Annotated in this window: 54 protein-coding genes, 2 tRNA genes and 4 pseudogenes (2 of these 60 running past the window's edge); 28 read left to right on the top strand and 32 right to left on the bottom strand. The window is 53.0% G+C overall.

Translation table 11 applies throughout. The features are described 5' to 3' along the window. Positions 1–603: the 3' portion of a nitroreductase family protein gene (locus ACZ5BW_RS12930; RefSeq protein ID WP_464540580.1), read on the top strand. The gene continues 474 nt to the left of window position 1, outside the view; only the last 603 of its 1,077 coding nucleotides appear in the window; the start codon falls outside the window, past its left edge; its stop codon occupies positions 601–603. A 19-nt stretch (positions 604–622) separates the two neighbouring features. Here ACZ5BW_RS12930 and ACZ5BW_RS12925 read toward each other — a convergent pair. Beyond that, positions 623–994 (bottom strand): annotated as a pseudogene (locus ACZ5BW_RS12925) (transposase); the annotation flags it as partial. A 328-nt stretch (positions 995–1,322) separates the two neighbouring features. Between ACZ5BW_RS12925 and pepA the strand changes: the two are divergent. Continuing rightward, a complete protein-coding gene (pepA, locus tag ACZ5BW_RS12920; protein ID WP_464540578.1) occupies positions 1,323–2,171 on the top strand; it encodes a flocculation-associated PEP-CTERM protein PepA in 849 nt (282 codons plus the stop codon). Between the two features lie 385 nt (positions 2,172–2,556). Here the strand turns inward: pepA and ACZ5BW_RS12915 are convergent, their stop codons facing one another. Then, positions 2,557–3,426, bottom strand: a complete 870-nt coding sequence (locus tag ACZ5BW_RS12915) for an N-acyl amino acid synthase FeeM domain-containing protein (RefSeq protein WP_464540576.1) — start codon at positions 3,424–3,426, stop codon at positions 2,557–2,559. Positions 3,427–3,949: 523 nt separating this feature from the next. Here ACZ5BW_RS12915 and ACZ5BW_RS12910 point away from each other — a divergent pair. Beyond that, positions 3,950–4,255: pseudogene (locus ACZ5BW_RS12910) on the top strand (transposase); the annotation flags it as partial. Positions 4,256–4,303: 48 nt separating this feature from the next. Here ACZ5BW_RS12910 and ACZ5BW_RS12905 read toward each other — a convergent pair. The 5 genes and pseudogenes from ACZ5BW_RS12905 to ACZ5BW_RS12885 all read right to left on the bottom strand — a co-directional run. After that, positions 4,304–4,603 (bottom strand): annotated as a pseudogene (locus tag ACZ5BW_RS12905) (transposase); the annotation flags it as partial. Positions 4,604–4,622: 19 nt separating this feature from the next. Further along, a complete protein-coding gene (locus ACZ5BW_RS12900; protein WP_464540574.1) occupies positions 4,623–4,943 on the bottom strand; it encodes a winged helix-turn-helix domain-containing protein in 321 nt (106 codons plus the stop codon). Continuing rightward, positions 4,832–5,071, bottom strand: a complete 240-nt coding sequence (locus ACZ5BW_RS12895) for a helix-turn-helix domain-containing protein (RefSeq protein ID WP_464540571.1) — start codon at positions 5,069–5,071, stop codon at positions 4,832–4,834. The genes ACZ5BW_RS12900 and ACZ5BW_RS12895 overlap by 112 nt, the downstream gene beginning before the upstream one ends. Positions 5,072–5,196: 125 nt before the next feature. Further along, a complete protein-coding gene (locus ACZ5BW_RS12890) occupies positions 5,197–7,089 on the bottom strand; it encodes an MAC/perforin domain-containing protein (RefSeq protein ID WP_464540569.1) in 1,893 nt (630 codons plus the stop codon). Positions 7,090–7,504: 415 nt separating this feature from the next. Continuing rightward, positions 7,505–7,696, bottom strand: a complete 192-nt coding sequence (locus ACZ5BW_RS12885) for a tyrosine-type recombinase/integrase (protein WP_464540567.1) — start codon at positions 7,694–7,696, stop codon at positions 7,505–7,507. A gap of 336 nt (positions 7,697–8,032) precedes the next feature. On the opposite strand from ACZ5BW_RS12885, the gene ACZ5BW_RS12880 reads away from it, so the two are divergent. Further along, positions 8,033–9,979, top strand: coding sequence for a ParB/RepB/Spo0J family partition protein (locus ACZ5BW_RS12880; protein ID WP_464540565.1), 1,947 nt, complete (start codon positions 8,033–8,035; stop codon positions 9,977–9,979). Positions 9,980–10,058: 79 nt separating this feature from the next. Here ACZ5BW_RS12880 and ACZ5BW_RS12875 read toward each other — a convergent pair whose 3' ends face one another. From ACZ5BW_RS12875 to ACZ5BW_RS12845, 7 genes are all read right to left on the bottom strand, one after another. Beyond that, positions 10,059–11,801: a hypothetical protein gene (locus ACZ5BW_RS12875; protein ID WP_464540563.1), complete on the bottom strand. Its 1,743-nt coding sequence runs from the start codon at positions 11,799–11,801 to the stop codon at positions 10,059–10,061. Positions 11,802–11,812: 11 nt separating this feature from the next. Then, on the bottom strand, positions 11,813–13,663 hold the full coding sequence (locus tag ACZ5BW_RS12870) for a chymotrypsin family serine protease (RefSeq protein WP_464540561.1): 1,851 nt from the start codon (positions 13,661–13,663) through the stop codon (positions 11,813–11,815). A 61-nt stretch (positions 13,664–13,724) separates the two neighbouring features. Further along, positions 13,725–16,439, bottom strand: a complete 2,715-nt coding sequence (locus ACZ5BW_RS12865; protein ID WP_464540559.1) for a 3-keto-alpha-glucoside-1,2-lyase-like domain-containing protein — start codon at positions 16,437–16,439, stop codon at positions 13,725–13,727. Positions 16,440–16,829: 390 nt separating this feature from the next. Continuing rightward, positions 16,830–17,522: a DUF1826 domain-containing protein gene (locus tag ACZ5BW_RS12860; RefSeq protein ID WP_464540557.1), complete on the bottom strand. Its 693-nt coding sequence runs from the start codon at positions 17,520–17,522 to the stop codon at positions 16,830–16,832. A gap of 1 nt (position 17,523) precedes the next feature. After that, positions 17,524–17,907, bottom strand: coding sequence for an RNA polymerase-binding protein DksA (gene dksA / locus ACZ5BW_RS12855; protein WP_464540555.1), 384 nt, complete (start codon positions 17,905–17,907; stop codon positions 17,524–17,526). Positions 17,908–18,042: 135 nt separating this feature from the next. Continuing rightward, positions 18,043–19,305, bottom strand: a complete 1,263-nt coding sequence (locus ACZ5BW_RS12850; protein WP_464540553.1) for a GTP-binding protein — start codon at positions 19,303–19,305, stop codon at positions 18,043–18,045. 90 nt (positions 19,306–19,395) lie between these two features. Further along, positions 19,396–20,256, bottom strand: coding sequence for an all3515 family Zur-repressed PEP-CTERM protein (locus tag ACZ5BW_RS12845; RefSeq protein WP_464540551.1), 861 nt, complete (start codon positions 20,254–20,256; stop codon positions 19,396–19,398). Between the two features lie 147 nt (positions 20,257–20,403). Between ACZ5BW_RS12845 and ACZ5BW_RS12840 the strand changes: the two genes are divergently transcribed. Then, positions 20,404–20,781 carry a Fur family transcriptional regulator gene (locus tag ACZ5BW_RS12840; RefSeq protein ID WP_464540549.1) on the top strand — a complete coding sequence of 126 codons (378 nt, stop codon included), beginning with the start codon at positions 20,404–20,406 and terminating at the stop codon, positions 20,779–20,781. Positions 20,782–20,900: 119 nt separating this feature from the next. On the opposite strand, the gene ACZ5BW_RS12835 is transcribed toward ACZ5BW_RS12840, so the two are convergent. Further along, a complete protein-coding gene (locus ACZ5BW_RS12835) occupies positions 20,901–22,028 on the bottom strand; it encodes a rhomboid family intramembrane serine protease (protein WP_464540547.1) in 1,128 nt (375 codons plus the stop codon). Between the two features lie 133 nt (positions 22,029–22,161). Between ACZ5BW_RS12835 and ACZ5BW_RS12830 the strand changes: the two genes are divergently transcribed. The 7 genes from ACZ5BW_RS12830 (at position 22,162) to msrA (ending at position 29,237) form a co-directional block, all read left to right on the top strand. After that, positions 22,162–23,463, top strand: a complete 1,302-nt coding sequence (locus ACZ5BW_RS12830; protein ID WP_464540545.1) for a TIGR03790 family protein — start codon at positions 22,162–22,164, stop codon at positions 23,461–23,463. Positions 23,464–23,636: 173 nt separating this feature from the next. Then, entirely contained in the window at positions 23,637–24,674 is a 1,038-nt protein-coding gene (locus ACZ5BW_RS12825; RefSeq protein ID WP_464540543.1) for a DUF2278 family protein, read from the top strand. Positions 24,675–24,772: 98 nt separating this feature from the next. Next, entirely contained in the window at positions 24,773–26,518 is a 1,746-nt protein-coding gene (gene argS, locus ACZ5BW_RS12820; protein WP_464540541.1) for an arginine--tRNA ligase, read from the top strand. Further along, the gene (locus tag ACZ5BW_RS12815; protein WP_464540539.1) at positions 26,518–27,126 is read left to right on the top strand and encodes an SPOR domain-containing protein; all 609 of its coding nucleotides are present in this window, start codon (positions 26,518–26,520) and stop codon (positions 27,124–27,126) included. Before argS ends, ACZ5BW_RS12815 begins: the two co-directional genes overlap by 1 nt. 73 nt (positions 27,127–27,199) lie before the next feature. Beyond that, positions 27,200–27,847, top strand: coding sequence for a thiol:disulfide interchange protein DsbA/DsbL (locus tag ACZ5BW_RS12810; protein WP_464540537.1), 648 nt, complete (start codon positions 27,200–27,202; stop codon positions 27,845–27,847). Between the two features lie 9 nt (positions 27,848–27,856). Continuing rightward, complete coding sequence (locus tag ACZ5BW_RS12805) at positions 27,857–28,669, top strand: SDR family oxidoreductase (RefSeq protein ID WP_464540535.1); 813 nt, start codon at positions 27,857–27,859, stop codon at positions 28,667–28,669. 91 nt (positions 28,670–28,760) lie between these two features. Then, on the top strand, positions 28,761–29,237 hold the full coding sequence (gene msrA, locus ACZ5BW_RS12800) for a peptide-methionine (S)-S-oxide reductase MsrA (RefSeq protein WP_464540533.1): 477 nt from the start codon (positions 28,761–28,763) through the stop codon (positions 29,235–29,237). A gap of 185 nt (positions 29,238–29,422) precedes the next feature. On the opposite strand, the gene ACZ5BW_RS12795 is transcribed toward msrA, so the two are convergent. From ACZ5BW_RS12795 to ACZ5BW_RS12760, 8 genes are all read right to left on the bottom strand, one after another. After that, a complete protein-coding gene (locus tag ACZ5BW_RS12795) occupies positions 29,423–29,827 on the bottom strand; it encodes a hypothetical protein (protein WP_464540531.1) in 405 nt (134 codons plus the stop codon). A 290-nt stretch (positions 29,828–30,117) separates the two neighbouring features. Then, positions 30,118–30,651, bottom strand: coding sequence for a DNA methyltransferase (locus ACZ5BW_RS12790; protein ID WP_464540529.1), 534 nt, complete (start codon positions 30,649–30,651; stop codon positions 30,118–30,120). Between the two features lie 145 nt (positions 30,652–30,796). Then, positions 30,797–31,366, bottom strand: a complete 570-nt coding sequence (locus ACZ5BW_RS12785; protein WP_464540527.1) for a hypothetical protein — start codon at positions 31,364–31,366, stop codon at positions 30,797–30,799. A gap of 168 nt (positions 31,367–31,534) precedes the next feature. Next, positions 31,535–31,834, bottom strand: a complete 300-nt coding sequence (locus ACZ5BW_RS12780; protein ID WP_464540525.1) for a HigA family addiction module antitoxin — start codon at positions 31,832–31,834, stop codon at positions 31,535–31,537. 11 nt (positions 31,835–31,845) lie between these two features. Beyond that, positions 31,846–32,124, bottom strand: coding sequence for a type II toxin-antitoxin system RelE/ParE family toxin (locus ACZ5BW_RS12775; RefSeq protein ID WP_464540523.1), 279 nt, complete (start codon positions 32,122–32,124; stop codon positions 31,846–31,848). A gap of 247 nt (positions 32,125–32,371) precedes the next feature. Then, positions 32,372–33,604 carry a multifunctional CCA addition/repair protein gene (locus ACZ5BW_RS12770; protein WP_464540521.1) on the bottom strand — a complete coding sequence of 411 codons (1,233 nt, stop codon included), beginning with the start codon at positions 33,602–33,604 and terminating at the stop codon, positions 32,372–32,374. A 40-nt stretch (positions 33,605–33,644) separates the two neighbouring features. Next, positions 33,645–34,583: a complex I NDUFA9 subunit family protein gene (locus ACZ5BW_RS12765; protein WP_464540519.1), complete on the bottom strand. Its 939-nt coding sequence runs from the start codon at positions 34,581–34,583 to the stop codon at positions 33,645–33,647. A gap of 10 nt (positions 34,584–34,593) precedes the next feature. Continuing rightward, a complete protein-coding gene (locus ACZ5BW_RS12760; protein ID WP_464540517.1) occupies positions 34,594–36,528 on the bottom strand; it encodes a lytic transglycosylase domain-containing protein in 1,935 nt (644 codons plus the stop codon). A 130-nt stretch (positions 36,529–36,658) separates the two neighbouring features. Here ACZ5BW_RS12760 and ACZ5BW_RS12755 point away from each other — a divergent pair, with 130 nt between their 5' ends. After that, positions 36,659–38,023 carry an NAD-dependent succinate-semialdehyde dehydrogenase gene (locus ACZ5BW_RS12755; protein WP_464540515.1) on the top strand — a complete coding sequence of 455 codons (1,365 nt, stop codon included), beginning with the start codon at positions 36,659–36,661 and terminating at the stop codon, positions 38,021–38,023. A gap of 117 nt (positions 38,024–38,140) precedes the next feature. Here the strand turns inward: ACZ5BW_RS12755 and gdhA are convergent, their stop codons facing one another. Both gdhA and ACZ5BW_RS12745 read right to left on the bottom strand, forming a co-directional pair. Continuing rightward, positions 38,141–39,484: an NADP-specific glutamate dehydrogenase gene (gene gdhA, locus ACZ5BW_RS12750; RefSeq protein ID WP_464540513.1), complete on the bottom strand. Its 1,344-nt coding sequence runs from the start codon at positions 39,482–39,484 to the stop codon at positions 38,141–38,143. Positions 39,485–39,813: 329 nt separating this feature from the next. Beyond that, complete coding sequence (locus tag ACZ5BW_RS12745; RefSeq protein WP_464540511.1) at positions 39,814–39,936, bottom strand: hypothetical protein; 123 nt, start codon at positions 39,934–39,936, stop codon at positions 39,814–39,816. A gap of 89 nt (positions 39,937–40,025) precedes the next feature. Here ACZ5BW_RS12745 and mltA point away from each other — a divergent pair, with 89 nt between their 5' ends. Further along, complete coding sequence (mltA, locus tag ACZ5BW_RS12740) at positions 40,026–41,219, top strand: murein transglycosylase A (RefSeq protein WP_464540509.1); 1,194 nt, start codon at positions 40,026–40,028, stop codon at positions 41,217–41,219. A 51-nt stretch (positions 41,220–41,270) separates the two neighbouring features. Here the strand turns inward: mltA and ACZ5BW_RS12735 are convergent, their stop codons facing one another. Together ACZ5BW_RS12735 and ACZ5BW_RS12730 are read right to left on the bottom strand one after the other, a co-directional pair. Beyond that, positions 41,271–41,990: a DsbC family protein gene (locus tag ACZ5BW_RS12735; RefSeq protein ID WP_464540507.1), complete on the bottom strand. Its 720-nt coding sequence runs from the start codon at positions 41,988–41,990 to the stop codon at positions 41,271–41,273. A gap of 85 nt (positions 41,991–42,075) precedes the next feature. Beyond that, positions 42,076–43,245, bottom strand: coding sequence for a UbiH/UbiF family hydroxylase (locus ACZ5BW_RS12730; protein ID WP_464540505.1), 1,170 nt, complete (start codon positions 43,243–43,245; stop codon positions 42,076–42,078). 209 nt (positions 43,246–43,454) lie between these two features. Between ACZ5BW_RS12730 and ACZ5BW_RS12725 the strand changes: the two genes are divergently transcribed. From ACZ5BW_RS12725 to ACZ5BW_RS12715, 3 genes are all read left to right on the top strand, one after another. Then, positions 43,455–43,530 (top strand) — tRNA-Met (locus ACZ5BW_RS12725). Positions 43,531–44,496: 966 nt separating this feature from the next. Then, positions 44,497–45,132: a PEP-CTERM sorting domain-containing protein gene (locus tag ACZ5BW_RS12720; protein WP_464540503.1), complete on the top strand. Its 636-nt coding sequence runs from the start codon at positions 44,497–44,499 to the stop codon at positions 45,130–45,132. Then, positions 45,132–45,386, top strand: a complete 255-nt coding sequence (locus ACZ5BW_RS12715; protein ID WP_464543712.1) for a transposase — start codon at positions 45,132–45,134, stop codon at positions 45,384–45,386. Before ACZ5BW_RS12720 ends, ACZ5BW_RS12715 begins: the two co-directional genes overlap by 1 nt. On the opposite strand, the gene ACZ5BW_RS12710 is transcribed toward ACZ5BW_RS12715, so the two are convergent. Together ACZ5BW_RS12710 and ACZ5BW_RS12705 are read right to left on the bottom strand one after the other, a co-directional pair. Further along, complete coding sequence (locus tag ACZ5BW_RS12710; protein WP_464540501.1) at positions 45,318–46,073, bottom strand: hypothetical protein; 756 nt, start codon at positions 46,071–46,073, stop codon at positions 45,318–45,320. The two genes, ACZ5BW_RS12715 and ACZ5BW_RS12710, sit on opposite strands and share 69 nt — an antisense overlap. Positions 46,074–46,115: 42 nt before the next feature. Continuing rightward, entirely contained in the window at positions 46,116–46,589 is a 474-nt protein-coding gene (locus tag ACZ5BW_RS12705) for a surface-adhesin E family protein (RefSeq protein ID WP_464574167.1), read from the bottom strand. A 620-nt stretch (positions 46,590–47,209) separates the two neighbouring features. Here ACZ5BW_RS12705 and chaB point away from each other — a divergent pair. Continuing rightward, positions 47,210–47,440, top strand: a complete 231-nt coding sequence (gene chaB, locus ACZ5BW_RS12700) for a putative cation transport regulator ChaB (RefSeq protein WP_464540497.1) — start codon at positions 47,210–47,212, stop codon at positions 47,438–47,440. Positions 47,441–47,564: 124 nt separating this feature from the next. On the opposite strand, the gene ACZ5BW_RS12695 is transcribed toward chaB, so the two are convergent. After that, positions 47,565–48,329: a Kazal-type serine protease inhibitor domain protein gene (locus ACZ5BW_RS12695; protein WP_464540495.1), complete on the bottom strand. Its 765-nt coding sequence runs from the start codon at positions 48,327–48,329 to the stop codon at positions 47,565–47,567. A 426-nt stretch (positions 48,330–48,755) separates the two neighbouring features. Next, positions 48,756–48,992, bottom strand: coding sequence for a hypothetical protein (locus tag ACZ5BW_RS12690; RefSeq protein ID WP_464574166.1), 237 nt, complete (start codon positions 48,990–48,992; stop codon positions 48,756–48,758). Positions 48,993–49,367: 375 nt separating this feature from the next. Here ACZ5BW_RS12690 and ACZ5BW_RS12685 point away from each other — a divergent pair, with 375 nt between their 5' ends. From ACZ5BW_RS12685 to ACZ5BW_RS12670, 4 genes and pseudogenes are all read left to right on the top strand, one after another. Continuing rightward, positions 49,368–49,835, top strand: coding sequence for a hypothetical protein (locus ACZ5BW_RS12685; protein WP_464540491.1), 468 nt, complete (start codon positions 49,368–49,370; stop codon positions 49,833–49,835). 109 nt (positions 49,836–49,944) lie between these two features. Then, entirely contained in the window at positions 49,945–50,358 is a 414-nt protein-coding gene (locus ACZ5BW_RS12680; protein ID WP_464540489.1) for a hypothetical protein, read from the top strand. Next, a complete protein-coding gene (locus ACZ5BW_RS12675; RefSeq protein ID WP_464540487.1) occupies positions 50,288–50,515 on the top strand; it encodes a PEP-CTERM sorting domain-containing protein in 228 nt (75 codons plus the stop codon). Before ACZ5BW_RS12680 ends, ACZ5BW_RS12675 begins: the two co-directional genes overlap by 71 nt. A gap of 349 nt (positions 50,516–50,864) precedes the next feature. Then, a pseudogene (locus tag ACZ5BW_RS12670) lies at positions 50,865–51,252 on the top strand (transposase); the annotation flags it as partial. 10 nt (positions 51,253–51,262) lie between these two features. Here the strand turns inward: ACZ5BW_RS12670 and ACZ5BW_RS12665 are convergent. Then, positions 51,263–51,349 (bottom strand) — tRNA-Leu (locus ACZ5BW_RS12665). Positions 51,350–51,447: 98 nt separating this feature from the next. On the opposite strand from ACZ5BW_RS12665, the gene queA reads away from it, so the two are divergent. The 6 genes from queA to ACZ5BW_RS12635 form a co-directional block, all read left to right on the top strand. Then, on the top strand, positions 51,448–52,512 hold the full coding sequence (gene queA, locus ACZ5BW_RS12660) for a tRNA preQ1(34) S-adenosylmethionine ribosyltransferase-isomerase QueA (protein ID WP_464540485.1): 1,065 nt from the start codon (positions 51,448–51,450) through the stop codon (positions 52,510–52,512). A 39-nt stretch (positions 52,513–52,551) separates the two neighbouring features. Beyond that, positions 52,552–53,655, top strand: a complete 1,104-nt coding sequence (gene tgt / locus ACZ5BW_RS12655; RefSeq protein ID WP_464540483.1) for a tRNA guanosine(34) transglycosylase Tgt — start codon at positions 52,552–52,554, stop codon at positions 53,653–53,655. 39 nt (positions 53,656–53,694) lie between these two features. Beyond that, on the top strand, positions 53,695–54,033 hold the full coding sequence (gene yajC / locus ACZ5BW_RS12650) for a preprotein translocase subunit YajC (protein ID WP_464540481.1): 339 nt from the start codon (positions 53,695–53,697) through the stop codon (positions 54,031–54,033). Positions 54,034–54,103: 70 nt separating this feature from the next. After that, the gene (gene secD / locus ACZ5BW_RS12645; RefSeq protein ID WP_464540479.1) at positions 54,104–55,948 is read left to right on the top strand and encodes a protein translocase subunit SecD; all 1,845 of its coding nucleotides are present in this window, start codon (positions 54,104–54,106) and stop codon (positions 55,946–55,948) included. 41 nt (positions 55,949–55,989) lie between these two features. Then, positions 55,990–56,922, top strand: coding sequence for a protein translocase subunit SecF (gene secF / locus ACZ5BW_RS12640; protein ID WP_464540477.1), 933 nt, complete (start codon positions 55,990–55,992; stop codon positions 56,920–56,922). 70 nt (positions 56,923–56,992) lie between these two features. Then, positions 56,993–57,097: the 5' portion of a DedA family protein gene (locus tag ACZ5BW_RS12635; RefSeq protein ID WP_464540475.1), read on the top strand. 555 nt of this gene lie beyond the right edge of the window; the window shows 105 of its 660 coding nt (coding positions 1–105); the start codon lies at positions 56,993–56,995; the stop codon falls past the right edge of the window.

Here is a 57,097-nt window from a genome sequence, read left to right as displayed (position 1 = left end):
GCGAAGCTAATGTTTGACAACGCGAAGCTCAGACTCACTCTCCCGGAAGCTTATAGCGTCCACCGCGACGTTATCCAGTGGAAAGCGCGTTTCAGCGAGGACAAGGTGCCAGATCAAGCCTTGGGGCTGGACGCTATGACCCTTAAACTGATGGGCTGGGTTATGGGCAGTTGGCAACGTGTGCATTTTTTTAACACTTACCTCGCTGGGCACCTGGTTCCTCGGGTGGAGATGGATCTGCTCCCCGGCTTGTTCTGTGCCGCGCACTTTGCCATTCTTGCTCACAAAGTGCCTAAAACAATGGAAGACTACGTACGCGCAGGCCGTGCAGTTCAGCGTTTCTGGCTCACCGCAACTGGGTTGGGACTGAGTTTGCAACCAGAATTGACACCTTTGATTTTCAGTCGCTATGTGCGCGAAGGAAGGCATTTTTCGCAATTGTCCAAGGCTTGGTCAGACGCACAAACATTGGCGGAGAGACTGAAAAACGTTCAGGGGGATGACACGGCCTCCACCGTATTTCTAGGACGAATCGGTCTTGGCGAGCCGCCTAGAGCGCGTTCGCTACGTTTACCGCTGCAACGACTTACTACCGGAACCTGAACCGCCTACCGCAGCAGAGCCAGGCGATGCTCTCCATTTCGTCGTGCTCCGCAAGTCCGGCCTTCCATAGCGCTTCGAAGAAGCCTGCTTTTCCCATGCGAGGAAGCGCTTGTGAATCGCGCTGGCACTGCCGAAGCGCTCGCCGGGCAGCGCCTTCCACTGGCAGCCGGTGCGCAGCACATACACAATGCCGTCAAACACCTGTCGAGCTGGCTGGCTTGGGCGGCCGTCCCGCACCTGGCTTGCGCAGGTACGCCTTGTCCGGCGGCAGCACGCGTGTGGGAATCAGCGGCTCCACCCGCTGCCAGAACTCATCTGTTGCTACCCACGACTCGACTCGTTTCTTGCTCAAGTATCGCTCCGGCACCGCGCTCTCTGCAGTTCGGACCATAGTTTAACTATTTACGGATAAGTTCTAAGATATGGAGTAAAGCTGGGGCATGCCGCTACCCGGGTACCATCACTCCGATGGACTCTTCTCGGTTTTCCCGCAGACTGACGGGGAAATTCCAGCTCGCCTATGGACATATGTCGAATTCTTTTACACTTTTACGGCAACTTTACTTACATTCTTCACTCGTCCCGGTTAATCTTTTGATATTAATGGATTTTATTATATGGCACAGCGTTTGCTTTATATTTAAAGTGTCCTTTATCCCTGACCATAAGGCACGTAGACTCTGGTTCTATCATCGCATCTGAAATTAAAGGAGGAGATTATGAAATTCAATTTAAAATTATCCGATTTATCGAGGCATCTGGTTACTGGCGCAGCAGTCGCAGGACTGGCGGTTAGCAGTTCATCGGCGTTAGCACTGGGTATAACATTCACGGCAGAGCCGTTTACCGTCAACCCTGGGGTAGTAGGTGAGGCTAATTCATCTTTTAACGCTCGCTATATCGACTTTAGTTACCAAGCCGAGGTTGACCAAACTGGCTCCGATTTTGCGGAAACAGGTGCCGGCTTTTTTGGTACGTTTCGGGATGCGCTTGGCGGCTCTCCAATTGCCAATACAGGATTGGGCACAGACTACCAGATGTACGCGCTCTATAGCGGAACTGGTGCCTCCGTGGAGAACCCGCCAGGCGCTGTGCAGGGCACCTTTCAAACTTTTAATGTAACCTTCTTTGTGGATCCGAGCATGAACACCCAGATCGGCCTGCTTCCAGGCATGAATGGAAACTCTATGGGTGTCACTGGTGGTGGTGGAGATGATATTGAAGTATTATCTGGAGTGTTAGGAGTTCAGGAGGGTGGATTTCGTGTCTTCTCAGCGCTTGTCGCAGGTGATTTCCACGTGCAATTCGACGCCACACCTGTAGGAGGATTCTTTAGCGGTGCAGCTTTTGCCGGCGGTTCCACTGTTGGGGATATCAATGGGGTCAATACCTCAGTGAGCGGTGTTTCGTTGCCACCTTCCAACTTCACCGACGCTACTATTATTGGTTCGGGAAATAGCAGTTTCACGGCAGTGCCGGAACCTGGGATGTTGTTCCTGGTAGGTATTGGATTAGTCGGTATGGGGTTCGTCTCCTCTCGAGCAAAACGGGGACAATACGCTGCTTAAGGCAATAAACCGGCCGCCCGAGAATTCTCTGGGTTTCAAAAAAATCGGAAACGGATTTCGTTTCCGATTTTTTTCTTGTGCTGAGTTGTGTTGTAGTGTAGGTGCAGTCTAGAGGTGAACCTTCAACGAGGCTAGGCTTATACTGATGCCGTCGTTCACCTTAACTCAAGACCGAGAGCCTAACTGTCATAGTCAAATAGGAGATTATGATCAAGGCTGCTTCATAACGCCTGCTCTTTCAGCAATGGGTCATCTAGACAGTGATGTGGATATCGTTTACAGGTTTTGATCTGCTGGCGCACGTGAGTCGAGAGTCATTGTTACCCTATCAAAATGAGGCTGTGGAAGCAAATATATCTACTCTGTCTGATCAGGTTTAGCCAGTTCAATGCGCTGGGGAGCAATATCGCGTGAGGTTATTTGCAACCTTTTCTTCCTCAGGTTTGGTAAGAAAATAAGTGTAGAGAGATCTTTGCTTGGGTTCGTGGGACCCGGCTAAACAAGCGACCTGTGCATCCACATAATCCAATTCCAAACGCAATAGCACAGCTGGTGCATTAACACGTTCACAGATACGTGTTTCACCGATCTGGCGAAATCCTAATACTCGCTTATAGTATCCTGCGTGGCGCGGATTTACCTCGATTACAAAATCTGTTGCCTTGTGAATAATGCGTCCATAAATATAAGCCAGATTAAATAGGGCAGCCAGCAACTCGGCTGAGCTATGGAGGGGATTTATCGCGAGTTTGGATAATTCACATATCTTTCGTTCTTTTGTGCGTAAGATTCCAACTTCCTGGTTATAAAGTGTATCAACGAGCAAACCATCTACCGAGTCAAGCCCTAACGTCAGCGTGCCGATGAGTTGCTGTTGCATAGACGCCTCCAGCGTAAGGCGGTTGGGATTGTGTGAAGAAATGGCTGGAGTTCCGGTATCATAACCACGCCAGGAATACATACTTTTTACCAGTTTATTTACTAGGTTATAGCGTGCAGGTGAGTCGGCAAGGCAAATTTGGTATTTACCGCGCCTCAAAACACACCTGCGCTCGTGACTTTCATTTATGGATTCTTCAGCTTCAATTAGTGCGTTGCGGGGAGTGGAACTGAATTGATTCTTTACCGAGGAGTAGAGGGAATATCTTTTAACGCGGAGATTTTCGTCGGTATATAGTTGCATCGTGCTGTCCCTGAAGTTAATCGGAGTTGGTTTTTTGGAATGTCTTGGCGCTGATATGGCGATCTCTGTCACGTCTTTTGATTTTGATCATGAGGGGTTGCAGAATTCGACTATTGACATCCAGACGAAGCGGACGTCTCGGTTCAATTATTGGCTGATTACCGCCGTTCGTTACGAAGACCGATACGCTTTCCAAGTAGTTAGGAAGGAACTGCCTGCACTAGCACAAGCATAATTCGTGCCAGTCTGCGTATTGCTTGCCCTCGGCCGCTTAACCGGGGACTTACCGCGGCTGAAATATAGGCACTGTCGCCAAGTGAAACCAATTATTTATAGAATGGAGATAACAGATTGTAATAAAAGGTATTTTTTTGTCGCTGTAAAGCGACACCTTGAGCAAATCTTTTTGGAACAAATGGGAATATAATCGGAGATAAGAAGAAGAAGCTCGAGTGTTTCAATACTGCCACTCAGATACCGGAGGGGCGCCTATAGGGCTAGCATGATGGGGTTGGGTCAATAATAGCTGCTCTAGATAGTATAGTCACGAGCTTCAGAATATGAGAGACGTGGTGGGTCAAGAAAGGAGACTCGCGTGAAGAATTCGAAGCCCGCGTACCGTCGCCACGATATATCCGATGAAACCTGGGCCTTGCTGGAACCGTATTTACCCGGACGCAAAGGCGTCTGGGGTGGCATTGCCTCGTTTCATCGATGCTGTATTCTGGATATTGCGGACGGGAGGGCCATGGCGGGATCTTCCGCCGGAGTACGGAGGATGGAGTCAGCCCATGGGTCGCACAAAAGGGAGCTCAACACCAAGATACATCTGGCCGTGGGTGCGCATGGTATGCCGGTCAGAGTCCTTGTTACACAAGGTCCCACAGCGGATTGCGCAGAGGGTTTTGATTTTGGAGAAGGCCTGCTCGATAGGGTTGAAGTCGGGAGAATAGGGCGGCAGATAAAGGATTTTTGCGCCTTTGTCCTCGATCATTTCCCGGACACCCGCGACCTTGTGGCTGCCCAGGTTGTCACAGACGACAATATCGCCTTGCTTGAGCGCGGGGCAGAGCCGGGTTTCCACATAAGCCAGGAAAGCTGCGCCGTTCATGGGAGCATCCAGGCACCACGGCGCAACCAGGCCGTCAAGATGCAGGCCGGCAACGAAAGTCATGGTTTTCCAGTGACCGCCGGGAGCGTGGTCATGGCATCGCTCTCCCACAGGGCAGCGGCCATGCTGCCTCGTCATGTTCGTGCTTGCTCCCGTTTCATCGAGAAAGATCAGGCGCGCGGTCGCAGGTCTTTTGCCAGTCCCGCCAGGCGGGCCTTGCCGCCGCCACGTCAGCACGTTCTTGTTCGCTGGCCCGCAGTGTTTTTTTATAACTGTATCCCAGCGAGCGGATAAACCGGTCAACGGAGGAGATGTGGACACGAACCCCCAAAGTCTCTTCAATCCAGTCGCGCAGCCCCGCAAGCGTTATTCCCTTGCCCTCCAGAAGCTTGCCCCTGACCTCCGCGGCATGGGCTTGCAGCGCATGACGCCGGTAGCCCCGATCCTGCGCGGGGAAACGCTCCCTTCCTGTCTCCACAGGCAGGTTATCTTCGATACAAATGACGGGCTGACTGAATATTTATCGGCCACCGCCCTGATACTCAGGCCCTTGTCCACATCCGCCACAACCCGGCGGCGCAAATCCCCGGAATAAGCTCTCGGCATGTCTCACCTCCACCCTAATCCTCTCCTATTTTGATGCACAGAGGAATCCCCCCGATTCCAACTAGAAGAAAAACGCTCTAGTAGCTTCCAGCTCCTTACAGCTTAGGGTAACTGGTAACCGTCATTTAGGCTGATGGAATGAGGGGCATCCAACGAAGCTCGATCAAAGGATTCCCATAATCTTTGGTAAAGCTCGCTTGGTAGAATGCGTTTTTTCTTATTGGGATCATTACTGTGTTACAAGAAACGTCAGCGTGGATCGAAGTTGCGGCGACTTTACCCCGGTCAGTGAGATTGTGTTTCTCCGGATAAGAGTAAACTTCGACGAATCCGCGATCGGATGGTATGTTCGTCGATAAATAGGTGACTAGAAAACCGTCCGTCTTGGCTTGGTATACGAGTGTTTTCTCTCGTGGCAAAAATGGCTCGAAGGATGCCAGTGATTTGGAAATCGGAAGGAAGAAGGCTTTATAAACTGAGTTACCGGCGGTCCGGACTCGAAATTGCATACTCTTGCGGACAGGCATGCAAAAACTATTGGCAGAAACAAAATGCCCGTCACCATAATGGAACTGCTGGGATGCTCCTGCAATGGTCACGTAGTCTTTATCTAGCTTCTGTTCTCCTTTCACCTGTCCATAGATGCCGTCTCTCTGTCCACAATCAACATAGGCAACTACGAAGCCATCATTTGGAGCAGTAATTTCCGCGTTTAACTCGATGTCTCCCCAAGCCCCAAACGCTTGGTCTCCTATATCTCCAAAACCTATGAACTGAATCAGCTTCTGCTGTCCCCCTGGTCCCGTGTCTGATTTTGCTTGTACTGCATAAGAAGTCTTACTGGAGGTAGGCATTGTTAGTGCCGCATAGGAAATGTACTGGTTATGATGGGTATCGTAGTTCCATGAAGCATTTGCCCGAACAACGCTTTGCCCGCTCTCGGGATTCTCGATGGCTTGAATGTCGCCATGGGCCCATTCAGGGTGATCTGGCCACCCGTTAATCATGCATACCACGAACCCATCGCCGTCCGTTGTATCGTACACGCGTTCGAACTCGATCAACCTAGGGGCGGTCAACAACCCATCCTTGAACTCGTCTTGCTTGATGTACAAACCAAATAAGGATTGGATATTGCTTGCAATCACATGATCTTCGATCAAGTCCGAAATGGCTTTGAGTACTGTTTGTGGCCTGCCATTACGCCCTCGTGGGAGAGTTAAATTTAGCAGAAGACTTGGAGTGGCATAAATCGATTGAATCCAGTCAGATAAATTATCTTTGAGGTGGCCTCCGATCACATTCAAAGATAGCCTCAGAGAAGCCTCATGTTCTCTTAGATACTTAGACTCTTTAAAGGCTACGCTGACATCTAGCTCGCCCTTTTTAATAATTCCCTTGTAGCCCAATTCAAGAGCACTAGCAACTTCTAATGATTGGGACGACTCAGTGAGCGTATCTCTAATTTCTGTCTCCATGACAATTGTGCCGCCCAACGTAGCTGAGCTCGCGTAATGGGTACCATAATCATCAAAAAATCGAAAATATCGCTGTTGGTTATCTACGGTGGAGATATCTGGCGGGAGCGCCTGCACTGCGCGAAGGAAATCAGGGTGGAGCGAGCTTTTATCTATCCTCTCAAATTCCAAAATGGATTGGCTAGCAAAGTTGAGCGCATATTGCGAACTTGCGGCTGTAAATAAGTCACCGTGATAAAGTAGGGACGATCCAACCGAACCCGAGTAAGTTACTCCACTGTATTCTGCTTCTACCGACGCCGAGAACCAGCGGTCATAGTCCCTTTCACTCTCGAGCAATATGCTTTTCGCTCCTACGAACAGGTTCGTTGCTATATTTACTGAAAGTTGATCGGGGATATCTCGGGGACCAGTTGGCCAATCAATTTTTTTGCCCTCGTTGTAAGTAATTATAAATACTGGCCTGCCAAGAAACCGTCCATCCCTGGCGTTGTAAGCATTTGCTGCATAGTTGGTTAATTCTGGTACTGGATTCGTCATTTTAGGCCTTATTTTTTTGTTAGTTCTTAGGAAGTTCATTGCTAGCCAACCAGATAAACGCTTAGGGGAGTCAAAAAATAGGCATTAGTACCTCCAAGTTATATAACAGACACCTTAAAACAACACCAATTACGAGTGCTTCTCGCTATTCGGGGACCGCAAGCCCCGGATGTAAAAACTGACATAGTATAAGCACTTACTCAGACCCAGCAATCTGCATGCTCTTACAGCTATCTTTTCCACACAAATTATGCTCTGTTCGGTTGTATGTGGGAAAATCATGGATCGAGATGAACCAGATGAAGGGCTAAGTATTTGGATTCACTTGCAATCTATAAAAGCTGATGAGAATTTGAGTTAAGGCCGAAGAAAAAATAGTTGAAATTCGTTGAATACTTGAAGTTCCCCTAATAACTTACCTTAAACGTCGGACTATCCCTGCCCGGATCCTGCCATTGTCATAGATCCGGGTGGTGGCAATATTGGCATGCCCCAGCCATTCCTGCACCTTGGCGATATCGGCCCCGTTATCCAGCGCATTGGTCGCGGCGGTCGCGCGCATGACATGCGGCCCCATGTTCTCCCCGAAAATCACTAGCAGAGGCATGGTCGCCCTCGGCGACCGCAGCCTTAATCGTCTCCGCCGGTTCGATGGTGAGCGTGATGGTAAGGCGCTCAAGCTTGGTTGCCGGAGAGGGCCGGAAGCCAAAAAAGACGCCATAAGGCAGGACTCCCATCCTCTCTGCCTATCAGATGGATAAGATAAAACCGTTTCAGGAACCGGGAAGGATTCGGGGATAATACGCTCTGGATTATTACGGAAGCGGATCACGGCGTGACGGCATTCCTTTTGCCAAAGATCATTAATGCCCGATACCGGTGCTTGATAACACTGATACCACCGGCTTTTCTTTTCCGTTTTATTTAAGTATTCAGGAGAACCATGATGGAAACCATCGAAACCACTCTTATCCGCATTCCGATAAAAAAACTCGTCATCTCGCCCCTGAACGTTCGCAAGAAGCAGGGAACCGGCATCGAAGAATTGGCTGCCCTGATCGCCTCGCAGGGATTGATCCACAACCTGGTCGTCACCGTGCAGCAGAAAAAGGGCAGGAAAAGCGGCAAGTATGAAGTGATTGCCGGCGGCCGCAGGCTGGCCGCCTTGAACCTGCTGGTAGCCGATGGGCGGCTGTCGAAAGACCATGAGGTGGATTGCCGCGTGGTCGAGCACAAAGAGGCGCTGGAAATAAGCCTGTCCGAGAACAGTGGACGGGAGCATATGCATCCCGCCGATCTCGTCATGGCTTACCGCAACCTGATAGATGCGGGGTTTGCGCTGGATGAGATTGCTCCACGCTTTGGCGTTTCTCCGCTGACCGTCAGGCGTTACCTGAAACTGACCAGGGTCTCCCCCAGGATTTTCGCGCTGTATGCCGAAGACAAGATGAGTTTCGAGCAGATAACGGCATTGGCGCTCACGGATGACCACGAATTGCAGGAGCGGCTCTGGCACAACACGCCGGAGTACCAGCGCAACGGCGCAACCTTCCGGCGGCTCATCACCGAAACTGAGATCAACATACGGACGAGCCCGCTTGCCAGATTCGTCGGAGTAGAGGAATACGAAGCCGCAGGGGGCGTAATACGTCGTGATCTTTTCGGGGAGGAGGACGACGGCTACATGCAGGACGGCGAATTGCTCGAATCGCTTGCCCTGGAAAAACTCAACCAGGCGGTCGAGCCGCTGAAGGAGAAAGGATATGCGTGGGTGCAGGTTCGCACCACCTTCGACTATTCCGACAGGGCCGAATTCTCGCAGATGCGAATAGTCAGGCGTGACCCGACTGTGGAGGAGCAGGCCAGGATGGACGCGCTGGAAGCGGAACTGGAAGCCATCGAAGCCGGATATGATGCCTGCGATGACGAGGGGCGCAAGGCAGGAGAACTCTACGAAGCGATAGAGAAAAAGAAAAAGGCGGAGCGCATTCGGGATGAACTGACGAAGCTTATCGAATCGCTGGAAGAAGTTTATCCGGATGATCTTGCAATTTCAGGGGCTATTGCCACTGTCGACCACGAAGGCAGGCTCCGTATCGAGCGGGGTCTCATCCGCAAGGAGGACATGAGGAAGCAGCCGAAGGAATCAAGGGAATCAAGGGAATCAAAGGAACCAGGAGAGTCAGGGGAGCGGGAAGCGGCAGGGATCGAAGGAGCCGGTGGCGAGAAGCCGGTCCATTCGGAAAAGCTGACCCGCATGCTGACCATGCATCGCACGGCTGCCGTGCAGGCGGCCATGACGGATCGGCCGGAAGTTGCGCTCGCCGCCCTCGTGCACCGGATGGCGGTACAGGTTTTCTCAAATGGCTCCGCGTCAAATCCTATCCTGCAGATCAGAATCGAGGAAACCCGTCTCAAGCCGGACGCGGAGGATATCGAACAGAGCAAGGCAGCGACCGCACTTGCAGAAAAGCGCCGGCAATGGCAGAAGCGTATCGATGCGGCAGGGCGGGGCGGCAAGACTCTGTTTGGGTGGCTATTGGAGCAATCGCAGCAAGACCTTCTGGATCTGCTGGCTTTCTGCACGGCGGTTTCGGTCAATACCGTCTCGGAGCGGGAAAGCACACCACCACAGGACGTAACTGCACTTATGACCGCCTTGAATCTGGACATGGCCGACTGGTGGAAACCCACATCCGGGAACTATCTATCGCATGTCTCGAAGGGCAGGATTCTCTCGGTGGTGGCAGAAGCGGTATCGACCGAGCGTGCCGATCTCATGCGCAATCTCAGAAAGGAGCAGTTGGTGCGAAAGGCGGATGAAGAACTCTCAGATTCGAGGTGGCTGCCTGAAAATCTCAAGGTTATCGGACGGCAGAACAAATCGTAATCCATGGATTATAAACCCCCGAATGGGCTTTATAATGATAAGGAGAATAACTTCCTGGTCTTCTACCACTCGCGGGCGATCACCCGATTATCCCGGCTGGCAAAGCGACCTCAAATTGACCGTTCGGAACAATATCCACCAGACATGAGTGGCCATAGGTGATATCGTCAGAGCCGCCTGCGTCAATAAAATTGCTAGTCACCGGGAGACCGCCTATGGTCGTGGCGGCAATAAGCGGGTCGGTCCCTGACGGGACATCATTACGCGTCTGGGCGAACAGATAAGTCGACCACATACCGATCTCCTCGTCTGGCAGCAAGGTAAGTTCCCCCCGGTAGATGCAGTAGTTCCGCAGTTGCTTCACGCTGCAAATTTCCACCAGTTCCGGCGATTCGTCCTTGCTACGAAAAACGACATGCGTGATGCTGGGAGCAGTGAGGTGCAACTCTGCGGGAGATACGCCTGATGTCGTCGCAGTCCCAACCACCTCGGCTCCATTGAATGCTGTCATGGTCACTGAGGCATGAAACACGACACGACCAAGGACCTCCTGTATCGGTGTCGGAAATCTTATGGTCAGGCCGGCAGGCGGAAAAACTAACGCGGGTCGTTCGGCCGCAGCCGGTTGCACAAAACATGCGGTGTAGTCTTTGGGGTCGAAAATCATTCCGCTGATGCTGCGAGGCTGCCGAAAACAATCGCCGGATTTTTGGTCATTAAAAGATGTGCAACGCCGTACAGCTCGGCCATCTACCAGACTGCGGCTGGGGTCGTCAATTCTCAGACCAATATCGATCTCCCAGGGTTTTAGAATGATTTTATAGGCTCGATGATGGCTCGGGGACAGCGCTGCAGCCGTCACAAAGTAGTTTTGGCAGGTTTCTTGATGAGGTTCGGCTCCCAGCAGGGCGAAAAACACTACCTGGTTACCACGCTGGTAGATTGTCCGGTCCGTGAGCAATTCCTGCGTTTCGACGAAGTGCAGGTTCGGCTTGGTTTCCGAGACCGAATATTCCAGCGTGCGCCTATCTGTTTCCCGTTGGTATTTCCATTTCACATCGAGTTTATACGGGTACCCTGGAAGCGGTATCTCGGGATACTGCATCTCAACAGAAACGATTTCACGCAGGGTACGCTCAGTGGGGTCGGGTACCGTTGCGTCCTGACCACGACGATGGGGATCAATCTGATCAGACAAGACTGCTGCAATGGATGCAGCGGCAAAAACCCCGGCTGCTGCATCCACGATGGGATTATCGACAGGCCGATAGTGGAGCTGACCATTGGGACAGCAAGCCGCACTGTCGATAGAGACTTCGCTATTTAGATAGAAGCGCGGCTGCTGCACTTCGTCGCCCACATGCCCGTCAATATCGTTGACAAGAACATGCTCGTTTGTCAGCCCAAGCGGGCGGCTGTCGCTTTGCGCGAACAGGATCATGCCCAACGTGCCATAGACATTCATGTTCGCGTTTCCTACCGCGATTCCCCCTGCCAGTGTATCGAACATCTGGCTTCGCGTGGATTTCGTATCCACAGTTCCTCGTGGCTTTGTTATAGCCTGGATCACATCGGTAGGCACATCTTCGATTTGATCAGGAATAGGCAGATAGCCTCTGTCCGTCAATTTTGCCAAATCGACTTTTTCCCTGACATAGAAGCCTATTGCCAGGGTATCAGGTTGAGCGTACGGTCCCACAGTCTTGATTGCGGGCAAAATATCCAGGACATTTCGGTCTTGCGCCCATTGTGACTTTATCTTCGCGATGATTGATTCGACCTGGGCCCGAGCGGAGGGATCTTGCGGATTCAGTTTTTGCATAATATTTTTCCCTAGGGTCGCAATTTAAGGGAGAGCGCGGTGAGTACATCCTGAATCGGCGACACGTTGGTGGACGTGTCGCCACCCCCATATAAAAGGCCGACTACCTGATTCATGGTAGCTGGTTCGTGGGAAAAGACCACCGAGCCGGAATCGCCGTGATCGGAGAATTGTTCTTCGCCAAAAGCAGGGTCTGACGCAAGGATAATTTGCCCTGTTAGAAACAGATCGGGGTGATTTGGATCCGTGCCGGTACATCCGGTGCCGGCAGCATTCTGGGGTCCCCTGCACTCGCCTGCCGGTGCGCTGGGATTAGTGATGATTCCGTGTGTGAGGCCAGTGCGGGATCCGGATTTATAGACATGCATTCCCATAAATGGCGCGGCAACTGTCGGATCAATCGAAATCAGCGTGTCCAGGCCTGTGATAAAGCTTGAGTTCGGCTCACCGGTGATGGCATCGACGGTCTGCTGGACGAACGGCCTGCTGTTATCCAGTTCAATAAGCGCGGCATCGGTCGTTACCCGGTTAGAGGCACCCACAGTACCAATTTTGCGAGGGTGATCACCGACATTTCCCCATCCGGTCTTGTCTGCGACAATGGATTCTATGAGCCCGACCAGCCAGGCAATGAGCGCGATGATCAGCAACACGATCTTCCACCACGGGTCTTGAAACGCCAGTGGTCCGTGTTGGCCTACGAAGCCGTCTTTAATTTCGACGCTGTAATCAAAGGCGAGCGGTAACCATATGCCACCCGGCAGACACACCCGCTGCCACCCGCCCCCGCCGCCATTGCCACCCCCGCCGCCATTGCCACCGCCACCGCAATCGGGGCCGACAAGACATCCACACAGCAGCGTGATCAATTCACGTAGTATTTTCTGGTCGCAATTGCCTCCACGCATCCCGCGCATCAGGCGAGTAATGTCGTCACCCACCCTCGATCCTTTCGATCCACTTCCCGGCTTGAGCACATTCTTACAAAGTTGCTGCAGGGCGACCGGATCAACCGCCAGGGACTTGAGCGTCAGCGAAATCTTGCCTTCCGGTATATAAACCACGGATGTTCCTGTATTGGGATCATAGTCAAGTTCGGCAATGAAGATGGTTCTGGCATTGTGGCGCATCGCGTCGTCCGGGTCCGGGTCGCCTCCCAGGTTATGCAAAACAAACTCTACGGGCGGTTTGCCGCGTCGGGCGCCGCTAGCGTCCACCAGAAAATAGACTGTAGTCTTTTCCCCGATCTGCAAAGGAGGTATACGGATTGCCCGCCCCTGTACGGTCTGCTGGGTAGCCGTTAACTCGGCGGCCGTCCATGTGTCAACGATCATAATTCCGAACGACGCGAGCGTGGCTCGTCCAATGTTGGAGATGTCGAACAGGAGCTCGTCCTCAAATGCTTCTCCCCAGGTGTTTTCAATTTCGACACCCATGTACTGCATCCCGTTGATACCAAGAAAGACGCCATCGGCGAACATCAGTAGAGATTGACCATCGATTGCGAAGGGTCGAACGGTAACATTAAACATCGGACCGATCTTGTCCACTCGAATCACGAGGTCATTCGGGTCGGTATCGGAAGGGGTGAAGACATCCTTGGAGCGGATGACTTGCGAGAGGTGTGCGCCATTCTCCTGTAACGGGTCGGGGAGAACGGCGGCGTTCTCCTGCCATCCGTGGGTACCGTCATTATGCTCGATCGTCAGATTCCAGAGGGCCCCGTCCACGATCTGCGTTGAACCCATGACGCCCGGGATGATGCCGCCCCCGCTTGAGGCTCCGGTAATTGAAATACGTTGATCCCACGCTGAATCTTTACCTATGACAGTAATCTGCCAGCGACCGCGATATGTTTGCATGTTCGTTCCCCCTGATGATGGATGAACTAACGCTAGCCTTTTAGGATGCTTTTAGGGTACTTTAGGGCGTTTTGATGCGTATATGCCGCCAGGCCAGGGTACTACCAGGATACACCTGTATCCCGATGAAACCGGGAGCTCGACCACGCTCTCCATCGGTATTGTCAAATGAGGTGGTCTGCTGTCGTACGCCGGTCTGGATATTGGTTAGAAAAACCTTGTAGTTATTGCCCTGTACCTCGATCTCGTATTCGAACCAGACACCAGGAACAAGCGTGGGCCCAGGGGTGTAATTCTGTACGGCAGGCTCGTTGAAGTTCAGGTGCCAGACGCGATCGCTGGCTTGAATCTTGTATATGGCACCGGTCCGGTTTTTGAACAGGCCATCCGGCTCAGGCTTGATTCCATAGAAATCCTTACCCGAGTCGCCGCGCGCGTTGTCATCGATCTGAACTTCAAAGCCAGCTATGACTGGCCTCCATGCCGCATTGCCTGCATCGAAGAATGGTTCGTTCGGGATGCGGGTTTTGAGCGCATCGGCAAGTTCAAGTGTCGGACGCGGGAAGCGAACGAAGACGCCACTGTTATGGTTCGCAGTGTCGAAGATACGGAACTGGAGGCGCAATGTAAAATCGCTAAAGGCTTCCTTGGCGTAATAAAAAAGTCTCAGCCCGCCATCCCCGTAACTTACCATCTCGCCGTTCAAATGAAGCATGCCTCCACCCCCTGGACCGGCAAGGTACCAGTCCTTGAAGGTCTTGTCCGTACCGTCGAATAATGAGCGAAAACCCGCTTCGGGCTGGGGGCTGATGATCGCGTCTGAACTGCGCAACACACTGCTGTTGAGCAGATCGGCAGTGCGGCGGCACAGTGCGATGCCAGTGAGCATCGGGTTAGGGGAACCCATCGTTGGAAAGAGCGCGGGACTGGCGATATAGCAGTTGGTGGTATCGTGGATGCGGCCGAAGTCGTTGGTAACAGAATCGGCGATATCGTCGCCCATACGCATCGTGCCGGTGTCGTGGTGCGTCGTACCCAAGTCGTCGCGGCGGTTCCTGAATGCGCCCAGTAAGGCGAGTCGTTGTGCTCTGCTTCCCGCCGGCACCGGAATGGCGCTCGATTGGGTGGGGAGAATCTCGAATGGTTCATTTCCTGCGAAGATCAGCGCGATCTTATCAGACACGGAATCCATTTCATCCCATGTAGCTCGGTCGATGTTTGTTTCGTTACTGCCTGGAAAGGCTTCTGGTGCTGCTTTTGCGTTTCCAAGATGAACAACCGCCTTTGGCCGCCCGAATTCAGCCTCGAGCGTAGACAGATCAACAAAGCTGTCCGGGTTGCGCGGCTTCATCTCGCCGATGCCGCGAATCGTGATCACGACGGTTTTATCGTTGGCACGAAGCATGCCCTCCAGATGTTCAAGGGTTGGAATTTTCTTGAAGAGTTCTGCCTCAGCGTCGGTACCCAATTCGTTTAAACCTGAAGCTGTGATCTGAAAGTGGAAGGTACTTCCGTTGGCTGCCTTGCCTTTCATGAATAGGGCGGAGCATTGGAGGCTATTGAACGGTTCGGGGGGGAGGTTTGCTTCAATTGCCTTCCTTGGCACACGAATGGTCAGGTTCGAGCGCAAATGGGCGATGAGATTCGAGCCCATGCGCTGTGCGGCACGACCTGCGAGGGACTGCTGGAATGTGGTAAGTGCCACACGTGTCGTTTCGACCGTACCGAGCGCAATAACGACTGCGCTTTGCCCGCCATCTCGCGGCGGTGCAAGTGGAATATCCACGGACATCCCGTTTTGCCAGACGCGCACTCCCGTGACACGCACCCAATTGTCCGCCTGGGTCTCAGTGATGAGTTCCTGTACATGACAGTCCGGAACGATCATGAGCCTCTTTCGTGCGTCCGCTATCGTCCCTGTACCGTCAGCCTCGCTGTTTGCGAGCCGCGCGGCACGAATGAGACCGGGCACGGCGCTGAATTTGTTCATTGGAAATAGTCCTGGTTCAGTGCTGGATTGGACTGCGAGGGGTGCTTCGAGTTTGAGCAGTTCGAGCAATTCTGCTTTTGATGTCCTGTTCCCGGCAGGGAGATTCAGCCATTTGCGCAATAGTGCGACGTTGATCGGGCCAAGCGTGGAATCATGATAACGCACACTGGGATGATCAGGCAGATCGGCGAAGGAAAAACCTGTTTCGTTACCTGGCGTTTTAAGGCCGGTATGAAGTTGCTTGCGTAACGCGCTGTGAAGCGGCCCGAAAATGAAGTCGTTCGTCGCCGTTACCCCGATCTGATCACTTGACTGCTCGAAATATCGGGTGCGCAGGTCATCGCGTGTTGTTTGTGGCCAGGCGGCCCACTCTAAGTCGAGCAACTCAGGCGACCAGCCGCCCCAGGTCAGTGAACGCCCTCCAATGGCGAAGATTAATCCGCTGTAGTTGAGTGCCGGGTGATTTACCCACGGCACGCGCAGATCCGGAGCGCCTCCCATAAACGGCATATTCTGCATGTGCTCGGGCAGCACAAAGGGGCCAGCCTCCAGCACGAGGATTCGGCGGCTACGTGTACCGTCTCCTCCAGCGTCGGTTACGAAGAGATGTTCCGCGATGGCAGCCCCGAAGGTTCCCCCACCGACAACGATTACGTCGAACTCGCGTTGTCGGCCGGCAATGGTTTGTGTGGTGCTATCAAATGCTTCCTGCAAGGTATTGCAGAGGTACCTCCCCATATTGTCCAGGGTGAACGAGGTCGATTCAGAGGTCAGCGGCTGGGCCATATATATCCTTCTGATTCACTTCAACCATCACAAGAAACGGTCAAGCCTGCATTAAGAGTAACCGAGCTTGCTTGAGAAGCTGCAACTTCCAAACGTTATCTGCTTCGGCTTACACCAAAGTTAATTTATTCCCGGCACTTGGGGCGTTTACTTTTACTTTACGAGCTCGAATGGATAATTGCTGACTTTGAATTTTGTTTATCCTTTTAACCTTAGTTTATAAGCTATATATGTCAAGAAAGGATGTGCCAGACGAGTTGCGTAAAAAGTAGCCGGGAGGGTAATCAGAGAGGATATCTTGCCTGCAGCGTCGGTACCGATAGCACTGAGATAAAGACCGATGGTTAAAAATGTGGTCTGGCCGAAGGAGGAAAGAGGGAAGGGATAAGATTAACCGGAGTTGCTGTCCCAGATTGCATCCATCACAAGAAGGATACGAGATTGACCTTTGGCGACGGCGGGAGAACGATGGATCGCACCTCTGTTCGCGTTCCCCTGCCAGAGAGACCCCTTGAGGAGGGTAATATCGAAGGGTTCTGTTCCCTCGACCCTGGTTCTTTCATCAAACAGACCGGAAGCTCTGTCAGCAAAACCAAGGGAACTCAGTTCAAGTTTACTGTGATCGACCCATTCGTCATTGATCCACTCCGTTCCCTGTCCATGATAGGTGCAAACCAGACGAATACCTGTGCGATCGACATGAAAGCGGGGACACATTGCTTTGTGAAGCACTTCCAGGCGAAGAGCAATTTCATTACATCCAATTAAGTCCGAGTAAAGCTCTGCAATGAAGCGCACATCATCAACCATTGCTTCTCGACTGGGAAGCGGGGGCAGAAGATCCGGTGCGAGACCTTCATCAGAACGGATGACCGTTAGAAAACCGTTTCCGAAAAGGTTATTTGCCAATCCCTGTTGTACGTAGCGATCGACAATGTTGTCGGCATCTCGCCGACATATCACGATCTGGGTGAAAGGATGGAATATCCGTATCAACTCCTCAAGCTCAGAGGTGATATATGCGTATGGTCTGGGTTCCTGATCTTGATCGAGGAAAGGCGCCTTGGTTACTGGAACGTCCATACTATATTCCTCCCAGTTCTTCCAACACGGCACCCTGTGTGCGTTCAAGCAACTCATGGCGTTCCTGGGCCTCGATGCACAGGTTGGCAGTTGGACGTGCCAGTAGACGGGGAATACCGATAGGCTCACCTGTTTCCTGGCACCAGCCATAAGTCCCCTCTTCGATGCGTTGAAGCGTCTGCTCGATCTTTCTCAGCAAGTTGCGTTCCCGATCCCGCACACGGAATTCCAGCAGAAATTTTTCTTCCCTGCTGGCCCGATCGTTGAAATCGGGCTCTGCAGTTACATCCTGCATCTGCTCCAGCGTATGTTGCGCGCACTCCAGCAGTCGTTTTCGCTCAATCTCCAGGCGAGCGCGAAAGAATTCCAATTGTGGAGGGGACATATACTCCTCTGGCGGTGCGGCCAGAAGTGATTTTTCGAAGAAAGAAAGTAGATCGGTTTTCACGGTTAATTGACTTGGCTTGCCACTTCTCTGGCTGATGACATACTGGCAAAGAATGTCTGAGGAATTATTGACTCATTTGTACTCTGGCTCCTCTTCGGAGGCGGTCAGCGGTGTCCATTGGGGAAATTGGTCCGGTATCTCGCGCCAGTAATCGATACCCTTGCGGACTTCGGTAGGTTCAAGCTGACATTCCGCAAATGCCTGCTCTATGACTTTCAGGTTCTGAACACGATCCTTAAAACGACCAATGAAAACCACTTCATTGGTCCTGTCCCCATAAGGCATGCGCCACGATTGCTCAATTAAGTGGCGCTCTTCGCTTCCCTCCGTCGGCCACCGTTCCTTTGGCACTGCGGCCCACCATCGTCCAACCGGTTCCACGGCAGCAGTATTGCCACAACGCGAATATGAGATCGCCCAGTCCGGGCGGCTGGCCAGCCAGACGTAGCCCTTTGCTCTCAGGATTCCGGGCAAGGGTTTTTCGAGGAAAGCAGCGAAGTGCAGGGGATGCAGCGGTTCAGGCAGGCGTACAATGAAACTGCTGATGCCAAATTCTTCCGTTTCCGGAGTGTGCTCGCCCGCCAGTTCCTTGAACCAGCCGGCCATCCTGCTGGCACGATCGAGGTTAAACCGACCGGTACCGAGCACTTTGCTCAAGGGGACGTTTCCGCGGTGGGCATGAATGATTTCCGCCTTTGGATTCAATGCCTTGATCACGCCGATCACCTCATGGAGTTGCGCAGGCGACACCCTGTCCACCTTGTTTATGACGACTACGTCCGCAAATTCCATCTGCTCTGTTAGCAGGCCGGCCAGCGAGCGGTCGTCCTCCTCGCCTGCCACTTCCCCGCGCTGGACGAGCAGCTCCTCGCTGGTAAAATCTTTCAGCAGATTCTCCGCATCCACGACCGTTACCATCGTATCGATGCGAGCGATATCATTGAGTGAGTTTCCATTTTCATCCCGAAAATCAAACGTGGCGGCGACGGGCATAGGTTCTCCGATTCCCGTCGACTCGATCAGCAGGTAATCGAAGCGATGCCCGGCGCAAAGCTTGCGCACCTCGGTCAGGAGGTCTTCGCGCAAGGTACAGCAGATACAGCCGTTGCTCATCTCCACCAGCTTTTCTTCAGTGCGCGATAAAGCGGCGCCTGCATTTTGAGTGCCTTTAGCTACAAGTGATGCATCAATGTTTATTTCGCTCATATCGTTCACGATTACTGCCACGCGCAATCCTTCACGATTGGCCAGAATGTGGTTGAGCAACGTGGTTTTACCCGCTCCGAGAAAACCGGACAGCACTGTGACCGGCAGGCGTTGATCCGTTATCGTCATGATTGATCGCTGGTTAATTTAGCCAAATGGAGTCTCATGCAGAGACCTGCTTACTCTACTTTCGGAATGTGCTTCCTCAGAATGAGGTTTTTATTTATGAAGAAGAACAGGGGGCTTATCAGCGTGTAGCCGCTTTCGCACTATCGAACCCAACATGAGCAAACCCGCCAGGAACATTGCGTAAGTGCGCAGTTCCGGTACAGGCGAAACGTTGAAATCGAAATGGAACGTGCCCGAATCCAGGATGGACGAACCTGTTCTCATGTTCAGCAACTCGAATGTTGCCGAGTAAATGCCCGCTGGAGCCGCGGCATCAACCCAGTAAACCGGCTTGAACTCGAAATCGTTGCCTGCTCCCAAGGTAAATATATCGCCGCCGGTGTAAATATCCTTTGTTGTTTCCGTCCCGATGTGCAACCCAGGTGGGCTCTCGACCAGCCTGAGCCCGATTTCCACATCATTCAATTGACCTGACCAGCGGTTATTACTGCTTCGGAAAAGGACATCTTCCATACTGCCTGAGGGATGGTTGGCAAGTGACTGAATGGAAGCAATGCCGAGGTAGCTATATTCCGAACTTCCAATATTTGTTCGCAATGTGCCCGCGTAGAACCCACTCCCTTGTGCTAGGGGAAGAGGGCCTTCTCCTGAAGAGACTTCGGGAACGTGGTTATTGGTATTGGTTGACAGAACGGCGGGCGTCGTTACGGGGCCAGTGTAGCTGTATGTGCCGATCCCGTGGAAATGGTTGCCGTGATCGAGCAAAAGAGTCAGGCGGTTCGAGTTTGGATTGGATAATCCGGCATACGTACCGGAAGTCAATGTGGACAATCCATCGTAGCCAATATAAAACCCGATTCCCTCATCATGCCTCGAAGCTGCCGACGAGGTGAATGGCGTCAGCGCCAAAGCGACCAGTCCCAGGATACTGCTTTTCGATATAAGGCTCATCTATCTCCTCTTTCTTCAGTTATTGTTAATGATAACAATATATCAATAGCAGTAGTGCCCGGTCAAGGCTACTGATGACATAATAGGAGTTAAGAGGGGGGCGAATCGGATAATATCTATGTAGGACGATATTGTTGAGGCGAGCTAATGGAACGTAACACTCGGCAGCGGGATGCAATTCTTGACGTTATTTCAGCGGCAGGAAGGCCGCTTTCGACGCAGGAAATACTTGTGGCAGGGAAGGTTGCGGTACCTTCTCTGAGTATTGCTACCGTTTACCGGACATTGAAGGATTTAGTAGCAGAAGGATACATTCTGCCCGTCAAGCTGCCAGGTGAACCGGATCGCTACGAAATGGCCAAGCTGGATGATCACTATCACTTCAAGTGCAGTACCTGCAGCAAGGTATTCGATATTCACGACAGGATCAAAAAGAACAACTTGCACGTGCCCCGCAATTTCGTGATCGAGAAATATGACTTGATTCTTTATGGGCAATGTAGCGATTGCGTTCCCAAACATTGAAATCGATCAAAGTTACGGTATTCCCAACACGGATGTCGCGATATCCGACGCAACGAACTCAACTGCCATCTGGCGTAGACTTGCGTGTGTCATCTTCGCGAGACGCGGAATCGTCAGCGTCAGTGGGGCAGGGTGGACGGGGTTGGCGAGGAGAGCCTGGGCAACTGAGGCGGTTGCCTCGCCATTTCCAGCGCATGACGAATTTGCCCGGGATTGTGGGTGCGCAGGCCTTCCGCAAGGGCGCGGGACGCATCCCTGCGGTGTTCAGCGTAGTGTCGCAGCATTTCTACCATAGCGGCAGAAGGCAATGCGGGATCAGGTGGAAGTTCCGAAAGCTGCTCAAAGCTTTCTTCATAGGGATTACCCACGGCGGCATCGATTCGTCCCGCCAGTTCGTCAAAGGAGACTCCCCCTCGCCTGGCATCATCGAGTATGCGCTGCCAGGCCTGGCTGATCGCCAGGTCATCACGCAGGAAATTGCCGATTTCCTTGCGCGCCAATACTTCCTCGCTCCACTTGTATGCGGGAGGCGGAATCCGAACGATCAGCGTGAAGACGGCCAGTGCAAGGATGCTTATAGCGGCAAGGCGGCCGCGGCCGAACACGTGAGAAGCTTTTCTGTTTATAGTGGCAGTGGCGGGATCTGCAAATATTATTCCACCGAGCAGGCCGGTCACGAAGCCGCCGATATGAGCAGCGTTATCGATACCGGTAATTGCGAGGCCGAGCCCAAGGCTGACAATCGCAAAAGCCATGGCGCCCCAGAAAAACCATCGGAACTCGCGGGGATGCAGCCTGCCGCGCGCGCACCAGAGAAATACCAGCAGGGCGCCATATATGCCGAAAATGGCGCCGGAAGCGCCACCAGAGATGGCCAGGCCTTTATGTGCAACCAGCGAGAGCAGATTGCCGGCAAGACCGCTGGCAAAGTAGATGGCGGTAAAGCGTGCGTGCCCATACATGCGTTCAACCAGTTGGCCCGCATCCCAGAGCGCCCAGAGGTTTAATGTGAGATGGACCAGGCCAAAATGGAGGAACATGGCGGTCCCGAGGCGCCACCACTCCCCATCCTGGGTAGCGGGGCCGAAATTGGCGCCCCAGGCGAGTTGCACGCTGTTGGATGAGTGCCACAAGCCCGCTCCGCTGGCAAGCATGGCTATAAAGATCAGCAAGTTGACCGCCACCAGCAGCTTCGTTACTGGAACTTCAGGAACCTGTTGGCGAAGTAGATCATGGAGTGACAGCATGGAAGGTAGACCCGTTCTTCTGGAATCATTATGATGCATGAGGATGAAACGTATTGATGCAATAAGGAATAGCAATCCCTCTCTGATCCACTTTTGCGGATATTGGTTTCCTCGATGCTTTTCAGTCTGCCGAGTGCTGCGGATACTGGGCCTGATTCAGAGAGGTGCGGCGCACGCCGGTAGCAAATCCAGCTTTCTCCTGGCATCGCGGGTTGCGCTCCTTGCCGCCACTCCACTTGTCATGCTGTTATTGCTCCCGTCGACAGGTAAGGCCGAAACGCACATTCAGTTGCCGCAAACCAGCTTTACCTCTGACGACGTCGCCGTTATCATCAATGACAGCGACCCTCTTTCAGTGCAGATTGGACAGTACTACCGCGAGGCGCGCGGCATTCCTGCGGCCAATATGATTCACTTGCGATTTTCTCCCGGTCGAACTGCACTGTCGCGGGAGGAGTTTCAGGAACTGAAAGCCGAGATAGACCAGAAGGTGTCCGCTCACGTCCAGGCCTACGCGGTGGCCTGGACCCTTCCCTACCGGGTGGATTGCATGTCGCTGACTTCTGCGCTGGCTTTCGGATTCGACGAGAAGTATTGTTCCTTTAATTGCGGCGCGACTGCCGCCAGTCCCTATTTCAATTCGCCGAGTCATCATCCTGTCAGTGACCACCAGTTGAGGCCGGCGATGATGTTGGCTGGACTCGATTTCGAACAGGTCAAATCGCTGATCGATCGCGGGGTGGCGGCCGACCACACTTTCCCCGCGGGACACGCCTATCTTGTCATTACTTCTGACAAGGCACGAAGCGTGCGTGCGAATTATTTCGAAATGACCGCCCAGCAACTGGACGGCGTTTTTCCCATCGAGATTCTTGAAACGGATGCAATTACCGACCGGCACGACGTTCTATTCTACTTCACGGGACTGGTTCGGGTGCCGCAGCTCGATACGCTGGATTTTCTGCCGGGCGCACTGGCGGACCATCTGACCTCGGGGGGAGGACAGCTTACAGGCTCAAGTCAGATGAGCAGCCTGCAATGGCTTGAGGCCGGAGCCACGGCAAGTTATGGGACGGTGGTGGAACCCTGCAGTCATATGCAGAAATTTCCTTTTCCCGCTATTGCCATGTTTCACTACGCGCTTGGCGCCAGCGCCATCGAAGCTTACTGGAAGAGCGTGGCATGGCCGGGAGAGGGTGTGTTCATAGGAGAGCCGCTCGCGCAGCCATTTGCGCCAGAATTGCGGGAAATTCGTACCGGGCAGTTCGAATTACGCATTTTCTCGCCACGCGAAACACGAGTTCGAATCGAGCAGTCCCGTTCAGCTGCGGGACCGTTCAAGCCATTGCCCAGGCAGGCCGCCATCCGGCGCGGCATGAATCGACTGCGCTTCAATTTTAATCAAACAGAAGGCTACCTGCGGTTGAAATGGTGAATGTTGCCCGAAGAGTAAGAATTTATGAAGAGACCAGCCGCATAGGCAATAGGCAATAGGCAATAGGCAGTAGGCGATAAAGGGTTCGATCGAAGCATGGTATTCGAGGAGCAGACGGCTGGGTTTGCAGCTATGCTGAATAAGCAGGTTACTGAATAAGCCTGGAGAAGAATATGCCGCTCAATAATTATGGTGTTCTGAAAGGCAGGGCAATAGGCCGTCGTTTAGGTTCGGGATCATCTCCCCACTATCAGATTCATATTGTCGATGAGGCTGGAACCCACTACCGCATTGCAATCAACGTGCGATCTCAGTTGGCTCCATCCGAGTTGATGTATTACATCAAGCCTTATTTTGTCCATCCGCTCACCTCGACGGTAGAGGTGCTTCCCAGCGGCTTTAGCCGGCTTGCGCCCAACCCCGGCTCGGGCGCACTTGATCTGATCCGCGGCAACCTCCTGCAACCCGGAATGATGACGCCGCTTCCACCCGATCTTCCCGGCCCCGATAATGACCTGAACGAGAAGTTCGATCAGATCGTGCAGCGCGCGATGGCGGATGAAGAGGCCCTGGTTTACGCCTTCGGTGAAAGATGGGGACCGGAGAGCAACAAGGCGGATAAGTACTTTGGTTTTCTGCCCGGTAACGGCATACACGATATTCACATGAACCAGGGAAATGTCGGAAGCTTTATCAAGGATGACGGCGTGTGGCAGGATGGCGGCGCGCTATTCCATTTTCCTCTCCAGCGGCAGTGGACGGCTGTTTTTTTGAAATTTCAGTCGCAAAGCTGGCATACCGATGACCGGACCGGCCATACGTTGGTCGAAGGTGAAGAGGGGGAACCGAGGAATCCGGACCCGATCACGCCGCAGCCGACCGAAGCACTGCCGGATGGACTGGTGCGCATTGTTTCAGCAATGGTTAATTCGATCGAATCTCCCGAAAAGGAGTGGGTCAATATATTGAACGCAAGTGATCGCGCCATTTCCCTGGCGGGCTGGCAACTGGCTGACAAGCAGAAAGCGAAAATGCCGTTGAGCGGTACTATCGAGCCGGGCGCGACGCTTCGGATCGATATTCAGCCTCCGGTCGCGCTGTCCAACAAAGGGGGCATCATCACCTTGTTGAACCAGAACGGCCTGAAGGTGCATGGCGTATCCTACACCAGGCAGCAGGCAAATCAGCCCGGTTGGACGATTGTTTTTTAGCAAGACTGCGATTTATCCATTTGACCACGACAAACTGGCGCGTGTAACTTGCCGGAGGCCGTTATAATAGCGGCTGTGTAACGGTCGAGAATGTTGTCGTGATTCCCCCTGTTCAGCCTAACTTCAAATCCCACTTTACCGATATACTGCGCAATGCCCTGAATGACAGGGGATTAGCGGACCTGAATCTCGATATAGAATTTGCCCGTCCGCGGCAGTCGAGCCACGGTGATTATTCCTGCAACCTGGCGATGCAACTGGCCAAGCCATTGCGTCAAAAGCCGCGCGACATTGCGCAATCTCTTGCCACCGCACTTGCCGCATCCCCTTACCTGGAAAAAGTGGAAATTGCAGGCGCGGGTTTTATCAACCTGTTTCTCACGACCTCGGCCAAGCAGCAGTTTTCGCGATATGTGCTGGAGAGCGGCGAGAAGTTTGGTCACAGCAACATGGGCGCAGGGGAAAAAATCCAGGTTGAATTCGTTTCAGCCAATCCCACGGGTCCGTTGCATGTAGGACACGGCAGGGGTGCGGCATTTGGGGCAAGCCTTGCCAATGTGCTCGCAGCCGCAGGCTATTCGGTCACACGCGAGTATTACATCAACGATGCCGGCCGCCAGATGGATATTCTCGCGCTTTCCACCTGGCTGCGCTATCTGGAGCTGAACGGTGTCGCATCAGCCTTTCCGCCCAATGCCTATCAGGGGGAGTATGTACGCGACATGGCAAGGCTGATTCATAAAGCCCATGCCGGGCGTTATGTGCATGAGCCGGAACTGCTGTTTGATAGCGCTTCCGATTCGGAAGCGGGTACAGAGGCTGCCCTTGATGGATTGATTGCCAGCGCGAAAAAGCTGCTGGGGCAGGATTATGCCTACATCCATAACTTCGTTCTGAACGAGCAATTGGGAGATTGCCGCAACGATCTGATGGAATTCGGCGTCACCTTCGATATCTGGTTTTCTGAGCAATCCTTATTCGACGGCGGGAATGTGGCGCAGGCTGTTCACCTGCTCGAAGAAGGCAATTACCTGTATCAGCAGGATGGCGCCAAATGGTTCCGCTCCACCCATTTCGGTGACGAAAAGGACAGGGTGGTGCAACGCGAAAACGGCCAGTTCACCTATTTTGCCTCCGATATTGCCTATCACCTCAACAAATTCTCACGCGGATTCGACCGTGTGATCGATATCTGGGGCGCGGATCATCACGGCTACATTTCAAGGGTGAAAGGCGCCATTCAGGCATTGGCGCTCGATCCGGGAAAACTTGAAATTGCCCTGGTGCAGTTTGCCGTACTTTACCGTGATGGCAAGAAGGTGCCGATGTCCACCCGGGCGGGAGAATTTGTCACCTTGCGGGAGTTGCGTCAGGAAGTGGGAACCGATGCGGCGCGCTTTTTTTACGTATTACGCAAGAGCGATCAGCATCTCGATTTCGACCTGGACCTGGCAAAGTCGCAAAGCACCGATAACCCGGTGTATTACGTTCAATACGCGCATGCAAGGGTTTGCAGCGTGCTGGAACAGTGGGGTGAAGATCTCCGCATGCTGGTTACAGCCGACACCTCTGCATTAACCGGTCCTGCGGAACTCTCCTTGTTGCAGAAGCTGATCGACTATCCCGAAACGGTCGAAGCCGCAGCGAGGGAGTTCTCTCCCCACCTGATTGCCTTTTACTTGAAGGAACTGGCGGGTGAGTTCCACAGTTACTATAATTCTACTCGTTTCCTGGTGCCGGAGATGGCGGTCCGCCTTGCGAGATTGGCGCTTGTGGCCGCAGTCAGGCAGGTATTGAATAACGGTCTTAAACTATTGGGCGTGAGCGCGCCAGCTAAAATGTGATGACGCATCCTTACTTGAATCGAGATTATAAAACGCCTCTTTACTCGGGAAAGAAAACAGGCACCCTCTTTTTCGGGATGTTTATCGGCTATGTCCTGGGTCTTCTCACCGCCATGGGCACCTGGATGTACATGAGCCAGGCGCCAAGTCCCTTTATCTCACAGGATAAGGTGGCTGAGGGCTCTGCAAACGGGGAGGCTGCGGATAAGCCTGAAAAAGAAGGGGAAGTGGCTGGCATTGAAGACAAAACCGCGAAAGCGCCCGACAGCAAGCCGCGCTTTGAATTTTATAATATTCTTCCCTCCACGGAGGAACCTGTAACGGAGCAGCAGCTGAAACAGGTTGCCAAGCAGCCGACCTCTCAGGATAAGTACTTTCTTCAAGCGGGGTCATTCCAGAATCCGGATGATGCCGATAATATGAAAGCGAAGCTGGCGATGCTGGGAGTGGAAGCGGCTGTCCAGACTGCCGAGGTCCCGCAAAAGGGACTGTGGCACCGTGTACGTGTAGGACCTTTTTCCAATGTGGATGACATGAACCGGATTCGTGCATCCCTCCAGCAGAACGGCGTCGAGACAAGCCCCATCAGGGTGCATGAGGGAGCCTAGGGAAACATAGCGGCAAGACAGGGACCGATAAACGATCCACCAATCTCGGGACGTTCAACTGAAGGAGAAAAATATGAATTTACTGCGGCTGCTTACGGCATTCCTGTTGCTGGCCGGTATGAACTTTCCGTCAATTTCCACTGCTCGCGCGGATATCGTCGAAGGAAAGGATTACAAGGTCCTGCTCCGTCCTTTTCCAACGGAAGGGGGAAAGAATATAGAGGTCATGGAATTTTTCTGGTACGGCTGTCCGCACTGTTACGAGTTGCATCCACGCATCAAGGCCTGGCTCAGGCACAAGCCTGAAGATGTCAGCTTCCGCTATGTTCCGGCGGTTTTTCGTCCAACCTGGGAACCGGCCGCAAAAACATTTTATGCGCTGGAAGCACTGGGAGAAAAAGATCGGCTGCATGACAAGGTCTATGATGCCATTCACAGAAACGGGATAGACTTGGGCAAGGAGGAAGTGCTGTTCGACTGGATTGCAAAACAGGGAATAGACCGTCAGAAATTTATAGATGTCTACAATTCGTTCTCGGTACAGAATCAACTGTCCAGATCGGTGCATTTCTCGAAGGATTATGGCCTTACCGGCGTGCCTGCGATAGCGGTGGATGGCAGATATCTCACGAGTGGCAGAATGGGCAGTACGCCGGACGATACCATTCGAACCATGGAAGAGCTGATACAGAAAGTGCGCAAGGAACGGACTCGGAAATAGCCTCTTCCGTTGACACTAAAAGTCATTATCAGTGGCGCCTCCGCAGGGCTCGGGAGGACATTGGCGCGCCATTACGCCGACAGCGGCGCAACGCTCGGCCTGATTGCGCGGCGCGCGGATCTGCTGGAGAGCCTTGCGGCGGAGATGGCGGAAGCATCCATCTACGTCGCCGATGTGCGTGATGCTTCTGCCCTGCGGACTGCGGCAGAAGATTTTATCGTCCGCCATGGTTGCCCCGATATCGTCATCGCCAACGCGGGCATCAGCCACGGCACGCTCACCGAATGCGCCGAAGACAAGGAGGTTTTTGAGGATATTCTCGCCACGAATGTTGTCGGCATGGTGAACCTCTTTCAGCCCTTTGTTTCGGTCATGCGCACCGTCGGGCAGGGTAGTCTGGTCGGAATTGCAAGTGTCGCCGGGTATCGTGGCTTGCCCGGCAGCGGCGCCTACTCGGCTTCCAAGGCGGCTGCAATCAGCTACCTGGAAAGCCTCCGCGTCGAATTGCACGGAAGCGGCCTATCCGTCATAACCATTTGCCCCGGCTATATCGTAACGCCCATGACAGCCGATAATCCCTTCCCCATGCCCTTCATCCTGACGGCGGACGACACTGCCCGAAAGATCGCCCGCATTATCGAGAGCAAGAAATCGTTTGCCGTAATACCGTGGCAGATGGCAATTGTCGCGCGAGTCTTGCGGTTGCTTCCCAATTTCCTGTATGACCGGTTGTTTGCCAATGCACCGCGTAAACCTCGCATAAGCCACAAAGACCACAAAGACCACAAAGGCTCCAAAGAAAATTATCAGGTTCCCGATTGATTTGCGGGGGGAAACATCATTTAACCGATTAACCGATTAACCAATGTAGCCAGTCCGCCGATCATGGTTTACATGACATAAGGGTACAGCAATGACAGAAAAAGCGATTTTTGGAGCAGGCTGCTTTTGGGGTGTGGAGGCTGCTTTTCGTGCCGTCGAAGGCGTAAAGGAGGTTACCAGCGGCTACTCCGGAGGGCATCTGAAAAATCCGTCTTATCGCGACGTGTGCACTGACAAGACTGGCCATGCCGAAGTAGTACAGGTGGAATACGATCCGTCGCAGGTCAGCTATGATGAGTTGCTCGATGTCTTCTGGAACTGTCATAATCCCACTACGCTCAACCGGCAGGGACCGGATGTGGGTAAACAGTATCGCTCCGCCATATTCTTCTACACCCCTGAACAGGAGAGCGCGGCTCAAGCGTCGAAGGAAAAACTGGAGCAAAGCGGTCGCTGGCGCGCACCGGTGGTGACTGAAATTACACCTGCCTCAGATTTTTATCCCGCTGAGGAATATCATCAACGCTACCTCGAAAAGCGCGGCATTACGGGGCATTGCCGTACTTGATGAACAGGTGCTTTATAGCGTAAGCATTCCTGAATCCTACGCATACTAAACCGTTCTTGCCGTCGAGAATTTATTAACAGGATTATCGTGCAGAAGAATTCTTGCAATGGGACAGATAGCAGTCACGCCTATTGCAGGTGATATATGAGGCGAACAGGAGTGCCAGCAATCAGTCAGAAGAGCGGTCATCTGATCTTGGCCGCGATCTGATCATACACCCCACGTCCTGCCGCATCTATTTTTTCTGCCATCAGAAACAGACCCTTCCCATCGCTCTTCTTTTCCCACAGTTCGCTCAACTGGCGTTTTTCCTTACTATCGTCGTTGGACACGTAGGCGGCTCCCTTGTATTCAATTACTACCAAGCGCCTATCCTCCAGCATGGCGCCAAAATCGGGATAAAACCGGTCCGATGAGGTTGGCAGCCAGAATGCCGCGTTAGACTGGCCCGAAAGGTTGCGCACCCAGTATTTAATTTGCCTGATGGAATCGATTGCAAGCGCGCATTCGTACTCCTCGCCTTTCCCCTCAAGTTCGCCGGGAGCAGATAGTAATGTTTCTGGAACCGATAGCGTTCTGAATAATGCCAATTTGCAGGATAGATGGCTGGATCAAATGAGAAAGCGTAATTGAATGAGGTTTCGACGGCAGCGAAAGGGCCGAAGAGCGTTTCCTGATATCCCTTGGCGTAGGCGATTCCCGATATTGCTGGATTTTTCCGATTAACACTCTGGCAAGAATGAACTTCGCCCGAAGTAGTGTAACCAGATCAAAGCCTTGATTGTCGTGCAGTGATACGACCACTCGCCGCACAAATTCCAGCATCTTCTCTTGCCCAACATCGTGTTGCCACACCTGCCTATCCAACCAACGAACCAGGTCATTGATCGTGCCCTGCAAACCCTTCTGCAAATGCCGGCTGCTCTTGTGAGTCCACCATATTCCATACGATCTCATCCCCATCCACATCAAAGATGAAACGTTTTGCCGAATCGTCGTAGTGGAATTCCGGCAGCGCGGCGCAAAGAACAAAATTACTCCTGCCAAATACCTCGTCCATGATCACTTTGAGATAATGTCCCTCATTGTCGTCAATCGAAACCCAAATACTGCCTTTCTCACTTAACAATTCGCGCAACAACTCCAGGCGCGGGTACATCATCGAAAGCCATTTGGAATGCTCCAGATTGTCGTCGTAATGCTCGAAGGCTGAGCGAGTGTTATACGGTGGATCAATAAAAATGCACTTTACGCGACCTGCATAGAAGGGCAGCAGGCTCTTTAAGGCGTCGAGATTATCGCCCTGAATTAGCATGTTTTCCGAATCGGCGGCGCCGAATGACAATTCCGGCACATGCTCAAGCAGGCGGTAAGGCGCTGTACTTGATAGCTTTAAGTCAGCGTTTCGGGTCAACCAGTGAAGAAGGGGCATGAAGGGTTTTTATGTGTTTGCGCTCGCCAATCACCGTTAACGCAAGGCGGCGTCAGGTATTTAGTTCATTATTGGGTGCTTATGCACGCTCAGGCAGCGAATAGTAGAAGAATCGCGGTAACAGTGGTTATACCGATCGCCACTTCAGTTCTTCGGTCGACAACCCTGCGGAATAGCAGGGTACATAAGGCGCTTTCGACTGGTACAAGATCCAGTCGCCAACCATAGTACGGGTAGCGCAACTCAATTCACCGAAATCCTCGGGTATCAGCACATAGTGGCAACACGCGCGGATAGCGGTGGAAAGTCTACCCGTTCTTTCCGCATTCTCCGCAAAGAATTTTCTCCACATGGCGAAGATGAACAAATCACCACCACGAGCTCCTTCATAAGGTATATGGACATGGCCTCCCCACTCCTGCACTGGCGCATCCCACAGTCCTCCATCAGGGCCGCTTAACGTGAACGCTTCTTGCGGAGAAAGACCAGTTAGCCTTGAGCGCCGTACTTGCTCTGCCACCAGTTGCCGCCAAAGTTCAGTATCATCGTAAAGACAGGAGACCGACCGCACATTGTCTTGCTTTATCAGTTCCGAAATCTTGTTAACCACCAGTTCGGGCAATTTCACTCGATTGTCAAACTGAAAATCGTCGGGCCATTCACACCACTGTGGGCCGTTTGCGTCGTCAGCAATCATAGTGGAGCCTCTGTGAGTTTTTCTTTTTTACCGAGCGGGTCAATTCACCTGATCTGAGCGGTCGATATTATGTTCAAACTTTCAGATCCCCTGATACAGGAGCGGTGTTGATTTTAATTATCGCTGTTTCGCGTTTTATAGAACTGTCTCTAAAATCAGAAGTAAAGTTCAACCGGCATGAGTGCGGACAAGCGGCTCGATCTGCGGCCAGACAGTACGTCGTGCTATACGAATCGCGTAGTCGCTTTGCAGATCGAGCCAAATTTCCGGGGAAACGCCGAAATACTTGCCGAGGCGCAAGGCTGTATCAGCGGTAATCGAGCGCTTGCCGTTCACGATCTCGCTAATACGATTAGGCGGCACATTGATATCCCGTGAAAGCGCATTGATGCTGATGCCCATCGGTTTCATAAATTCTTCCAGTAAAATCTCGCCGGGAGGAATAGGATCAAGTAACTTATGGACCATGGTTTGTTTCCTCAGTGGTAATCTACGATCTCTACATCATAGACATCGCCATTTGACCACGTGAAGCAGATACGCCACTGGTCATTAACACGAATACTATATTGTCCCTTGCGATTGCCCTTGAGAGCCTCCAAACGATTACCCGGGAGCCATTTTAAATCATCGAGTGCTCTGGCACGATGCAAATAAAGCAACTTGCGACGGGTGGGACGTTCGATTGAACGGAATCGCGCAACTGGCACATCGTGGAATAGTTTTTCAGTATCGGCACACTTGAATGATTTAATCATGGACAAAATACTATTACGCGTAACGTAATATATCATACATAGTAATCTTTGGTACGCCGATGCATGCTGCCCTGGATTATCCGCAACGCTTGCGCGCAGCCGATGTAGTAATTAATAACTCATCAAAACGTTGAGTACCGACGCAATTTCGTCAAGAGGATCGCTTTTTTATGTTTTATGTGACGGAGGAGAGGTGCGAAGCGGAATGGGTTGGTTAGTATCCTGCCCGCACTTATCTTCGCAGCGGTCAGGCCAGTTGATTTCTGATTTCAGCGATACGGGTTTCGCTTACCCTGGTGTTAATGGCGACAGGGAGGCGGCTGGGATCGGAAACACTTCTTGCCAACTCTTTGGCAATCGCCCCAGCATCCACGCTTCTTGCCGCGTGAAACGCCTCGCGTAAACGATCTGCCTGGGGATAAGGTCTTTCCGCATAGCCCGGCCGTCCATGGAAATCACACGAGCAGGCCTGCAGGAATTCTTCGAAGCGCTCAGGTTTGCGATAGGCATCCACTCCCTGAAGCAGGTTGGCGATGGTGACAGGTCGCAGTTCGGCAGCGCGATGCACGTCTCCGTGATAGCGGGCCACCAGCAATGCCAGGTTTCGCATTTCGTTGGGGGAGTTGATACGTTCGCATAAGCCCTGCACCAGTTTGACGCTGCGTGCTTCGTGTCCGATATGGCGCGGCCATTCTTCCGGAGGAGTCGTGCCTTTACCGAGATCATGGGTGAGTGCGGCAAACCGAACCGGCAGGGAATAGTTCCTCGAAGCGGCATAGTCGATCACCATCATCACGTGTACCCCGGTATCGATTTCGGGGTGATGCTGCGGTGGTTGCGGCACGCCGAACAAGGCATCCACTTCAGGCATGATACGGGTGAGGGCGCCGCAGCCGCGCAACGCGTAAAACATGCGTGAAGGTTGGCGCTCCATCAAACCGCGTGCAAACTCCTGCCACACTCGCTCCGGCACCAGGGCATCCACCTCCCCGTTATGGACCATTTCGTTCATCAGCGCCAATGTTTCGGGTGCGATATGGAAACCGAAACGTGCAGCAAAGCGAGCGGTACGCAGGACACGCACCGGGTCTTCAGTGAATGCCGGGCCGATATGCCGGAGCACGCCGGCTTCCAGATCAGCGACTCCGCCGAAAGGGTCGATGATGTTACCGTGCTCATCCTTCGCGATTGCGTTTATTGTCAGGTCACGGCGCGCCAGATCCTCCTGTAATGTAACTTCTGGGGAAGCATAAACCTCAAACCCTTTGTAGCCGCGCGAAACCTTGCGCTCCGTGCGCGCCAGCGCGTATTGTTCCTGGCTTTGCGGGTGAAGAAAAACGGGAAAATCTTTTCCTACCGGGCGAAAGCCAAGCCGCACCATTTCTTCCGGCGAGACGCCGACAACCACGTAATCATGATCCATTACGGGCAGTCTCAGTATCTCGTCGCGCACCGAGCCGCCCACCAGGTAGGTTTTCATTCTGGAGTTATTCGTGTGAATCTATCCGTATCCTTGGCGCTCAACGGCCGGACCAATGCCGCAGATAGTTGTAACGTTCCCGAGGCAACTGATGATTCAGGTATACCGGGGCTGCTTCTTCAAGTGCGGTAGGATGAATTCCCCAGACTTCCAGTAGTGCCTCGGGGTTATCGCAGTCGCACACGCTGTCGATCTTCATCGAATAATAATTATCGACGCTCATCAGTTTGCCGGGCAGCATCTCCATGACTGCTGCTTCGAGATGGGAAAGGGCATCTCCAAGGCCGATGATGGCGGGGTCGTGTCCCGTCACATGCGTCGCATACTCCACCAGTTCGCGAAGGCTGTAGCACTTCGGTCCGCACAGGTCGTAGCTTTGCCCGAAAGTACGCGGCTCATCCAGACTGAGCGCAAACGCCTCCACGACGTTCTCGACGAAGATCGGCTGGAATTTTGCATGGGGTGAGGCCAGCGGCAAGATCGGCAGGCGCCCCAGGCTGGCAAACAGATTGATCGAGGCGTCGCCCGGACCGAATATGACTGACGGCCTGAAAACAGTAGCATCCAATTCGGATGTCTTTACGATCTGTTCCCCTTCCCCCTTTGAGCGCAAATACTCGCTCGGTTGACCGGGCCCGGCTTTCAGGGCGCTCATATGCAGTATGCGGGTGACGCCGTTGCGCTTGCAGGCCGCGATGAGCTTTTGCGGCAGTTCGACATGGGCAGCATGAAAGTCACCCTGCAACACACCTACCAGGTTGATCACGGCATCGATGCCGAGGAGCAGCCTGTCGAGGTCTCTGTCATCGTGGATATCTGCTTCGATCAGGTCCGTAGTGGGTATCGCCAGCAACTCTTTTGCACGCTCGTAGTTTCGAGTGGGAATACGCAGGTAGATTTCCTGGTCGGTCAGGAGATTTGCAAGATGCTTCCCGACGAAGCCGCTGCCACCGAAAATGCAGACATTATTGAATGTCATGTCAGACACCTCACTCCGACACTTTTTCACTCCCGAACCGGGACGAAACAATGCCCAGGCGCTGCTTCAGCGCTTTGACCTGATGCCCGAAGTTACGGGCGTAATACATGGAGTTGCTCATCACCTTTTTGACGTAATCGCGCGTTTCGTTGAAGGGGATCGTTTCCGCATAAATCGCGCCTTCCAGCGGCTTTTCATCACGCCACTGCCACACTCGGCTCGGTCCGGCATTGTACGCGGCCGAGGCCAGCGACTGATTGTCAAACTGGGTCAACACGTGTTTCAAATAATAGGTGCCCAGCGTCAGGTTGGTGTTTACCTCCGTCACCCGGCTTGGCCGATACTTTCTCAGTCCCACTTGTTTGGATGCCCATTTTGCCGTAGCAGGCATCAATTGCATCAGCCCCATGGCGCCGGCGCTGGACTTGGCATCGCTGACGAAGCGGCTCTCCTGGCGAATGAGGCCGTAGACCCATGCTTCGTCGAGCTCCTGCTGCTTCAGGACGCTGCGCATTGCATCTCTATGCGGTGCAAGGAACCTCAGGTGGAAATCGTGACGCTGCACGGTTCTGTCGGCGGTATTGATAGCGCGGTCGTAGTGCCCGTGACGGCGGGCCACTTCCGCAGCCGCCAGCAGCTTATGGTCATCAAAATTTCGTACGGCCCAGATCCATTCCTGTGCTGCCTCCGGACGCAAATTCAGGTTATAGAAGGCCAGCGCTCGCGCGATTCCAGGTGTCTGCTCCATTGCGGAAATTTCTTTCGCTGTCGGCTTGAAGGATTCGGCAGGAGCGCCGATGGTAACGCCCAGCTCCTCTTCGGCCAGTTGCCCGTAAAAATGATGCTCGCTGCTCAACGGTGCAAGGATGGCATTTGCTTCCTTTATTTTTCCTTTAGCTCTCAACGCACGCGCTTTCCAGTAACGCCAGACCCCCTCTCGTTGTTCCGCCGCCGACATGGCCTCGATCGTATCCAGCACGAGATTCCAGTCCCCGGCACGCAAGGCGGTGCGGGTTTTCCAGCCAAGCTGGGCGTCGGTGAGCTGAACAGACTTCTGCGTATTGGCGGCTTCTCCAAACCACTGCAATGCGCGCGGGTCCAGCCGCCGGGCCCCCTGGTCCGCAAGTTGCACCAGAAAATACGCCTGATCTGGTGCGCCGAAGCGATCGCGTATCCGCGGCCAATAAGCATGCGCCTGATCAAGCCCGCTGCGGAGCAAACGCACCATGGCGAAAAGTGCAATTTCCCGATCGGAGCGTGTTTTGATCTCGCGCCGATGCCTTTCCAGATAGCGAAGAGGATTTTCTGTGGCGGCATTCAGCTTGCGTTCGTTCAGACGCTGATTTTTGGGCAGGTATTCATTGATGCGTTTTGCCGCGCTGACATTGCCGGACTCGAGCGCAAGGCGCAGCCTTGACCAGATATCCTCGTCCGTCAGCGTCCCGGCAGTAATCAGCACATCGAATATCTGATTACAGCTGTGCGGCATCTCACGCGCATTGAACCATAACGGAAATGCCTCCTTATAGATGCTGCGATCGCCTGCCGCCAGACGCTGTTGAAAAGAGTAGCAGACCAGTTCGACATCCTTGTTGACCATGCGCGGATAGTTTTCCGCGAAAAGATCCCACCGCTCGGTCCAGCCCAGGATCTTCAGCCATTCCCCCATCAGGCGGTCGCTGAGAGGGCTATCGCGGTATTTCTCAACAAACTCCTTGACAGTCTCCGGACTCAGCTTCGGACTCCAGAGTTGCGGTCGCAGTTGATAATACGCCGCATAAGGCTCAAGCACATGTCCTCGCAGCCGCTGCGCATACATATTCACGCGCGCAGTGTTGCCAGTCTGATATGCGTGCCTCAGGGCGAGGAAATCCTGATTTCTTGCGGCTGCATACGTTGTAGTGGAGATTGTGGCCAAAAACAGCCCGATCAACAGTTTCTTCATAACCTGCTATACATTAGTAATCGAGGGAAAAAATTGAAGAGCGTATCTGCTCCAGGTTCACTTACAGGCTGTTTTCCTTTATTTCCTTTTACCAGCCCCTATTCGGGTTTTGTTTTAAGAATAGCACATCATGCCCTACATCAGTTTGAATCCGGCAACCAATGAGACACTGAAAACCTATACGAGCTGGAATCGCAACCGTCTGGCCGAGGCGTTGGAGCAAACATATCATGCCCAGCCTGGATGGGCGCGACTGGGTTTTCCCGAACGCGCAGAGCTTATGCACAGAGCCGCCAGCCTCTTGCATGAACGGGCGGCTGAATATGCCATTCTTATAGCTGCGGAAATGGGCAAGCCTGTGCGCGAAGGCCGCGCGGAGGTGGAAAAGTGTGCGCTCGCCTGTGATTATTATGCAGTGCACGCCGAGCATTTCATGCAGGTCGAAATGGTTCAGACCGGCGCCGGCAAAAGTTACGTGTCCTATGGGCCTCTTGGAGTCGTCCTGGGCGTGATGCCCTGGAATTTCCCTTTTTTCCAGGTGATCCGCTTCGCCGCTCCCACACTCATGGCAGGAAATGGTTGCGTGCTGAAACATGCATCGAATGTTCCGCAGTGCGCTTTGGCGCTCGAACGGCTATTCCAGGATGCCGGTTTTCCCCCGCACCTTTTCAGCACGCTCATGATAGAGCCGTCTGAAGTGGGTGAGGCTATCGCCAGCCATCACGTGCAGGCGGTGACACTCACAGGCTCCGAGCGGGCCGGTCGGGAAATAGCTTCCCACGCGGGACAGCATTTGAAGAAGTGTGTGATGGAACTCGGCGGGTCGGATGCGTTTATCGTTCTGAAAGATGCGGACCTGGAACTCGCCGCTACCTTTGCGGTGAGATCGCGCTTTCAGAACTGCGGACAATCATGCATTGCCGCAAAGCGCATTATTCCTGTGGCCGACGTTGCCGATGAGTTTGGTTCGCTGTTCATAAAGAAAACAAAAGAATTGAAAATGGGCGATCCCCTGAACGAGGCGACGCAGATCGGTCCCATGGCACGGCTTGATCTGCGCGAAAACCTGCATCAGCAAGTGATCGATTCGATTGCACAGGGCGCGCAGGTGGTTCTCGGGTGCGAACCGCAGGAGGGAGAGGGAGCATTCTATCTCCCTTCCATCCTGGATGACGTAACGCCCGGGATGAGAGCCTATCACGAGGAATTATTCGGGCCGGTGGCGGCCGTGATACGCGCGGCAGACGAGGAGGACGCCATTCGCATTGCCAATGATACCCGCTTCGGGCTCGGCTCCAGCATCTGGAGCCGCGATACCGAACACGCCGAGGAACTGGCGCATCGAATCCAGGCAGGTTGCAGCTTTATCAATGGCATGGTCAGGTCAGATCCCCGCCTTCCCTTCGGAGGAACCAAGGACTCCGGATTCGGCAGGGAACTGTCCTATCATGGCATCCGGGAGTTCGTTAATGTAAAAACGGTATGGGTACGATGACTCTACAAAAAACCCCATTGCAGCGCGAACTCATTCCGTTTTCTCTTCTCCCGCCTTGAAGCAGGAAGGAGCAGACCGGGACCGGGGGGACCGGGGGGACCGGGGACTGCCGGATCCCTAGATCACGCCCTGGCCTATCATCGCATCCGCCACCTTTACGAAACCCGCCACATTCGCTCCGTTGACATAGCTGATGGTGCCATCGTCGCGCCGCCCATGCTCCAGGCAGGAGCGATGGATAGCCTGCATGATCTGGAGCAATCGTGCGTCCACTTCTTCCCGTTGCCAGGAAAGACGCATGGCGTTCTGGCTCATTTCCAGGCCGGAAGTGGCCACGCCGCCGGCATTGCTGGCTTTGCCGGGTGCAAAAAGAACCCCGCTGCGCTCGAAATGCTTTACCGCCTCCGCGGTGGAAGGCATGTTGGCGCCCTCTGCCACGCATACCACGCCGTTCCTGATAAGCATGGCAGCGTCCTCTTCATTTAGCTCGTTCTGCGTGGCGCAGGGCAGCGCGACCTCTACAGGAACATGCCATGGTCTTTTACCGGGAATAAAATCGGCTTTCACACGCTCTGCATAGGCATTGATACGGCCATACTGCTTATTCTTCACATCCATCAGTTCAGCGAGCTTTTCGGGAGTAAAACCTTCTTCATCGACTACAGTGCCGTCTGAATCGGAAACCGTTATCACTTTGGCGCCAAGCGCCATCGCTTTCTCCACCGCATATTGCGCCACGTTTCCCGAACCCGAAACCGCAACGCGCATGCCTTCCAGCGAGCGTCCCGATTGCTTGAGCATCTCCTCGGCAAAGTAGACAGTACCGTAGCCGGTAGCTTCCGGACGAATGAGGGATCCGCCGAAACTCAACCCCTTTCCGGTGAAGACGCAGTCAGCACGATTGGAAAGCTTTTTCATCATCCCTGCCATGAAACCTACTTCCCGCCCCCCCACGCCGATATCGCCTGCCGGCACATCGACATCCGAGCCGATATGCCGAAACAGCTCAGTCATATAGGCCTGACAGAAGCGCATGATCTCCCCGGGACTACGGTCCTTGGGGTTGAAATCGGCGCCACCCTTGCCACCACCCATGGGAAGTGTCGTAAGCGCGTTCTTGAACGTTTGCTCGAACGCCAGGAATTTGAGAATGGAAAGGTTTACGGACGGATGAAAGCGGGTGCCGCCTTTATAAGGGCCAATGGAAGAGCTGTGCTGTATGCGGTAGCCTCGGTTGACCTTCACCTCCCCCCGATCATCCACCCAGGACACACGAAAAATGATTATTCGCTCCGGCTCCACGAGACGGTCGAGAATGCCGTGTTCCGCATAACGAGGGTTTTTCGTAATAAAGGGCCAGAGGCTCTCCATGACTTCCGTCACTGCCTGGAGATATTCGGGCTGTCCCGGATTATGCTCCGCCACATACGCGCAGAATTCCTCGAAACTGCGATATTTCATTGGTTATTCCCCTTATGTCCTCTTGTGCTAAACCATTTTCCCAAGACAGGTATTCTGCCAAATAACTGGCGGAATCGCACTGAATTTATGTTCGGAATTGCGCGATGGAAAGCTGGAGGCGCGGAACATGTGGAAGAGATGAAACATCGAAGCATCAAGCGTCTTGTTTTCCGGCAACAGGCTTTCAAAAATCATTTCAAAGGTGCTTACAGGGAAAGCGAACCGACAAGTCAAAGCGCGCCGGACCAGGGGTGTTCTTGTTCTTCATTATCATATTCCTGTTGTCCTCTCATCCGCCTTTCAACTGTCAGCCCGGGATCCTGAGGTCCTTACTCTTTATTGTCTTCATCCTCATCCTTCTTTCCGGGTCTTGTCGTCCACCAGACGACGAGAATCAGTAGCGACAGCGCTACGCCGGCTTCAAGCAGTAATATCCACATAGGATCAACCATGATGTATATTAAGGGGAAGCCTCTGATACCGCTGCGAGCGGGATTGCTCGTTCAGAGATTTCCGATATGAAACTTTAACCCAAAACTTCATGAAAGACCAATTACGCACATTTACTATTGTCGCGCTACTGTTGCTCGGCGCCTGCAATATCATTCCTACTCCCCGTGTCACGGAGAAACCGGCCGAACCCCAGCCCATGCCTGTGCTCAAAGCCACTGATTGGGACACAGTAGAGGGTTGGAGGGATGACGAGATTGTGCCGGCCCTGGATGCGTTCCTCCAGAGCTGCACCGTTTTGAAAAAAAAGGCACTATGGCAGGAAGCCTGCATTCAGGCTGATTCCATGAGGGGGCAGGATGACGATACGGTGCGCCAGTTTTTTGAAAGCTATTTTGTTCCCTATCAGGTATTGAATCCTGATGGGACCGACAATGGCCTTATTACCGGTTATTACGAGCCTCTGCTCAAGGGGAGCCGCACACCGTCCGCCCGTTACCGCTATCCGCTTTACACAACCCCTGAAGAACTGCTGATAGTGGATCTGAGTTCCGTCTATCCCCAGCTCAAAAATATGCGGTTGCGGGGACGACTCGAAGGGCGCAAGGTGGTTCCCTTCTATAGCCGAGCCGAAATATCCGGCAACCCCCCAGCGCTACAGGGAAAAGAACTGCTCTGGGTGGATGACGAGGTCGATCTGTTTTTTCTGCAGATTCAGGGTTCTGGTCGGGTGGAGCTTGAAAATGGCGAGATCGTGAGGGTGGGGTACGCGGATCAAAACGGCCACCCGTACAGGTCCATCGGGAAGCTGCTGGTGGATCGCGGCGAATTACCCCTGGAAAGGGCCTCGATGCAGGGAATCAAGGCCTGGGGGCAGAAGAATCCCCAGAAATTGCCGAATATTTTGCATCAGAATTCAAGCTTCGTCTTTTTCCGTGAACTGCCGGGCACGATGGCAGGTCCGTTCGGCTCCATGGGTGTGCCTCTCACGGCTGGAAGAAGCCTTGCGGTGGATCCGCGTGTAATCCCCCAGGGCGCTCCGGTCTTTCTTTCCACTACCTGGCCAAATACCGATGAGCAGCTCCAACGGTTGATGGTGGCGCAGGATACAGGCGGGGCAATCAAAGGGAATGTGCGGGCGGATTTTTTCTGGGGATTTGGCCCTGACGCAGCGCAGAACGCGGGGAAAATGAGGCAGAAGGGGAGGATGTGGGTATTGATGCCAGTGGAATATCTGCCCAAGGACTTTCCACCTGCCGCGCGAGTACTGGGAAGCTCCAAATAAATCTGCGAACTGGAGGATGCAGGCGCTTCCCAGCGCCTGTCATCGATTTATCTATTTCGCGGAGGTCGCGTTTAATTTCTTTTCTATGGTTTCCGCGGGAATCAATCCCGGCGTTAGCGAGCCGTTGGCAAAAATCAGGGTAGGCGTACCGCTTATATCGTTTTCTTTCCCTGCCTTGAGAATCACGTCTATGGGGGTGGTGCAATCCTTGCCGGCGGGTGCAATATTCCTGAGCATGAAATCTTCCCAGGCCTTGAGCCTGTCCTCGGAGCACCATATCGCCGTCGCAGTCGGCATTGAACCGTTCAGCACGGGATAAAGCAGGGTATATATCGTTACATCCGTTACGTTAACCAGTTCCTTTTCCAGACGCTTGCAAAAAGGGCAGTTTGGGTCGGAGAAAACGACAAGTTTGCGTTTTCCATTCCCCTTGACCGCCTTGATCGCATGCTCCAGGGGAAGAGTGCCCACATCGATGCGCCGAGCCTCCTTGATCTGTTGCAAGCGTTCGGAAGTCAGGCTTTCCTTCGTTTTCGGATCAATTACGTGACCGAAAAAAAGGTACGAAACCTTGTCATCCGTATAGAACAATTCGCCTCCCACCACCACTTCATATAGACCGAGATAGGGCGTTTTTTTTATGCTTTCGACCTTCTCTCCGGGAAAATTTGCCTGAATCGATTTTTTCAGGGATGCCTCGTCAGCGGAAGCGCTGGAAAGGAAGCAGAGCAATAGGGAAGGCAAAGCGAGAGAAATGAGTTTTGAACGCATGGTCTTTACTCCGTTTTGGAATGGGATGCAGCCGGGCGGCCTGCGGTTGTTCTGGTGGATGGACAGGAAAACGAATCAGCCGGGTTCAACTCAATGCCTGCTGCATCAAGCGGTCTTTTATCAGAGGCAACCGGTTGGTGATTTCCAGGCCCAGATTGCGCAGGCGAATGAGTGTCGGGTGAGTATGGTTGAACAGCTTCTGCAAGCCATCGGTAACCAGTTCCAGGGCCAGGATGTCTTCCTTGCGGGCGCGTTCATAACGACGCAGCAACAGGTAATCACCGCAATCCGATTGCAGTCCGCGCGAGCAGATGACAGAGGCGAGTTCCTGCGCATCGCGTAAACCGAGATTCACGCCCTGTCCCGCAAGAGGATGTATGCCATGCGCTGCGTCGCCGATGAGCGCAAGATGTGGCTGGGCCAGCTTTTTCACATGTACAAAATTCAGGGGAAAAGCGGCAGGCCGCGTAACGAGCCGCATCTCGCCCAGGACATGTTGCGAAGCCCGGACGACGCGCTCGCATAATTCCTCTTCAGGCAGCCCGAGCATCGTTTCCGCGGGTTCTTCCTTTGTAGACCATACCATGGACACCAGCCTGCCGGGCATTGGCAGGAGCGCCAGCACGCCATCGCGCCGAAACCACTGATGGGCGACGTTATTATGATGGCGCGCTGCATCGAAGTTTGCCACCACGCCCATCTGCTGATAGGAATGCCGCGCCACTTCAATACCAGCTTGTTCACGTACCCAGGAATTCACCCCGTCCGCCCCAACGATCAACCCCGCCTGCACGACAGTTCCATCATCGAGATGCAGCTCGGCGTGAGACTCGGCGCGCAGCATCAGAGAACATTGCGCGGGACAAAAAACCTGGATCGAGTTCCCGCGGCGCTTGATCTCCTTCCAGGCGGCGTTCTGGAGCTGGCGGTTTTCCACTATGAAAGCCAGTTCGAGGACACCGATATTGTAGGCGCTGAAATCCAGCCGCGCCGCGCTGTCGTCGCCGAAGACAGCCATATTGTAAACAGGAGTCACACGCTCCTGGTCGAGAGCGTCCCACACTCCCAGATTTTGCAGGAATGCAGCGCTGCCCGGACTGATGGCGTAGACCCTGCTGTCCCAGCTCTCATCGGCAGGAAGCGGCGGTATGGGGCGGAATTCAACCAGCGCTATTTTAAGACCGCTATCCTTGAGGGCAAGCGCCAGACTTGCCCCAACCAATCCGCCCCCCACGATAACGACATCGAATTTCATGGAATCATTATACAGCCGCTTTCTGCTGCGCGGGGATGCATGGATAAGCCGGTATGCCCGTTTTTGCCTCGGTGGATTTATGAAACAACAGCTGTGCCCCTCCTATTTTAATAACTGAATCAATCAATTAGATAACTGGTAACTCCATTCCGAATCTTGACAGGAACGTGGTGCGAAGGCATAATGCCAGACCTTCCATATAAACACGTGGCGAATTAGCTCAGTGGTTAGAGCAGCGGAATCATAATCCGTTGGTCCCCAGTTCGAATCTGGGATTCGCTACCAAAAGAATCAATGCTTGGCGTAACAGTAACCTCATAGCCTACACATTGTGGGACACTGTTGGGACACTTGCAGGTTAACTTTACCCCCTTTGCCGCTTCTATATCCTTATCTTATTCTGTATCTGTATCTAGGACCATTCAATTATGTTACGCCGTATCAAACGCATAGCATTGGATACTTTTACACGTATCACCTATTGATCCGGCCAGAAAATACTATGAATCTCGTCATTCCGGGCTTGACCCGGAATCCAGCCCAAACCAATAATGACGTGCTTTGAACGTCGCTGGATACCGGTTTCCGCCGGTATGACGTTTGTACTGTTTGCTCGCCGAATTAATAGCTGGTGATAATGCCCACCGCCTTCTTTCTTTGGAGGGGATAAGTTGACATGAGCGCAAGCAATGAAGCAGTCTCCTGCCTCATCAATTAATTGGGATACTCGGATGGCAGAGATAATTGTGGAACCTTTTTCCCTACTTGTGAGGGGTAAGGATACAGACGAGCACATTATTAATGCCGCCAGTTAGGAGAGTCTGTTAGCGACCTCTCTACCCGAGCACATATCCACGGTTTTTTCTTCTCTGCGGCTTCTCTTGATGTTCGGTAGTCCCCGGTCATACCGATGAACTGCAACTCGCCCTCTTGGAGCATGATCATCCAAGGACATAAACCGGGGGCAACATATTGTAGGATATGGTCACCCAGTCATCTCACGTGATCACTCGTGTCAGCGTCAAGCGCACTAGCGTAATAGCGCCGAGTTCCTGATTGTTCAGTCTGCCACACATTTGTCTGTTTTTGCCATTCCTAATGCGGAGTAGGCGGAGAATTCGCCTATAGCCGCACCCGCCCCTCGGACACCAATAGTCCTGGAGATCTATTGGATAGTCCGAAAGGTCTATTGTTTTATGCACTCCCTATTCTATAGTACTGAGCCATTGCTTATTTTTTGGGGATCGAAATATGTATAAATTGAGTATAGCGAAGCAGGTTGGCAGCGCGGTAGTAGCGACGTTTATTGCGTCTGGCACAGTATCAGCGACAACGGTACTTTCCAATTCGCACAATTACGGTGGTCTTATCACTATCAATGTAACTGTTGAGGATAATTACCTGGGCGACTTTAGTAAATACTTCTGGAAATATGATGTAACGAATCACACATACGATCCTAATCCAGGTACCAGCAACGGATTCTCCGGTTTTGAACTCGCCATACCAAATGCGGCAGGTCTGGGTCTGGCTGACCTGAGCGCACCAAACTCAGGGTGGGAATTTGATTGCTGTTCTGGGCAGCCCGTCGAGTACGACATCCGGAATAGTGTAGGACCTGGAATCATGCCGGGAGAATCTGGTTCATTCAGTTTCACATCTTTGCCGGGATCCATTACTAACAGCACCGATGGTTGGTGGCATTCCTGGGAAAATGACTCCCAGACGGGTATCACAAACTTCTCACAGTTTACCAATGCTACTGGACCGGAGATCCCCCTGATCCCCGAGCCAGAGACCTACACTATGCTGATTGTCGGCCTCGGACTCGTCGGTTTTATCGTGCGCCGTAAGCAGGATACACAGGCGAGCCCGCGCGACGGGTGATGGAGTCGCACGGCTATACCCCTCATGTGCGCCCCCGCAATGAGGAGGTCCAGGCCAAGGTGCAGAATCCGAAACATCGAGCACGGCGCTGGGTGGTCGAAGTCAGCCATTCCTGGCTGAATCGCTTCCGGAAACTACTGGTCCGGTTCGAGAAAACACACCGCAGCTACCTCGCACTTCTTATGTTAGGCTGCGCCATCATCGCCTTCCGCAAGGCAGAAGGCCCGGGAAAAACAAATATTATTTACAGATAAGTTCTTAGGCTCACACTCGGTTTGTAAAAGCAGGAAGTCTCGGATTCGAACATAGGCTTCATATGTAGTCAGATTTTTGTTTTTCCACGCCTCCTCTGAAACGAATCCACCTGTAGACATTCCCAGTGTTCGAAGAGAGAAACAGAACTGCTGCTCATTCAAAGGGAGTATTTCGTATCCCCCTATACCTGGATTGAGGTAGTTCCAGTCGAATACCCAATAAGGGAAACGATTTTCTGCTGCCTCGTGAAATCGTACAATGTATTCCGCGATAGTATCGATGACGGTTGTTGGATTGACCGTCTGAAGCTTCCCGTATATGTCGTGTCCTGACGTCTTGGAATGGGTAAGATCGCCTCTAATATCGTTAAAATCTTTAATCAGTTCTTTGGTTAACTCGTTCAGCAATATTGGTTTCCCTATCAACTCCGCGGGCCACTTCTCCACTTTATCAAGCAGGTTTGTGTAGCGGAGCAATTTCATCACCTTTTTTTCGGGCGTCGACGGCGTTTGCCGTTCGCGCATCTGCCGATTGAGGAACGCTTCAAGGGCCGCTACTCCGAAATAGAGAGCTGCGGTCAAGTGATGGCGTCGTTCTACCTCAGTCTTTGCGTCTGAGGCTGAAATGGCTTCCCGATAAAGTGAAGAGAAATTTTGCCATGGGGGGTTAATTGACCAAGGGTTCATGTTTTGGGGGAGGTAAAACCCTTCATCCTACGCTATGGAGTTTTATTGTTTTTTTCCGCAAGCTGACTGCCATAGAACAAATCCAATACTCTTGGGCGGCACTGGGGCCCAATTGGAGACGTCAGTACTCTGATAGAGGACGTGACCACCTCCCATGGGTTCGGAAAATTGCAACAAGGCGAGTATCCTGAGCTTTACTTCTACACAGTCGTATTCAAACTGGCCTTTGGTTGACCAATACAACTTTTTTAAGCTCTCATTTTTCTGCTCGGTTTTATAGTTGCTTAATACCCAAGTTTTGGCTTTGTTGTTTACTTTGGGAGATGTTGCGGCGTCTACATAAACGTCAAGCTCATCGTTTGAGGTAATCAAAGTCCATTCGGCCGTTGCGCTGGCGCTTAAAAGCCCCAACAGTAAACCTAAGATTGTTTTTTTCACGATTATGAAAATAAAGTCCAAAGGGAGATTGCAAGTTTCAATCGCCAGTTTCCATTTTGTACCTTTACTGTTGGGCAAAAAATTGGACCTGGGTACCTATTGCTGAGTATGGGTATCAGAAAGTGGCTCGTCGCGAATCAGGGAAAGCCAAAAAAAGTGAATGGCGCCATATGAAGTGCCTAGGGCGGGATACCTTACTGCCACCCCCGCCTGCCGACGAAGCCCCCCGGCCTCTTCCCCTGTAATTGGCTATAACACTATTTCAGCATTTATTTATGGATTATCCATGTCTTACCCTTGTCGAGGAAAAAATAATCGCTCCTAGAGTGCACTGGTGGGACACTTGCCAGTAAAAAACAGCAATAAAATGCAATCAGCCAAGATAAAAAAAGAGATTAATATACTGATTCTTTTTTTTAATTTGTTGTAGCTTGTTATGACGTATTGATTGACTCGGAATCATAATCCGTTGGTCTCCAGTTCGGATCTGGGATTCGCTACCACTCTGAATGGGTTGGTATTCTCGCCAGTCCATTTTTTGTTTATATCTCCCCTTTCTGCTCATTCCATTCCGCAAGCCGATCGCGAACCAATGCTTGCAGCGTTATCAGGCATGCCTGCTATATTGAATTTTATATCCTGGTTTTGCACCGGAGACCAGATACTATTTTTTTCAACGCGGATTCAGGAGAAGCGCCATGCCATACGATACATTGAAAGATCTTCCGGACAACGTTACCAATGTCCTGCCAAAGCACGCGCAGGAAATATACAGGGCCACTTTCAATAACGCCTGGGATGAGTATAAGGACCCGGATGAGCGCAGGGAACATGCTTCGCGCGAAGAAACGGCGCACAAGGTAGCCTGGGCGGCCGTAAAAAAGGAATACGAGAAAGAGGGCGACGAATGGCGCAAGAAAAAGTCCTGATCTTTTTGGGGGGAAATTTTTGGGGGAAATTGCCATGCACTTGCCAATTCCAGGGAATCTCTGAACAGGGACGAATCGCATTCGCCCCTGTCAGGAAAAACGCTTTTTCCGCGATTACTCCAAATCATTGTTTTACGCAGATACCACTGCAATCCGCTCCGCCACGTGCCGGATCGCAATTGTCTGAAGGATCATCCACACACTTCTTGCCCTCAGGGCAGGGGAAGCCGGCTATGCCGCCGCACATCTGCTTCGGCTCCTTCTCGCCATACGCTGAGCTTCCCTTCGGCGGATAATCGACGCGCTTGCCTCCTCCCGGCTTCGTCGGTTCTGCTGCACCTGTCTTGACCGTTTCGCGAACCTGGCGTCCCTCGACCGCTTCTACGTCGATGGATTCGACATCTCCATCAGTATGCCGAGCGGTATAAACACCGACAACATCCAGGGGCACCGGGCTTTTCACAACCAGGAATCCTTCAAGAAAGGCGAAATCCACGCACACGCCATCGATCGGACAAAAGTAGCCGGCGATATCAAAGCAGTTTACTCCCACTGCTCCATCCGGCTGAATGACCGCCTCCTTGAAAGGGGTCACATCGAACGGTCCGGGCTCGGAGCCAAACTGGGTGGCAAGCGCCACCTTGGCGGCAATGCTGATTTTTTTGTCGCTCGGATTATGAATGTTGACCGTGGTGCGATAAGTGCCGCGCGCCAATGTTCCGTCCTGGTGGGGCAGCAGCAATGAACACGCAACTTTGGCGGAATACTGATACTCCGTCTTGATTGTCTTGGAAGGCTTCACCGGCTCCGCCTGTGAAACGGGAATAACAAGCAGACCACACAGTCCCATCAATGCGGACAGAAATCCCCTCATTCGCAACTGTTTCATAACGACCTCCTCATTGTCGGAATTCGCACAAACCCCGCAGGCCTTCAAATGTCAAAGTCATGAACAGGCATGAAGCGTTTTTGACCGTCATTACTCCAGTGACAAGAGGGCATTCGGATTTCCAGATTTATTCATAGCAGTATTTGCCCTACAGTCAAGCTTGTTTCCGGGACTTTCAAAACAATGGCTTTTCTTTTATCAGGGATCAGGGAGGAGGGCCGGCTGGATAGCCAGCCTTTGGGGCAGAGGAGGGGGGGGGGGTGATCAGGGTGCGGAGGCATGAATCTACTATGAATCTACTTTTTCCAGGGGACAGGTAGAGGTTATGCTATTTGGATTAAATGGATTTTTCTTGCTAACCTGACCTCTACGATTTGAGTATCGCTTTGATTTCCGCCAAGGTTATAACGAGCTAAATCCTTCGGGTCAACGCAGGTTTTTACCGTTCGACGCGCCAGCCAGTTTTTTGAGAAGCGCCTTACAGGATTTTTGCGCTGATTCAAGCATGGTATAGAGATCGAGGAGATTGATGACGATATATTGGCCGCAATCCGGGCAGGAAAGTCTCGGTTCATACTTCAGCCGCAAGATCGTCTCTTCATGCTGATTCGAGCAGTGAGGGCAGACGATTATTATTGATTCGGAGTCCAGATCGGATGGCATTGCACTTCCTTATGGTCAGATTGGTACTCGTTTCGAATGGCTGGAACATTGGACGAATTGCGAGGAGCGTCAAATGGGGTGCTCGGAGTTCCTGGCAAATAGAAGGAGGACTCGAACATCTGGCTGTGAACCTTTGCTCGTGCGCTTCCTCCTATTTGTTCTTAAAGATACCGTCAATATCTGAGAGGATCAAGATTCCCGTTAGTGACGATGTGGGACATAGCTTAAGTCAGAAAAAGATGCTCAAAAAGCGGTTGAAAAGAAAAGGGAACGGGGATTAGGATCGGGCTTGGCACCATAGATAATGTCTCAAACAATTGATCGAACCTGATCTGGGGAGAATCAATCCTTCAATCCACCTTTCTGGAGCTTACAATGATAATCAAACATTGCTTCGAGGTCCGCAGTCTCATTCTTGCCACAACACTGCTTATCGGCCTCGGTTTCGTCACGCATGCCACCGCCGAACAGCATTCATTCCTTATTGATCTTGACAGCAAGCAAGTAACCAGCCTCGGGAGCCTGGGAGGAGGGAACACTATTGCTATAGACATCAATGATGCCGGACAGGTGGTCGGCAGTTCGAAAACCGCTTCAGGCGAGACTCATGCCTTTCTAACCGGACCGAACGGGATGGGGATGAGTAGAGTGGGCATGACCACCGACCCCTTGTTAAGCTCCTATAGCGGGGCTGTCGGAATCAACAATGCTGGACAGGTTATCGGGAATTACCCATCCATCCACGTCCGATCCAGAAGGCTTTTTTACCTGGGCTCATTCTTTCGTTACTGGTCCCAATGGCGTGGGTACAACCTACCTCGGATTTCAAGCCAGCGGAATTAACGATAGGGGGACAGTAGTGGGATGGGATTTCCCTGCGGAGCCTTTTTCACCCATTAATCCAGCTGTAGTAATTCAATCTGGCGTGGGAGTAGCATATCGATACACTGGATTGCTTGGACCATTTGATAATAACGATATGTTTCTGGCTATTAATAACTCAGAACAAATTGTGGGAGCGGCATCCGGACATGCTGTTCTCGGCTTCTCCGATACCCCCTCGGGATTCTGGACTGACATAGGGGCTCTGGCTGGAAATTACTATAGCGCGGCTGTGGGGATTAATGAGGCAGGACAGGTAATAGGTTCTTCCGACGGTAACGGGGTTTCCCATGCTTTCATAACCAATGCGAGTGCCACGGAACTGACCGATCTCGGCACACTAGGAGGCCTTGGCAGCGAACCTCTTGCAATTAACGATATAGGACAGGTAGTGGGGTGGGCCAATACGGAGAATGGAACTCAACACGCGTTTATTACCGGTCCCCAACGGAGAAGGCATGACAGACCTCAATTCACTGGTTGATATGCCACCCGGCGAGGTTCTACTCCGAGCCACTGCTATCAATAACGCTGGGCAAGTCCTCGCAATCGGACTCATCCCCGAGCCTGAGATTTATGCGCTCTTTCTTGCAGGCCTTGGTCTAATCGGATTTATGGCGCGCGAAAGACGATGGAGGTAGGAACCTTTGGCTTATAGCCTCCTGTGCCGTTAAATAGTTACCCCTGAAATACGTCTCTAGTCCTTATAGATACCAGGATTTAGGGATATACAAGAGCTGATGGAATTGCCAGGATTGAAGTTTTTACCCCATGATGGAGCGCATATGAGGACCTGTTTCGCATGCGTTTGAAGCAGATGCTGGATCAACGCCACAGTCTGTAGGGAGTGGCAGGCAAGATCGAATGGAAAGCGGCGGAGGCACGCTTTGGTGGACTTAATACAGAGGAAGATTCTAGGTTCAGGACCTATTAATTTTGGGATTCACGGAAGTGAAGAGATGTGATTCACTTATGGCAGGAGGTGTTGCCATGAGTGATCTTTTTATGCTGTCAAAGAAACAATTCGATTGCATAAAGCCTTATTTTCCATTGTCGCATGGGGTGCCGCGTGTGGACGATTTGCGGGTGATCAGTGGATTATTTACGTGATAAAGAATGGCCTGCAATGGAAGGACGCTCCCAAAGGCTACGGCCCGCACAAGACGCTCTACAATCGCTTTGTGCGCTGGAGCAAGATGGGCATATTCAACCGCATTTTTGCGGAACTGGGTGGCAAAGCCGGAACACCTGATCAGCTAATGATTGACGCCACGCATCTCAAGGCGCACCGTACGGCAGCCAGCCTTTTAAAAAAGGGGATGTTCCCCTCCATATCAGTCGCACGAAGGGCGGCTTGAATTCAAAACTCCATGCCGTGCGACGGCCGGTGGTGCCGGGAGGGGGAATCGAACCCCCATGACCTCGCGGTCGCGGGATTTTGAGTCCCGTGCGTCTACCAATTCCGCCATCCCGGCAAAGCTTTTCCTGTTCTTTTTCAGGAGGGGCATTATCACTGAAAACCCCATTTGCGGCAACCCGTAGCGCGATTCCTCCTGCCGGTATAATACGCGCGATGAAAATTCAGGACTTCGACTTCGACCTTCCCCCTGAACTGATTGCGCAGTTTCCAGCCGAGAAGCGGGGCAATAGCCGGCTGTTGCATCTCGACGCTGCAAGCGGCGCATTGCAGGATAGGGTGTTTGCCGACCTCCCGTCTTATTTGCGCGCCGGTGACGTGGTTGTTTTTAACGATACCCGCGTCATCAAGGCGCGCCTGTATGGCGTGAGAGATACCGGCGGCAGGGTAGAGGTATTGGTGGAGCGCGTGCTGGACAGGCAGCGCGTGCTGGCTGCTATTCGCGCCAGTCATTCACCGAAACCAGGATCGAAGCTTTTCCTTGCCGACGCGATCGAGGTTACTGTCCTGTCCCGGGAGCACGATTTTTATACCCTGCAATTCGGGCACGAGGGTACGGTCATCGAGTTGCTGGAACGTTACGGCAATCTGCCGCTGCCTCCTTATATATCGCGCCCAGTGGAAAAATCTGACGAGCTGCGGTATCAGACCATTTATGCGACTCGACCTGGCGCTGTGGCGGCTCCGACCGCAGGCCTGCATTTCGATAAGCCCATGCTGGAGTTGTTACGGAAAATGGGGGTGGTGATGGCGCATGTGACGCTGCATGTGGGGTCCGGCACTTTCCAGCCGGTCCGGGTGGAAAATATTGTCGATCACAGAATGCACAGCGAAATTTTTGATGTCTCTGCGGAAACCGTAGAATGCATCAGGAATGCGAAAGCCGAAGGTGGGCGGGTGCTGGCAGTCGGCACCACATCGCTCAGGGCGCTGGAAGCCGCGGCAGCATCAGCGGGAGGGCGAGCGGAACGCGATAATGGGGAAGATGGCGCTCAGATAAAATGCGGAGCGGGCGAAACCGATATTTTCATTACGCCGGGTTATCAATTCCGGGTGGTGGATTGCCTGCTGACCAACTTTCATTTGCCGCGGTCGACCTTGTTAATGCTCGTGTCCGCGTTCGGCGGGGTCGAAAATATCCGACGGGCGTATCGATATGCGATAGAGGAACGCTATCGCTTCTTCAGCTTTGGTGACGCGATGCTGATCGAAAAGTCGTAGAGGGTATAGAGGGAACTGCTTTACTCAGTAGCGTGATCCATGAAATTTCAATTACATCGAACTGACGGCCTGGCCCGTCGCGGCACCTTGTCGCTCACACACGGCGTGGTGGAAACGCCCGCTTTCATGCCCGTGGGTACCTATGGTGCGGTAAAAACAATGTCACCAGCAGATTTGCAAGCCATCAACGCACATATCGTCCTTGGCAATACCTTCCACTTGTGGCTGCGCCCGGGCCTCGAAGTCATCGAAGCGCATGGTGGATTGCACCGGTTCATGGGGTGGGACGGCCCCATACTGACCGATTCCGGCGGGTTCCAGGTATTCAGCCTCGGCGTCCTGAGAAAAATCACCGAGCAGGGGGTGAAGTTCAAGTCTCCCGTCAACGGTGACACGTGCTTTCTTACGCCCGAGGAATCGATGCGTATCCAGCATGTGCTCAATTCTGACATCGTCATGATATTCGATGAATGCACGCCTTATCCGGCGGATGAGCAGGCGGTGGGCCAATCCATGGAATTGAGCATGCGCTGGGCGAAGCGCTCAAGGCAGGCGCATGATGAAGGTGGAAACCGCAACGCGCTGTTCGGTATCGTGCAGGGGGGGATGTACGAAAATCTGCGCGATGAATCCCTGGCGGGGTTGCTGGACATCGGCTTCGATGGCTATGCAATCGGAGGGCTTTCAGTGGGAGAGCCCAAGGCCGACATGCGGCGCATTCTCAGACATACCGCGCCCCGGCTGCCAGCGGAGAAGCCCCGGTACCTCATGGGTGTAGGCACTCCCGCTGATATCGTGGATGCGGTGGTGCAAGGTGTAGACATGTTCGATTGCGTGCTGCCGACCCGCAATGCGCGCAATGGATGGTTGTATACGCGAGCAGGAGTCATCAAGCTGCGCAACAGCCAGTATCGCCTCGATACCCGTCCGGCGGACGACCACTGCACCTGCTATACTTGCCGGCATTTCAGCCGCGCTTATCTGCATCATTTGCAGCGAACCGGCGAAATTCTGGGTGCGCGTCTCAACACGCTGCATAACCTGTATTATTATCAGCAGTTGATGGGCGAAATCCGCACTGCAATCGAAAACGGGCAGTTCCAGGAATATGCGCAAGCATTTCAAGCACAAACGGCATCGTGATAAAATCATGTTCTTTTTATCCCATTACCGGAGAATGCCATGTTGATTAGTGCAGCCTACGCTCAGGCCACCGCACCCGCCGTACCGCCCGGAGCCGATTTTATGAGTCTGCTCCCGCTGATCGCCATATTCGTCGTGTTTTACCTGCTGCTGATTCGTCCCCAGGCGAAGCGCGCCAAGGAACAGAAGCTGATGATCGAGGCGTTGCAAAAAGGCGACGAAGTGGCAACTGCGGCGGGCGTGCTGGGCCGGGTGGCCAGGATCAGCGGAAATTACATCGTCCTGCAGGTTGCAGAAAATGTGCAGGTTGTCATACTGAAGTCGTCTGTTCAAACCCTGCTCCCCAAGGGAACATTGAACACCATCGAAAAAGAATAATTGAAACTATTGTAAACACTGTACGACGCGGGCGTTTCGCCCCTTCTCCTCCTCTGTCTACTCCGAAAACATGAACCGCTATCCTGCCTGGAAATACCTCCTTATCGCGGTTTCGATACTGCTTGGCCTGCTCTATACCCTGCCGAATTTCTATGGAGAATCGCCGGCGGTGCAGATTTCGCCACTGAGGACTACAGCCAAGGCCGATACCGGGTTGCTGAATCGCGTTGAAGAAGCGCTCAAGGAAGCCAACCTGCCAACCAGCGGCATGTTTCTGGAGGGGGGCAGCATCAAGGTGCGCTTTACCGATACCGATACTCAGATCAAGGCCAGGGACACGCTCCAATCGCTGCTGGGCAACGGCTACATGGTGGCACTGAATCTCCTGCCCAATTCTCCCCAATGGCTGGCCAGGGTGGGCGCACTGCCGATGTATCTTGGGCTCGATCTCCGCGGCGGTGTCCATTTCCTGCTGGAGGTGGATATGAAGGGCGCTCTCTCCAAAGCCCTTGATCGCTTCGGTTCCGATATCCGCGGCAGTCTGCGGGAGAAAAAAATTCCCTATGCGGGCCTTGACAAGCGCGGCTCGCTGATCATCGTCAAATTCCGCAATGCGGAATCGCGCGCGCAGGCAGAGGCGGAAATCAAAAAGAACTACCCTGACCTGGATTTGCGGGAAGAGAATGTCGGCACCGAGTTCCATCTGGCGGCCACATTGAGGCCGGAGGCGCAGAAGCGCATCCAGGATGCCGCCGTACAGCAGAACATCACCACCCTGCGCAATCGTGTCAACGAGCTTGGCGTGGCCGAGCCTATCATTCAGCAGGCCGGGGCGGACCGGGTGGTGGTGCAACTGCCCGGTGTGCAGGATACCGCCAAAGCCAAGGATATTCTGGGACGCACGGCCACGCTCGAAGTTCGCATGGTTGACGAGGAACACGACCTCAGTGCCGCCTTGAGGGGACAGATTCCCTTTGGCTCGGAGCTGTACAACGAACGCGGAGGCGGCCCGCTGCTGGTAAAAAAACAGGTAGTGCTGACGGGTGACCGGATCAACGATGCGCAGCCGGGCTTCGACAACAATAACCAGCCAGCGGTCCACCTCAACCTGGACAACAGCGGAGCCCGCATCTTCCAGCAGCTTACCCGCGATAACGTGGGCAAGCGCATGGCCATTCTGCTGATCGAGAAAAACCAGGCTGAAGTGGTCACCGCGCCGGTGATCCGGGAAGAAATCGGCGGTGGAAGGGTGCAGATCAGTGGTCGCATGACTTCCGAGGAAGCAAGGGATGTGGCGTTGCTGCTGCGCGCAGGGGCGCTGGCTGCTCCCATGGATATCGTCGAGGAGCGAACCGTGGGTCCGAGCCTGGGCGCGGAAAACATCGAGAGCGGATTTGATTCGACCCTTTATGGTTTCGCGATGATTGCCGTTTTCATGACAATCTATTATCTGGTGTTCGGCTTCATCTCGGTGCTGGCACTCGGCGTCAACCTGTTGCTGCTGGTCGGTCTTCTTTCGATTCTGCAGGCAACGCTCACACTGCCCGGCATGGCTGCTATTGCGCTTACCCTGGGGATGGCCATCGACGCCAACGTACTGATCAACGAACGCATACGGGACGAACTGAGGAAGGGCATGGCGCCGCAGGCTGCGATAAACGCCGGTTATGAGCGCGCCTGGGCGACCATTCTCGATTCCAACATCACTACCCTGATTGCAGGAATCGCTTTGTTTGCGTTCGGGTCGGGGCCGATAAAGGGGTTTGCGGTAGTGCTGTGCCTGGGGATACTGACTTCCATGTTCAGCGCGGTGATGGTCTCGCGCGGCTTCGTCAATCTGGTATATGGCAACCGCCGCAAGCTGGAACGGGTTTCCATCGGGCAGGTGTGGAAGCCTGTGACCAACAAGCGTTGACAGCGGAAAAAGCGTACCTTTTGAGAGAATAAGGGCCATCAATGGAATTTTTCAGGTTCAAGCGCGACATCCCTTTCATGAGTTGGGGGAAATACACGACGACCATTTCCCTGGTTACTTTTATCGTAGCCGTTTTTTTTCTCGTTACCAAGGGGTTGAATCTGGGGGTCGATTTTACCGGCGGAACGGTCATGGAAGTCAGTTACACCCAACCGGCAGATCTCAACCGCATCCGGGGTACCTTGATCAAACTCGGAATGGCTGACGCCAGCGTGCAGAATTTTGGCACCTCCCGGGATGTGTTGATACGCCTGCCAGCCAAGGCCGACATGTCGAGCGCAAAACTTTCCGAGACGGTGATCGCCGCGTTGCGCGCGGATGATGAGGCGGCGGAGTTGCGCCGAGTAGAGTTTGTGGGCCCCCAGGTAGGCAAGGAACTGGTGGAAAACGGCGCACTGGCCTTGCTGATTGTGTCGCTGGGGATCGTTGCTTATCTCGCCATCCGGTTCGAGTGGAAATTCGGCGTTTCCGGCATCATCGCCAACCTGCATGACGTCGTGATTATCCTGGGATTTTTCGCATTCTTCCAATGGGAGTTTTCACTCACGGTTCTTGCCGCCATACTCGCGATTCTGGGGTATTCGGTAAACGAATCGGTGGTGGTATTCGACCGGATACGGGAGAATTTCCGCAAAATGCGCAGGGCGTCCGTGTCGCAAGTCATCGATAACGCCATAACCCGCACCATGTCGCGTACCATCATCACGCATGGCAGCACCCAGATGGTCGTGGTATCGATGCTGCTTTTCGGCGGAGAATCACTGCATTACTTCGCTCTGGCGCTCACCATCGGCATTCTGTTCGGCATTTATTCCTCTGTGCTGGTCGCAAGCCCCCTTCTCATGCTGTTGGGTGTTTCGCGCAAGGATATTGTCAAACCCGAAAAGAAACCCGAACCGGAAGCAGTACCTTGAACCGGAATCCATAAATCAAAACCCAGGCTTTTCCCTCTCGGGGGCCTTTCATATCCATTTCAGGCTCATTTTGGAAATTATTGCCACCTTTATCGACATCATCCTCCACCTGGATAAACACCTGATCTGGCTGGTGGAGAATTATGGCAGTTGGGTTTATCTCATACTGTTCCTG

It is taken from the genome of Nitrosospira sp. TNL300 (assembly GCF_055385915.1).
The sequence above is the reverse complement of the archived record's forward strand: the minus strand, read 5'-3'. Positions and strand labels throughout refer to the sequence as shown.

What these genes read in the sequence shown, in the direction of transcription:
- pepA (WP_464540578.1), top strand. Translation starts at nt 1,323, where the DNA reads ATGAAATTCAATTTAAAATTATCCGATTTATCGAGGCATCTGGTTACT.
- ACZ5BW_RS12895 (WP_464540571.1), bottom strand. Translation starts at nt 5,071, where the DNA reads ATGCCGAGAGCTTATTCCGGGGATTTGCGCCGCCGGGTTGTGGCGGAT.
- ACZ5BW_RS12890 (WP_464540569.1), bottom strand. Translation starts at nt 7,089, where the DNA reads ATGACGAATCCAGTACCAGAATTAACCAACTATGCAGCAAATGCTTAC.
- ACZ5BW_RS12885 (WP_464540567.1), bottom strand. Translation starts at nt 7,696, where the DNA reads ATGCCTCTGCTAGTGATTTTCGGGGAGAACATGGGGCCGCATGTCATG.
- ACZ5BW_RS12880 (WP_464540565.1), top strand. Translation starts at nt 8,033, where the DNA reads ATGATGGAAACCATCGAAACCACTCTTATCCGCATTCCGATAAAAAAA.
- ACZ5BW_RS12875 (WP_464540563.1), bottom strand. Translation starts at nt 11,801, where the DNA reads ATGCAAAAACTGAATCCGCAAGATCCCTCCGCTCGGGCCCAGGTCGAA.
- ACZ5BW_RS12870 (WP_464540561.1), bottom strand. Translation starts at nt 13,663, where the DNA reads ATGCAAACATATCGCGGTCGCTGGCAGATTACTGTCATAGGTAAAGAT.
- ACZ5BW_RS12865 (WP_464540559.1), bottom strand. Translation starts at nt 16,439, where the DNA reads ATGGCCCAGCCGCTGACCTCTGAATCGACCTCGTTCACCCTGGACAAT.
- ACZ5BW_RS12860 (WP_464540557.1), bottom strand. Translation starts at nt 17,522, where the DNA reads ATGGACGTTCCAGTAACCAAGGCGCCTTTCCTCGATCAAGATCAGGAA.
- dksA (WP_464540555.1), bottom strand. Translation starts at nt 17,907, where the DNA reads ATGTCCCCTCCACAATTGGAATTCTTTCGCGCTCGCCTGGAGATTGAG.
- ACZ5BW_RS12850 (WP_464540553.1), bottom strand. Translation starts at nt 19,305, where the DNA reads ATGACGATAACGGATCAACGCCTGCCGGTCACAGTGCTGTCCGGTTTT.
- ACZ5BW_RS12845 (WP_464540551.1), bottom strand. Translation starts at nt 20,256, where the DNA reads ATGAGCCTTATATCGAAAAGCAGTATCCTGGGACTGGTCGCTTTGGCG.
- ACZ5BW_RS12840 (WP_464540549.1), top strand. Translation starts at nt 20,404, where the DNA reads ATGGAACGTAACACTCGGCAGCGGGATGCAATTCTTGACGTTATTTCA.
- ACZ5BW_RS12835 (WP_464540547.1), bottom strand. Translation starts at nt 22,028, where the DNA reads ATGCTGTCACTCCATGATCTACTTCGCCAACAGGTTCCTGAAGTTCCA.
- ACZ5BW_RS12825 (WP_464540543.1), top strand. Translation starts at nt 23,637, where the DNA reads ATGCCGCTCAATAATTATGGTGTTCTGAAAGGCAGGGCAATAGGCCGT.
- ACZ5BW_RS12815 (WP_464540539.1), top strand. Translation starts at nt 26,518, where the DNA reads ATGACGCATCCTTACTTGAATCGAGATTATAAAACGCCTCTTTACTCG.
- ACZ5BW_RS12810 (WP_464540537.1), top strand. Translation starts at nt 27,200, where the DNA reads ATGAATTTACTGCGGCTGCTTACGGCATTCCTGTTGCTGGCCGGTATG.
- msrA (WP_464540533.1), top strand. Translation starts at nt 28,761, where the DNA reads ATGACAGAAAAAGCGATTTTTGGAGCAGGCTGCTTTTGGGGTGTGGAG.
- ACZ5BW_RS12785 (WP_464540527.1), bottom strand. Translation starts at nt 31,366, where the DNA reads ATGATTGCTGACGACGCAAACGGCCCACAGTGGTGTGAATGGCCCGAC.
- ACZ5BW_RS12780 (WP_464540525.1), bottom strand. Translation starts at nt 31,834, where the DNA reads ATGGTCCATAAGTTACTTGATCCTATTCCTCCCGGCGAGATTTTACTG.
- ACZ5BW_RS12775 (WP_464540523.1), bottom strand. Translation starts at nt 32,124, where the DNA reads ATGATTAAATCATTCAAGTGTGCCGATACTGAAAAACTATTCCACGAT.
- ACZ5BW_RS12770 (WP_464540521.1), bottom strand. Translation starts at nt 33,604, where the DNA reads ATGAAAACCTACCTGGTGGGCGGCTCGGTGCGCGACGAGATACTGAGA.
- ACZ5BW_RS12765 (WP_464540519.1), bottom strand. Translation starts at nt 34,583, where the DNA reads ATGACATTCAATAATGTCTGCATTTTCGGTGGCAGCGGCTTCGTCGGG.
- ACZ5BW_RS12760 (WP_464540517.1), bottom strand. Translation starts at nt 36,528, where the DNA reads ATGAAGAAACTGTTGATCGGGCTGTTTTTGGCCACAATCTCCACTACA.
- ACZ5BW_RS12755 (WP_464540515.1), top strand. Translation starts at nt 36,659, where the DNA reads ATGCCCTACATCAGTTTGAATCCGGCAACCAATGAGACACTGAAAACC.
- gdhA (WP_464540513.1), bottom strand. Translation starts at nt 39,484, where the DNA reads ATGAAATATCGCAGTTTCGAGGAATTCTGCGCGTATGTGGCGGAGCAT.
- ACZ5BW_RS12745 (WP_464540511.1), bottom strand. Translation starts at nt 39,936, where the DNA reads ATGGTTGATCCTATGTGGATATTACTGCTTGAAGCCGGCGTAGCGCTG.
- mltA (WP_464540509.1), top strand. Translation starts at nt 40,026, where the DNA reads ATGAAAGACCAATTACGCACATTTACTATTGTCGCGCTACTGTTGCTC.
- ACZ5BW_RS12735 (WP_464540507.1), bottom strand. Translation starts at nt 41,990, where the DNA reads ATGCGTTCAAAACTCATTTCTCTCGCTTTGCCTTCCCTATTGCTCTGC.
- ACZ5BW_RS12730 (WP_464540505.1), bottom strand. Translation starts at nt 43,245, where the DNA reads ATGAAATTCGATGTCGTTATCGTGGGGGGCGGATTGGTTGGGGCAAGT.
- ACZ5BW_RS12720 (WP_464540503.1), top strand. Translation starts at nt 44,497, where the DNA reads ATGTATAAATTGAGTATAGCGAAGCAGGTTGGCAGCGCGGTAGTAGCG.
- ACZ5BW_RS12715 (WP_464543712.1), top strand. Translation starts at nt 45,132, where the DNA reads ATGGAGTCGCACGGCTATACCCCTCATGTGCGCCCCCGCAATGAGGAG.
- ACZ5BW_RS12710 (WP_464540501.1), bottom strand. Translation starts at nt 46,073, where the DNA reads ATGAACCCTTGGTCAATTAACCCCCCATGGCAAAATTTCTCTTCACTT.
- chaB (WP_464540497.1), top strand. Translation starts at nt 47,210, where the DNA reads ATGCCATACGATACATTGAAAGATCTTCCGGACAACGTTACCAATGTC.
- ACZ5BW_RS12695 (WP_464540495.1), bottom strand. Translation starts at nt 48,329, where the DNA reads ATGAAACAGTTGCGAATGAGGGGATTTCTGTCCGCATTGATGGGACTG.
- ACZ5BW_RS12690 (WP_464574166.1), bottom strand. Translation starts at nt 48,992, where the DNA reads ATGCCATCCGATCTGGACTCCGAATCAATAATAATCGTCTGCCCTCAC.
- ACZ5BW_RS12685 (WP_464540491.1), top strand. Translation starts at nt 49,368, where the DNA reads ATGATAATCAAACATTGCTTCGAGGTCCGCAGTCTCATTCTTGCCACA.
- ACZ5BW_RS12675 (WP_464540487.1), top strand. Translation starts at nt 50,288, where the DNA reads ATGGAACTCAACACGCGTTTATTACCGGTCCCCAACGGAGAAGGCATG.
- queA (WP_464540485.1), top strand. Translation starts at nt 51,448, where the DNA reads ATGAAAATTCAGGACTTCGACTTCGACCTTCCCCCTGAACTGATTGCG.
- tgt (WP_464540483.1), top strand. Translation starts at nt 52,552, where the DNA reads ATGAAATTTCAATTACATCGAACTGACGGCCTGGCCCGTCGCGGCACC.
- yajC (WP_464540481.1), top strand. Translation starts at nt 53,695, where the DNA reads ATGTTGATTAGTGCAGCCTACGCTCAGGCCACCGCACCCGCCGTACCG.
- secD (WP_464540479.1), top strand. Translation starts at nt 54,104, where the DNA reads ATGAACCGCTATCCTGCCTGGAAATACCTCCTTATCGCGGTTTCGATA.
- secF (WP_464540477.1), top strand. Translation starts at nt 55,990, where the DNA reads ATGGAATTTTTCAGGTTCAAGCGCGACATCCCTTTCATGAGTTGGGGG.